The 57671-nt window shown below is 34.9% G+C and carries 57 protein-coding genes (1 of these 57 only partly in view); 42 read left to right on the top strand and 15 right to left on the bottom strand.

The window, feature by feature from the left end:
• Window positions 1-41 precede the first annotated feature (41 nt).
• The 12 genes from EKM05_RS04320 to EKM05_RS04265 all read left to right on the top strand — a co-directional run bounded on the left by EKM05_RS04320 (window position 42) and on the right by EKM05_RS04265 (window position 11460).
• A complete protein-coding gene (locus EKM05_RS04320) occupies window positions 42-839 on the top strand; it encodes a sulfite exporter TauE/SafE family protein (protein ID WP_126553707.1) in 798 nt (265 codons plus the stop codon).
• A 357-nt stretch (window positions 840-1196) separates the two neighbouring features.
• The gene (locus EKM05_RS04315; protein WP_126553705.1) at window positions 1197-2597 is read left to right on the top strand and encodes a rhodanese-like domain-containing protein; all 1401 of its coding nucleotides are present in this window, start codon (window positions 1197-1199) and stop codon (window positions 2595-2597) included.
• A gap of 11 nt (window positions 2598-2608) precedes the next feature.
• The gene (locus EKM05_RS04310; RefSeq protein ID WP_126553703.1) at window positions 2609-2926 is read left to right on the top strand and encodes a rhodanese-like domain-containing protein; all 318 of its coding nucleotides are present in this window, start codon (window positions 2609-2611) and stop codon (window positions 2924-2926) included.
• Window positions 2927-3198: 272 nt separating this feature from the next.
• Window positions 3199-3507 carry a DUF202 domain-containing protein gene (locus EKM05_RS04305; protein WP_126462775.1) on the top strand — a complete coding sequence of 103 codons (309 nt, stop codon included), beginning with the start codon at window positions 3199-3201 and terminating at the stop codon, window positions 3505-3507.
• A 67-nt stretch (window positions 3508-3574) separates the two neighbouring features.
• Window positions 3575-4789, top strand: coding sequence for an MFS transporter (locus EKM05_RS04300; RefSeq protein WP_126553701.1), 1215 nt, complete (start codon window positions 3575-3577; stop codon window positions 4787-4789).
• 60 nt (window positions 4790-4849) lie between these two features.
• Window positions 4850-5419 carry a TlpA disulfide reductase family protein gene (locus tag EKM05_RS04295; protein ID WP_126553699.1) on the top strand — a complete coding sequence of 190 codons (570 nt, stop codon included), beginning with the start codon at window positions 4850-4852 and terminating at the stop codon, window positions 5417-5419.
• 102 nt (window positions 5420-5521) lie between these two features.
• A complete protein-coding gene (locus tag EKM05_RS04290) occupies window positions 5522-6085 on the top strand; it encodes a YeeE/YedE family protein (protein ID WP_126463080.1) in 564 nt (187 codons plus the stop codon).
• A 10-nt stretch (window positions 6086-6095) separates the two neighbouring features.
• Complete coding sequence (locus tag EKM05_RS04285; protein WP_126553697.1) at window positions 6096-6593, top strand: DUF6691 family protein; 498 nt, start codon at window positions 6096-6098, stop codon at window positions 6591-6593.
• A gap of 6 nt (window positions 6594-6599) precedes the next feature.
• A complete protein-coding gene (locus EKM05_RS04280; protein WP_199742819.1) occupies window positions 6600-7691 on the top strand; it encodes a c-type cytochrome in 1092 nt (363 codons plus the stop codon).
• On the top strand, window positions 7688-8113 hold the full coding sequence (locus EKM05_RS04275) for a DsrE family protein (RefSeq protein ID WP_126462786.1): 426 nt from the start codon (window positions 7688-7690) through the stop codon (window positions 8111-8113). The genes EKM05_RS04280 and EKM05_RS04275 overlap by 4 nt, the downstream gene beginning before the upstream one ends.
• 85 nt (window positions 8114-8198) lie before the next feature.
• The gene (locus tag EKM05_RS04270; RefSeq protein ID WP_126553695.1) at window positions 8199-9893 is read left to right on the top strand and encodes a bifunctional UDP-sugar hydrolase/5'-nucleotidase; all 1695 of its coding nucleotides are present in this window, start codon (window positions 8199-8201) and stop codon (window positions 9891-9893) included.
• A 136-nt stretch (window positions 9894-10029) separates the two neighbouring features.
• Entirely contained in the window at window positions 10030-11460 is a 1431-nt protein-coding gene (locus EKM05_RS04265; protein WP_126553693.1) for an OprD family outer membrane porin, read from the top strand.
• 433 nt (window positions 11461-11893) lie between these two features.
• Here EKM05_RS04265 and EKM05_RS04260 read toward each other — a convergent pair whose 3' ends face one another.
• The gene (locus tag EKM05_RS04260; protein WP_126553691.1) at window positions 11894-12340 is read right to left on the bottom strand and encodes a tellurite resistance TerB family protein; all 447 of its coding nucleotides are present in this window, start codon (window positions 12338-12340) and stop codon (window positions 11894-11896) included.
• 402 nt (window positions 12341-12742) lie between these two features.
• Between EKM05_RS04260 and katG the strand changes: the two genes are divergently transcribed.
• Window positions 12743-14995: a catalase/peroxidase HPI gene (katG, locus tag EKM05_RS04255; protein WP_126553689.1), complete on the top strand. Its 2253-nt coding sequence runs from the start codon at window positions 12743-12745 to the stop codon at window positions 14993-14995.
• Window positions 14996-15072: 77 nt separating this feature from the next.
• Here katG and EKM05_RS04250 read toward each other — a convergent pair whose 3' ends face one another.
• From EKM05_RS04250 to glyA, 7 genes are all read right to left on the bottom strand, one after another.
• Complete coding sequence (locus tag EKM05_RS04250; protein ID WP_126462804.1) at window positions 15073-15501, bottom strand: DoxX family protein; 429 nt, start codon at window positions 15499-15501, stop codon at window positions 15073-15075.
• Window positions 15502-15820: 319 nt separating this feature from the next.
• A complete protein-coding gene (locus EKM05_RS04245) occupies window positions 15821-16318 on the bottom strand; it encodes a GNAT family N-acetyltransferase (protein WP_126553687.1) in 498 nt (165 codons plus the stop codon).
• A 20-nt stretch (window positions 16319-16338) separates the two neighbouring features.
• On the bottom strand, window positions 16339-18135 hold the full coding sequence (locus EKM05_RS04240) for an ATP-binding protein (protein WP_126553686.1): 1797 nt from the start codon (window positions 18133-18135) through the stop codon (window positions 16339-16341).
• A 10-nt stretch (window positions 18136-18145) separates the two neighbouring features.
• Window positions 18146-18598: a response regulator gene (locus EKM05_RS04235; RefSeq protein ID WP_231507360.1), complete on the bottom strand. Its 453-nt coding sequence runs from the start codon at window positions 18596-18598 to the stop codon at window positions 18146-18148.
• 29 nt (window positions 18599-18627) lie between these two features.
• Window positions 18628-19188: an AraC family transcriptional regulator gene (locus tag EKM05_RS04230; protein ID WP_126462812.1), complete on the bottom strand. Its 561-nt coding sequence runs from the start codon at window positions 19186-19188 to the stop codon at window positions 18628-18630.
• 195 nt (window positions 19189-19383) lie between these two features.
• A complete protein-coding gene (locus tag EKM05_RS04225; RefSeq protein ID WP_126462815.1) occupies window positions 19384-19977 on the bottom strand; it encodes a tRNA-(ms[2]io[6]A)-hydroxylase in 594 nt (197 codons plus the stop codon).
• A 124-nt stretch (window positions 19978-20101) separates the two neighbouring features.
• Window positions 20102-21376: a serine hydroxymethyltransferase gene (gene glyA, locus EKM05_RS04220; protein WP_126553685.1), complete on the bottom strand. Its 1275-nt coding sequence runs from the start codon at window positions 21374-21376 to the stop codon at window positions 20102-20104.
• Between the two features lie 109 nt (window positions 21377-21485).
• Here glyA and fahA point away from each other — a divergent pair, with 109 nt between their 5' ends.
• The 13 genes from fahA (at window position 21486) to argH (ending at window position 34801) form a co-directional block, all read left to right on the top strand.
• Window positions 21486-22769, top strand: a complete 1284-nt coding sequence (gene fahA, locus EKM05_RS04215) for a fumarylacetoacetase (RefSeq protein ID WP_126462821.1) — start codon at window positions 21486-21488, stop codon at window positions 22767-22769.
• 219 nt (window positions 22770-22988) lie between these two features.
• Complete coding sequence (locus EKM05_RS14800; protein ID WP_317125146.1) at window positions 22989-23288, top strand: hypothetical protein; 300 nt, start codon at window positions 22989-22991, stop codon at window positions 23286-23288.
• Between the two features lie 125 nt (window positions 23289-23413).
• On the top strand, window positions 23414-23602 hold the full coding sequence (locus EKM05_RS14795) for a hypothetical protein (protein ID WP_370275725.1): 189 nt from the start codon (window positions 23414-23416) through the stop codon (window positions 23600-23602).
• 471 nt (window positions 23603-24073) lie between these two features.
• Complete coding sequence (locus EKM05_RS04205; RefSeq protein WP_126462824.1) at window positions 24074-24691, top strand: GNAT family N-acetyltransferase; 618 nt, start codon at window positions 24074-24076, stop codon at window positions 24689-24691.
• A gap of 132 nt (window positions 24692-24823) precedes the next feature.
• A complete protein-coding gene (locus EKM05_RS04200) occupies window positions 24824-26017 on the top strand; it encodes an argininosuccinate synthase (RefSeq protein WP_126553684.1) in 1194 nt (397 codons plus the stop codon).
• A gap of 223 nt (window positions 26018-26240) precedes the next feature.
• Window positions 26241-27218, top strand: coding sequence for an N-acetyl-gamma-glutamyl-phosphate reductase (argC, locus tag EKM05_RS04195; protein ID WP_126553683.1), 978 nt, complete (start codon window positions 26241-26243; stop codon window positions 27216-27218).
• Window positions 27219-27337: 119 nt separating this feature from the next.
• Entirely contained in the window at window positions 27338-28477 is a 1140-nt protein-coding gene (locus EKM05_RS04190) for an aspartate aminotransferase family protein (protein ID WP_126553682.1), read from the top strand.
• Window positions 28478-28479: 2 nt separating this feature from the next.
• Window positions 28480-29676, top strand: coding sequence for a glutamate-5-semialdehyde dehydrogenase (locus tag EKM05_RS04185; protein ID WP_126553680.1), 1197 nt, complete (start codon window positions 28480-28482; stop codon window positions 29674-29676).
• Window positions 29677-29721: 45 nt separating this feature from the next.
• Window positions 29722-30483 (top strand): glutamate 5-kinase, encoded by a 762-nt coding sequence (gene proB, locus EKM05_RS04180; RefSeq protein WP_126553678.1) that lies wholly within the window; start codon window positions 29722-29724, stop codon window positions 30481-30483.
• A 95-nt stretch (window positions 30484-30578) separates the two neighbouring features.
• The gene (locus EKM05_RS04175) at window positions 30579-31526 is read left to right on the top strand and encodes an N-acetylornithine carbamoyltransferase (protein ID WP_126553676.1); all 948 of its coding nucleotides are present in this window, start codon (window positions 30579-30581) and stop codon (window positions 31524-31526) included.
• Entirely contained in the window at window positions 31516-32301 is a 786-nt protein-coding gene (gene argB, locus EKM05_RS04170) for an acetylglutamate kinase (RefSeq protein WP_126553674.1), read from the top strand. The genes EKM05_RS04175 and argB overlap by 11 nt, the downstream gene beginning before the upstream one ends.
• A gap of 87 nt (window positions 32302-32388) precedes the next feature.
• Window positions 32389-33456, top strand: a complete 1068-nt coding sequence (locus EKM05_RS04165; protein ID WP_126553672.1) for a M20 family metallo-hydrolase — start codon at window positions 32389-32391, stop codon at window positions 33454-33456.
• A 64-nt stretch (window positions 33457-33520) separates the two neighbouring features.
• A complete protein-coding gene (gene argH, locus EKM05_RS04160; protein WP_126553670.1) occupies window positions 33521-34801 on the top strand; it encodes an argininosuccinate lyase in 1281 nt (426 codons plus the stop codon).
• Between the two features lie 104 nt (window positions 34802-34905).
• On the opposite strand, the gene ytxJ is transcribed toward argH, so the two are convergent.
• Window positions 34906-35295, bottom strand: a complete 390-nt coding sequence (ytxJ, locus tag EKM05_RS04155; protein ID WP_126553668.1) for a bacillithiol system redox-active protein YtxJ — start codon at window positions 35293-35295, stop codon at window positions 34906-34908.
• 143 nt (window positions 35296-35438) lie between these two features.
• On the opposite strand from ytxJ, the gene clpB reads away from it, so the two are divergent.
• Window positions 35439-38033 (top strand): ATP-dependent chaperone ClpB, encoded by a 2595-nt coding sequence (gene clpB, locus EKM05_RS04150; protein ID WP_126553666.1) that lies wholly within the window; start codon window positions 35439-35441, stop codon window positions 38031-38033.
• 155 nt (window positions 38034-38188) lie between these two features.
• Here the strand turns inward: clpB and EKM05_RS04145 are convergent, their stop codons facing one another.
• Complete coding sequence (locus EKM05_RS04145) at window positions 38189-38656, bottom strand: OsmC family protein (RefSeq protein WP_126553664.1); 468 nt, start codon at window positions 38654-38656, stop codon at window positions 38189-38191.
• A 199-nt stretch (window positions 38657-38855) separates the two neighbouring features.
• Here EKM05_RS04145 and EKM05_RS04140 point away from each other — a divergent pair, with 199 nt between their 5' ends.
• Complete coding sequence (locus tag EKM05_RS04140) at window positions 38856-39725, top strand: DUF808 domain-containing protein (protein ID WP_126515025.1); 870 nt, start codon at window positions 38856-38858, stop codon at window positions 39723-39725.
• Window positions 39726-39858: 133 nt separating this feature from the next.
• Here EKM05_RS04140 and EKM05_RS04135 read toward each other — a convergent pair whose 3' ends face one another.
• Window positions 39859-40140, bottom strand: coding sequence for a hypothetical protein (locus tag EKM05_RS04135; protein WP_126452385.1), 282 nt, complete (start codon window positions 40138-40140; stop codon window positions 39859-39861).
• 327 nt (window positions 40141-40467) lie between these two features.
• On the opposite strand from EKM05_RS04135, the gene EKM05_RS04130 reads away from it, so the two are divergent.
• Window positions 40468-41355 (top strand): carbon-nitrogen hydrolase, encoded by an 888-nt coding sequence (locus EKM05_RS04130; RefSeq protein WP_126462866.1) that lies wholly within the window; start codon window positions 40468-40470, stop codon window positions 41353-41355.
• Window positions 41356-41429: 74 nt separating this feature from the next.
• Here the strand turns inward: EKM05_RS04130 and EKM05_RS04125 are convergent, their stop codons facing one another.
• Window positions 41430-42956, bottom strand: a complete 1527-nt coding sequence (locus EKM05_RS04125; RefSeq protein WP_126553662.1) for a choice-of-anchor I family protein — start codon at window positions 42954-42956, stop codon at window positions 41430-41432.
• Window positions 42957-43141: 185 nt separating this feature from the next.
• Here EKM05_RS04125 and EKM05_RS04120 point away from each other — a divergent pair, with 185 nt between their 5' ends.
• Window positions 43142-44182 (top strand): agmatine/peptidylarginine deiminase, encoded by a 1041-nt coding sequence (locus tag EKM05_RS04120; protein ID WP_126553660.1) that lies wholly within the window; start codon window positions 43142-43144, stop codon window positions 44180-44182.
• Between the two features lie 210 nt (window positions 44183-44392).
• Here the strand turns inward: EKM05_RS04120 and EKM05_RS04115 are convergent, their stop codons facing one another.
• Window positions 44393-46660: a M1 family metallopeptidase gene (locus EKM05_RS04115; protein WP_126553658.1), complete on the bottom strand. Its 2268-nt coding sequence runs from the start codon at window positions 46658-46660 to the stop codon at window positions 44393-44395.
• Between the two features lie 173 nt (window positions 46661-46833).
• On the opposite strand from EKM05_RS04115, the gene EKM05_RS04110 reads away from it, so the two are divergent.
• From EKM05_RS04110 to EKM05_RS04100, 3 genes are all read left to right on the top strand, one after another.
• Window positions 46834-47685: an aldose 1-epimerase family protein gene (locus EKM05_RS04110; RefSeq protein WP_126553656.1), complete on the top strand. Its 852-nt coding sequence runs from the start codon at window positions 46834-46836 to the stop codon at window positions 47683-47685.
• 10 nt (window positions 47686-47695) lie between these two features.
• A complete protein-coding gene (locus tag EKM05_RS04105; RefSeq protein WP_126553654.1) occupies window positions 47696-48247 on the top strand; it encodes a GNAT family N-acetyltransferase in 552 nt (183 codons plus the stop codon).
• Between the two features lie 138 nt (window positions 48248-48385).
• A complete protein-coding gene (locus tag EKM05_RS04100; protein ID WP_126462884.1) occupies window positions 48386-48937 on the top strand; it encodes a DUF3575 domain-containing protein in 552 nt (183 codons plus the stop codon).
• 2 nt (window positions 48938-48939) lie between these two features.
• Here the strand turns inward: EKM05_RS04100 and EKM05_RS04095 are convergent, their stop codons facing one another.
• Window positions 48940-49170, bottom strand: coding sequence for a VF530 family DNA-binding protein (locus EKM05_RS04095; RefSeq protein WP_126553652.1), 231 nt, complete (start codon window positions 49168-49170; stop codon window positions 48940-48942).
• A gap of 49 nt (window positions 49171-49219) precedes the next feature.
• On the opposite strand from EKM05_RS04095, the gene EKM05_RS04090 reads away from it, so the two are divergent.
• From EKM05_RS04090 to EKM05_RS04080, 3 genes are all read left to right on the top strand, one after another.
• Window positions 49220-49702: a histidine phosphatase family protein gene (locus EKM05_RS04090; RefSeq protein WP_126553650.1), complete on the top strand. Its 483-nt coding sequence runs from the start codon at window positions 49220-49222 to the stop codon at window positions 49700-49702.
• A gap of 40 nt (window positions 49703-49742) precedes the next feature.
• A complete protein-coding gene (gene smpB, locus EKM05_RS04085) occupies window positions 49743-50195 on the top strand; it encodes an SsrA-binding protein SmpB (protein WP_091204586.1) in 453 nt (150 codons plus the stop codon).
• Between the two features lie 84 nt (window positions 50196-50279).
• The gene (locus EKM05_RS04080) at window positions 50280-51329 is read left to right on the top strand and encodes a Fic family protein (RefSeq protein WP_126462893.1); all 1050 of its coding nucleotides are present in this window, start codon (window positions 50280-50282) and stop codon (window positions 51327-51329) included.
• A gap of 48 nt (window positions 51330-51377) precedes the next feature.
• Here EKM05_RS04080 and EKM05_RS04075 read toward each other — a convergent pair whose 3' ends face one another.
• A complete protein-coding gene (locus EKM05_RS04075; protein WP_126462896.1) occupies window positions 51378-52019 on the bottom strand; it encodes a protein-L-isoaspartate(D-aspartate) O-methyltransferase in 642 nt (213 codons plus the stop codon).
• Between the two features lie 144 nt (window positions 52020-52163).
• On the opposite strand from EKM05_RS04075, the gene EKM05_RS04070 reads away from it, so the two are divergent.
• The 6 genes from EKM05_RS04070 to EKM05_RS04045 form a co-directional block, all read left to right on the top strand.
• Complete coding sequence (locus EKM05_RS04070; RefSeq protein WP_126462899.1) at window positions 52164-53129, top strand: Gfo/Idh/MocA family protein; 966 nt, start codon at window positions 52164-52166, stop codon at window positions 53127-53129.
• A 40-nt stretch (window positions 53130-53169) separates the two neighbouring features.
• Window positions 53170-54057 carry a 3-hydroxyacyl-CoA dehydrogenase family protein gene (locus tag EKM05_RS04065; RefSeq protein WP_126553648.1) on the top strand — a complete coding sequence of 296 codons (888 nt, stop codon included), beginning with the start codon at window positions 53170-53172 and terminating at the stop codon, window positions 54055-54057.
• 79 nt (window positions 54058-54136) lie between these two features.
• Window positions 54137-55357 (top strand): DUF1015 domain-containing protein, encoded by a 1221-nt coding sequence (locus tag EKM05_RS04060; protein WP_126553646.1) that lies wholly within the window; start codon window positions 54137-54139, stop codon window positions 55355-55357.
• Between the two features lie 23 nt (window positions 55358-55380).
• On the top strand, window positions 55381-56034 hold the full coding sequence (locus tag EKM05_RS04055) for a YggS family pyridoxal phosphate-dependent enzyme (protein WP_126553643.1): 654 nt from the start codon (window positions 55381-55383) through the stop codon (window positions 56032-56034).
• A 74-nt stretch (window positions 56035-56108) separates the two neighbouring features.
• Complete coding sequence (locus EKM05_RS04050) at window positions 56109-57470, top strand: exonuclease domain-containing protein (protein ID WP_126553641.1); 1362 nt, start codon at window positions 56109-56111, stop codon at window positions 57468-57470.
• A 27-nt stretch (window positions 57471-57497) separates the two neighbouring features.
• Window positions 57498-57671 carry the 5' portion of an ion transporter gene (locus EKM05_RS04045; RefSeq protein ID WP_126553639.1) on the top strand. It continues 657 nt past the right edge of the window, so the window shows 174 of its 831 coding nt (coding positions 1-174); its start codon is at window positions 57498-57500; the stop codon falls past the right edge of the window.

Raw genomic sequence — 57671 nt, 5'->3', positions numbered from 1 at the left:
AAATTTAACAGACAATCTTTGCAATCATAAATTTTACAATTATGGAATATATTGGTTATTTTTCGTCAATACTCATTGGAGTTGCATTAGGGCTCATTGGCGGTGGAGGCAGCATTCTTACCGTACCTGTTTTAGTCTATTTATTTACAGTTGAACCCGTGATTGCAACTGCATATTCATTATTTATTGTTGGCTTGACAAGTGCGGTAGGAAGTGTTGGCTATTTCAAAAAAGGTTTGGTTAGCATAAAAACAGCTATTGTTTTTGGTATCCCATCAATTATCTCCGTTTTTACAACAAGAGCAATAATAGTTCCTGCAATTCCTAAAGAGCTGTTTTCTGTGGGAAATTTTATCTTGACTAAAGACCTTTTTTTAATGCTGTTTTTCGCTGTTATAATGATTATTGCTTCTTATAGCATGATTAAAAAAGACAAAAAACTCGCTTCTGAAGAACCACACGAACAAAAATTCAATTATCCACTTATACTTATAGAAGGAACACTTATAGGAATAATTACCGGACTTGTAGGAGCTGGCGGTGGTTTTTTAATTATACCGGCTTTGGTTATTTTGAGTAAACTTCCTATGAAAGAAGCGGTTGGGACTTCATTAGTAATCATTGCTGCAAAATCTTTAATCGGTTTTTTCGGAGAAGGTGGAGAAAACGTTATTGATTGGCAATTCTTATTTACCATTTCAGCATTTGCAATTGTTGGAATTTTTATTGGTACAGCATTATCCAAAAAAATTAATGGCAACAAACTGAAACCCGCTTTTGGCTGGTTTGTTTTAATGATGGGGATTTATATTATTACTAAGGAGTTATTTCTAAAATAAAATTATTGTATAACAAAAGTCACGTTGATACAGAAGCAATTTAAATAAATTTATCTTCTTATTACTAAAACAAATCCAAAAACAAATGGCTAATCAATATCAAATATTAATAATCAAAGGTCGAGGTAATTCAGTACTTTTTGTTACTCCACAATTGCTTATTAAAAAAATTTAATCAACCAAAATCAAATTATACAAGAGAAGCGGCAAAAATTGTATTTATGCGCCACGACATTCATATTAATAAAATACTACAATTACAGTTATAAAATACTTGTGTAACATATGTCACCATTTTTAATAAATGTAATCTGTAATTTTGGTTTCAAATGAATAATAAACTTAAAAATAAACGATATGTATTTTCAACACATTTACGACAAGAGTCTTGCTCAGGCAAGTTATTTTATTGGCTGTCAAAAAGCAGGTGTAGCCGCAGTTATCGATCCTAAAAGGGATGTTGACACCTACCTTGAAATTGCCAAGCAGAACAATATGAAAATTACTCATGTTTTAGAAACACACATTCATGCTGATTTCCTCGCTGGTTCCAGAGAATTAGCCGCTTTGACGGGAGCAGAAATGTACCTTTCAGCGGAAGGCGGGCCCGATTGGAAATATGAATTCCCTCATGTTGGCATTAAAAATGGTGATGTTCTGAAAGTAGGAAACTTAAAAATAGAAGTAGTTCATACACCAGGACATACTCCGGAAAGCATCAGTTTTCTGCTAACCGATACGCCTGCCAGCGATGAGCCTGTCATGTTGTTCACCGGTGACTTTGTATTTGTGGGAGATGTAGGAAGACCTGATTTGCTTGAAAAAGCAGCAGGAATGAAAGGAACACAGGACATTGGTGCTAAACAAATGTATCAATCCATTACTAAATTCGATGCATTACCTGATTATATTCAAGTATGGCCAGGTCATGGAGCAGGTTCTGCTTGTGGAAAAGCACTAGGAGCCGTTCCAAGCACCACTGTAGGATATGAAAAAATAAGAAACTGGGCTTTTCAGCATAAAAATGATGAAACTGGATTTGTAAAATATTTATTGGAAGACCAACCGGAACCGCCAAAATATTTCGCGATGATGAAAAAACTAAATAAAGTAGATCGTCCGCTTCTTACAACTGTTCCAATATTAAAACAACTGGATTATAGCGAGTTAACAGCAGCTTTAGAAAAAGGAATCAAATTGATTGATGCAAGAGATAAAACGGAATTTTCTACAGGATTTATTCCGGGAAGCATCAACATTCAAGGGAATAATTCATTTGCCACTTGGGCAGGATGGTTTCTTACGTATGAAGAACCTTTTATGTTGCTTGCCGATGAATCACAATTAGATGATTTGACTAGAAAACTAATGCGAATTGGATTAGACAACATTCACGGGTACATTCCTTCTACGAAAATATGGGAAGAAAATGGCGGTTCTTTGGAGAAAGTAAATCAAATTACAATAGAAGAATTTAAAGCCTTACAACAAGAAAAAGATGTTCAAGTTGTTGACCTTCGTGGTGTTGCAGAATACAATGCAGGTCATATCAAAGAAGTTGATAATGTATTTGTAGGTACTTTAGTAAATAATCTGGACAAAATAAGTAAGGATAAAAAAGTATTAATCCATTGCCAAGGTGGTGACAGGGCAGCAATTGCCTATTCATTATTAGCGCGAAATGGGTATAAAAATGTGCTCAACTATTCTCCTGGAATGAATGAGTGGATGAGCCAAAATAATCCTATTGAATACTAAAAACCTCAATTATGTTCGGAATTTTTAAAAATCTGTTTTCAAAAAAAGACACCACACAAATGGAAAAATTAATAAACGAAGGTGCTTTCTTAGTAGATGTTCGCACACCGTCAGAATTCGCAGAAGGTCACGTAAAAGGTTCAACCAATATTCCTTTGGATCAAGTGGCGAGCCAATTAGAAAAATTCAAAGAAAGAGAGCATATTATTGTTTTCTGCCGTAGCGGTAATCGCAGCGGTCAAGCCAAAATGATTTTGGAACAAAATGGTTTCAAAAACGTGACCAATGGTGGTACTTGGCAAGATGTAAACGAAGCGATAAGCAAATAAACAGCTGTTGTTTTAAAAATCGTGTATGCAGTTTAAAACAAGAAAAGTAGTTGTTTTAAACTGCATATTTATTTATTCAGCAATGAAAATTAGAGGACAATAAAAACACTTTGATTTTATTCTACTTATAAATACTGAAAAAACATTTGATTTTTCAAATTCATTTAAATAAAGAAGTAAATTTGATAGTGCTTTTAGAAAAAATTTTCATTTTTACTCTTCTACGAAACAAATACAACTAAACTACTTTTTGCACTTAATTATAAAATAATATGGAAACAAAAAAAGCAGCAAACAAAGACTTAATTTTAAGAGAAAAATTAGCATTGCAACGGACTGTATTGGCCAACCAATCTACTTTTCTTGCCTTTTTGAGAACGTCAATGTATTTTTTGATTGCAGGTTTAAGTTTGAGAAATCTGCTCAAAATTGAAAATAGTTTACTGATTGAAATCGCACTTTTTATCACTTCATTTATCATTTTTGTTTTTGGGACAATCAACTATTTCAAGCATAAAAAATCCATCCTAGAAAATAAAAAACACATAGGTGACTACCAATTAGAATATTACAAATTATAAGAACTTACACTTTTTTATTCCTAACTTCTTTTTCAAACGAAGATTTTAAATTCATAAATTACATCAATTGAAAACAAATACAACCAAACTTGGACTGAAAGAAAATTGGAAACAATTTACTGTTTTGGTTATTGTCAATGCCTTTGTCGGCGGGATGATAGGAATGGAACGAACCATTATTCCAAAATTTGCTGAGATTGAATTTGGCATTGCTTCAAAAACGGCTATTCTCTCTTTCATCATTGCCTTTGGAATTACAAAAGCCATTACCAATTATTTTACGGGCAAACTGGCGAACCGTTTCGGAAGAAAAAATTTGCTTTTATTCGGTTGGATTCTAGCCATTCCAATTCCTTTTATTTTAATTTATGCAGAATCTTGGAACTGGGTGATTTTTGCCAATATTTTATTGGGAATTAGTCAAGGACTTACCTGGAGCAGTACAGTGGTGATGAAAATTGATTTGGTTGGAGAAAAAGACCGTGGACTTGCGATGGGACTCAACGAGTTTGCCGGTTATTTTGCCGTTGGATTAGTTGCTTTTCTGTCAGGCTATATTGCACAAAAATATGGCATTACGCCCTACCCTTTTTACTTGGGAATTGGGATTTCGATAATTGGTTTTTTATTGACTTTGTTTTTTGTGAAAGACACCAGAGTATTTGTTCAAAAAGAAAACACAACGAATAAAACTGAAAAATTAGATAATATTTTTCTCGAAACCACTTTCAAAAACAAAACATTAAGCACCATAACACAAGCAGGATTAGTCAATAACCTGAATGATGGCATGATTTGGGGACTTTTACCTATTGTGTTGCTTTCCTTGAATTATGATTCACAGAATATTGGAATTATAACTGCTATTTATCCTACTGTTTGGGGTTTTGGACAATTGGTAACCGGAAAAATGTCTGATGTTTATTCGAAAAAAAAGATGTTGTTTTGGGGAATGTTACTTCAGGGAATAGCGATACTTTTTATTCCTTTTGCTGCAGCATTCTATCAGTTGGCCGCAATTTCAGCATTTTTGGGTTTAGGAACGGCGTTAGTCTACCCCACCTTTTTATCTGCCATCGCACAAGCTACAACTCCACATCAAAGAGCAGAAAGTATTGGTACATTCAGACTTTGGAGGGATTTAGGATATGCGATAGGCGCGATTATTTCAGGAATAACAGCTGATTTATTTGGTGTAAATTATGCCATTGTTCTAATCGGTGTCATCACCATTGTATCATCACTAATTATTGAAATCCGAATGCCGAAAGACTCTTTATAAAAAACAACCCGCTAATTTTAATCTAAAATCATCTCTTTTTAGAGAATAATAATTAAAAAAATGGAGCCAAAAAAATTAAAAAAATCGACTGTTCAAAATATTGTTTTTATCGTATTAATAGCACTACTTCTGTTCAGTCCGTTGGGCACTTTTGTAAAAGTAGAACTGAATCGATTAATTGCTTTTTCGCCTAAAACAATTGCCGTTATGGATCAAAAAGAACTGTCAACTTATCAATGGCAATTAAAAGACGCCACCGGAAAGACGGTGTCATTGGACGCATACAAAGGTAAAATAGTATTCATTAATTTCTGGGCCACCTGGTGTCCACCTTGTATTGCCGAAATGCCAAGCATTCAAAAATTATATGTTGATTATCAAGACAAAATAGTCTTTTTGTTTGTGACAACGGATTCCTTCGAAAAAGCAAATGCTTTTATGATTAAAGAAAATCTGACGCTTCCTGTGTATCAATCGGTAACCAATCCTCCATTAGAAATGGAATCAGCGACAATTCCGGCAACCTATATTATTAATCAATCAGGAAATGTAATCGTAGCCAAAATTGGAACAGCAAATTGGAATAGTGATTCGTTCCGAGAAATGCTAGACGAGTTATTAAAAAAATAAAATTATTGTCATTTTTTACTTTTTTTTTCTTGTGTGACAAAAGTAACACAACTACTCATTTATAAATATAACCTTTGTTGTAATAAAAAAATAAATATGGAAATTTTAGAATTAATCAAAGAACCTTGGCCTTGGTACATTGCAGGTCCATTAGTTGGACTTACGGTTCCGGCTTTGTTAATCATTGGAAACAAATCATTTGGTATTAGCGCCTCTCTACGCCACACTTGCGCCATGTGCTTACCGGCAAATATTACGTTTTTCAAATATGACTGGAAAAAAGAAATTTGGAATATGTTTTTCGTTTTCGGTATTATATTAGGTGGTGTGATCGCGTACAGCTTTTTGTCAAATCCAAATCCAATTACTATTGATGGAAATCTAAAAACCGAATTGGCAGGCTACGGTATAACTGAAATTTATGGAATGTTACCGGAACAATTGTTCTCGTGGGAAAGTTTATTTACACTCAAAGGCTTTTTTATGATGGTTATTGGTGGCTTTTTTATTGGTTTTGGTTCTCGCTATGCGGGAGGTTGCACCAGCGGTCATTCTATTTCTGGTTTGTCTAATTTACAAATGCCATCGCTTATAGCAACATGTTGTTTCTTCATTGGCGGATTGATTATGGCAAATGTTATTTTACCATTTATTCTTTCACTTTAAATTACAAATTATGAACATTAAAGATCAAAATACAGATTTCGAAACGCGTTCTTTAGATACGGTTTGTATCAACGAGAGCCAATTAGAACACAAATGGTATCACAATTTGAAATACTTAATCATAGGTGTTTTGTTTGGTATTGTATTTATAAAATCCGAGGTAATCAGCTGGTATCGCATCCAGGAAATGTTTCGTTTCCAATCTTTTCACATGTATGGCATCATAGGAAGTGCTGTAGTGGTGGGGATAATTTCCGTTTTCATGATAAAAAAATTCAATATTAAAACCATTTATGGCGAAAAAATTGAATTTCATGACAAAACTTTCAACAAAGGCCAAATTTATGGTGGCCTTATCTTTGGATTGGGTTGGGCAGTAACAGGAGCTTGTCCTGGACCATTATTTGCACAAATTGGAACGGGTGCCACAGTGATGATTGTTACTCTGTTTTTTGCAATAGTGGGAACTTGGGTATATGGTTATTTTAGAGACAAACTGCCTCATTAATACCCTATGAATCCAGAAAAACAAAATATCATTCCATTTAAATCGCTCGTAAAAAGGCTAATCTATCTGTTTATAACCATTATCTTCCTGGTAATGGTTTTCTTCGTCGGTTTGTTTTTCAATACCACAATTACCGCTTCGTTTCAAAATAATGATTCAAATCTCGATTCTCTTTATATCGATGCAAAGAAAAAAGTGATTTTGCAAAATGAAACGGCAAAATTCTGGAAACCGGCTGACATCGCTCTGATTAAAGATTCAACTTTAAAACAGGAAGTAGAATATGGCAAAGATCTAATTGCGCATACGGCAAAATATTTGGGTCCAAATGGCAGTGTCAAACCAATTACTAATGGAATGAATTGCAACAATTGCCATCTGGATGCCGGTACAAAGCCTTGGGGAAACAATTATGGTTCCGTATATTCGATGTATCCAAAAATGAGAGCCCGAAGCGGGCAAGTAGAAGATCTTTATAAAAGAGTCAACGATTGCATCGAGAGAAGTTTGAATGGTCAGCCTCTGGAAAGAGATGAAAAGGAAATGAAAGCCATGATCGCGTACATTGAATATATTGGCAGTAATGTACCTAAAGGGAAAGAATCGAATGCCTCGGGAATTTATGATCTGGAATATTTAAATCGTGCTGCCGATCCCCTAAAAGGAAGCGCATTGTATAATAAAAAATGTGCCAGTTGCCATCAAATGAATGGTCAGGGAATTTTGGCCGAAGATAAAAAGGAATACACCTATCCGCCACTTTGGGGCAAAAATTCATATAATAGCGGCGCAGGATTGTTTAGAATCAGTCGGTTTGCCGGCTATATAAAATACAATATGCCATTGGGTGCATCTTATGAAAGCCCTCAATTATCCGATGAAGAATCTTGGGATATTGCTGCTTATGTAGAAAATCTGGAAAGACCGTCGAAAGATTTAAGTCAAGACTGGCCCAATATTTCCAAAAAACCGGTGGATCATCCTTTTGGTCCATTTTCAGATTCATTTACGGAAACCCAACATAAATTTGGACCTTTCAAACCAATAAAAGCCGAAAAAACGAAAAACAAAAAAAACAATCTTAAAACTCCATTATGAAAAACCTAACGCTTTCATTTATCCTGGTATTTATCATGATTTCCATTGGCACATTGGCACAAAAAAAAGCGCAAAACCACAAAATCGTTTTTCAGTTTACCAATGCTACTGATACTTTGCAACAAAAAGCAATTGTAAACCAACTAAAAAATCTAACGACATATTGGCCAAATGCCAAATACGAAGTAGTAATTCACAGTATGGGTTTACCATTTGTAATGACTGCAAAATCAAAACAATTAGAATCCATAAAAGCGCTACGGGCAAAAGGAGTTCGTTTTTTAGTATGCGAAAACACCATGAAAAGTCAGAAAGTAACCAAAGACCAATTAATCTCCGAAGTAGAATATGTGCCGGTTGGAATTGCTGAAATTGTAGAAAAACAAGAGCAAGGCTGGAGCTATATAAAGGGAGGATTTTAAATACCAGTACCGATTATTTTTAGCAAAATAAAATGAACTACCGTATCAAAATCTGTTAAAAAACAAACCTAAAAACCTAAAAAAGATGAGCAATAACCGAAGAAATTTCCTGAAATCAGTAGGAACTTTAAGTCTAGGCGCAGTGATTATTTCACCTATTTCCGTTATTGCAAATACAACTGAGCCCACAGAAAAAAACTTGAATATAGCAATCGATGGTACTAAACCGCAAACAATTACTATTCTTCAAACCACTGATGTGCATTGTCAGATTCATCCGCATGATGAGTTATTTTGGGAAAATGGGAAAGCTGTTTTTAGAAAAACGGGCGGTTATGCCTACATGGCAACTTTACTGAAACAACTCAAAAAGAAAAACCCAAATACGTATACCATTGACACCGGCGACATGTTTCAAGGTAGCGAATTAAGCGTAGAAACTACCGGTGAAGCTTTTGTTCCCATTTTAAATGCATTGAATTACGACTTATATCTTCCCGGAAATTGGGAGGTGATTTATGGAAAAAGAAAGATGCAAACGTTATTAGGTTCCCTTGATGCACCAAAAATTTGTACCAATATGTATCATGACCTGGGCAATGGAAAACGTGGGGAACTTATTTTTCAACCGTATACTATTTGGCATGTTGCCGGAGCAAAAATTGGTTTTTTAGGATATACCGATCCATTAGTACCGCTAAGACAAAGTCCCAATTACAGCAAAGGTATTATCTATACTGATCCTGAAGAAAATCTGGCGCATTATGTGGATGTCCTTAGAAATCAAGAACAATGCAGCTATGTACTTATAATTGCACACTTGGGCCTGTCCCAACAAATAGCATTGGCAAACCGACCGGAATGTGAGGGTGTAAACTACATTTTGGGTGGCGATACACATGAAAGAGTGCGCAAACCAATTGTTTGTAAGTATTCAAAAGTGGTTGAACCGGGAGCTTTTGGTTCGTTTATTGGAAAATTAGATTTAACCATTCTCAACGGAAAAGTCATTGATGACAATTATGAACTACTGGAAGTTGACTCTCCAAAAATAAAACCGGATGCAACAATAGAAAAATTATTAATAGAAAAAGAATTCGTTTATCAGGAACAAATTAATACCATTATTGGATACAGCACGATTCCTTTGTACCGCTATTTTGTAGTAGAAAATCCAATTGACACAATGATCCTGAATGCCTTACACTGGAAATTTCCAGATATTGATATTAATCTTTCGAATGGATTTCGCTTTTGTCCACCAAAAACAACACCGGATCAAACCGGAAACATTCCTATTACAAACGGATTTATCTTTGATATGTTACCAGTTGACAGCACAGTAAGAACAGCCAAAGTTACCGGAAAGCAATTGAAAAACTGGCTGGAAAAAGAATTAAACAATGTTTTTGCTTATGACGCTTCTAAACGCTTTGGTGGATGGGTAGTTAAGTTCAAAGGAATGGAAGTCCGCTTTAATGCTTTTGCCGAAATGGACAAAAGAGTTCAAAGTATTACGATGAAAAATACGCCATTAGATCCTGATAAATTGTATTCAATCATGGCCTGTGAGCGTGACGGAGATCCTGTGGACATGCTTTGCAGGATGAAAGGCGTCATGGATGCTAAAAACACTAATGAAACCTTGCATTCGGTGATGAGAGATTATTTAAAACAAAATTCTCCTGTTACACCTACACCGCAAAAAAACGCAATAATTCTTGATGCTCCTGAAACACTCTTAACTCAAGTTACCGGTGTTGATTATACTTTCAGATAATAATTAAGTCGTAAAGTCAAAAGTCATAAAGTCGAATGTTTAAACATTCGGCTTTATTTTTTGAGCCAATGTGATAAAAGTTACCTCCCATTTATAGGACTCCGATTATTTTTGTAAAAAAATTAAAGACTTACAAATGAAATCTTTTTTCGCTATATTAATCTCAACTTTTTTACTTTTAATTAGTTTCCATTCCTCGGCACAATATCAGGAAGTTTCGAATAAGCCAGCCGTTTGGAAAGAGAAAAATAATAAAAAAATTGATTCCACCTCGATTTTAAATGCTTTCAAAAACGGAAACTTCATCGGCCATTTTCGCTATTTTTTTATGAGTACCAACAATGAAAGTGGCTTATCTGATTATTATGCCAATGCTGTTGGTGGCGGTGTAAAGTTTGAAACGGCTAAATTTCATAATTTTCAATTTGGGGTCAGTGGCTATTACATTTATGATATCGGTTCTTCTGATTTTTCTAAAAAAGATCCGGTAACAAATTTATCCAATAGATATGAAGTAGCGCTTTTTGATTTTCAAAACGTATCAAGTAAAGACAATTTAAGCCGGTTAGAAGAATTATTTTTAAAATACAACTACAAAAATTCTAATGTAACCCTTGGAAAACAACTATTGAATACGTCGTTCATAAATCTGCAGGACGGCAGAATGCGGCCTACTGAAGTCGATGGAATATGGATCGATTTTAATGAACTCAAAAAAACTAAAATAAATGTAGGGTACCTATACGGAATTTCGCCACGAAGTACCATGAAATATTTCAGAATTGCAGAATCCATAGGGATTTACCCAACTGGCGTGAATCCCGATGGAACAAAATCCGATTATGCAGGGAATTTAGACAGTAACGGAATTTATATTGTAGGCATACAAAATGAATCGATAAAGAATTTAAAAACACTTATATGGAACCAATATGCTGAGAATATATTCAATTCGACGCTATTGCAAATGGACTACAAATACAATTTAAATCCAAACTCGAAACTGCTTTTTGGTTTTCAGACGATTTACCAAAATGCCTTGAATTTCGGCGGAAATAAAAATCCACGCAAAACCTATTTTGAAAAAAATGGCAATTCACAAACTTTTGGTGGAAGATTAGGCTGGCAGAATAAAAAAATAGAAATTACTTTAAATTACAATCGAATAACTGCTAAAGGAAGGTATTTAATGCCACGAGAATGGGGACGAGACCCGTTTTACACCTTTATGGCCAGAGAACGGAATGAAGGTTTTGGAGATGTGCATGCGGTAATGACCAAAATACAATATACGAATCCTAAAAAAATATTCAAATCGCATTTGGCTGTAGGTTATTTTGATTTGCCAGACGTGAAAAACATTTCCTTAAATAAATACGAATTGCCTTCTTATGTGCAGACCAATGCTGATGTTCGCTACCAATTTCAGGGGATGTTAAAAGGGTTTGATGCGCAATTATTGTATGTACACAAGTTCAATGCGGGTGAAACCTATGCTAACAAAAATTATATTTTAAATAAAACGAATATGAGTACTATTAGTTTTATACTCAATTTCAATTTTTAAAATATGGCTTTTTTTTTTAATCCAAATAATAAAATTTCATGATCAGATAGTGCAGCACTAAATACAGTAAAGTTCCCACTATGATTAATGTAACTAGACAACTGATCAAATTGAGTACAACATTAGGGATAAACTTCAGTCTGGGATGCGTGATTATGGGTTCCCTATGAAGTTTTTTGTGAATACTTTCCTTTGCTATTTTGATTTTCTTTTTGATGGTCAATAGTTTTTTTAAAACAACAGTCGCGAATAATTCTTGTTGTTTTTGGTTCCGTAATTACAGTATTCTAAAGTACATAATAAATTCAACATAAATAACGCATCAAACCAAAAAAGAGTATTGCAATTCAAAATACTCCTCTAATTGTTAGTCTTACAAAATCAGTGTAGATCAAACCTCTTTTATATTATGACACGGTTTACATTGGCCTGTTTATATCTCTTTGTTGTTTCCTTTATTTTTCAAGAATATCACTTCAATTATTTTACTGGTCATTGATGCCTTTATTTGGAGTCGATTAGACAATACTTCAATTATGTTTTTTTCTTCCTTCTCCAATTTTCCATCCGCAAGTAGTACTTCTAATGCAAGTGCAAAAACGGTTTCTTTATCTTCTTTCTGGATCCATTCACAACAGGCAGAAAGATATTTTAATTGCCCCATTTCAATTCTTAAAGTATAGGATTTTGCATAAAGAGGCGCAATATCGATTCCTATAAATTGTTCTTTAGAATGCAATACTCTTGATAATGCTGCTGTTTCCGAATCAGTAATTTGATTGTCCGCAGAAATGCAAGAATATAAAATTCCAACCCAAGCTTCATGAGCTGATACTATCGGATTTTGATCCTTACTTTTTTTATCGTCAAATAAACTCATTTTTTTGTTTTTTGGATTAAAGTTACAGCTAACAGCACCAAGGATGGCTTAGTTTGGGATTAAATTATCATTTATTTTTTAGTTCGCACTAAATTTATCAGTATAAGAAGTATTATGTCAATGCTGAGATATTCCATAACCACCTTTGCTATTCCATTTCCTTTATTTAAACATAAATCAGAACTAAAAAAAAGTGGAGCCCAATTCTAGTAAACTAGTGCACTTAAAACCAAAAGAATACCAATACACAAATGCAGATGACTTTTTAATTGATTATTCTTAATAAATTGATAAATTCAGAATTAATGACAACCACTATAGTTTTTATCTATTAAAAATTAATTTAGGAAAAGTAATTTGTATGTAACTTTGCTTTAAAGAAAATAAAAAACAAATCATACTATGGAAAATAACACAAACCCGAGCTCCACATCTTACGATGTCAACGGAGAAAACAAATGTCCATTTAATCATGGTGCGAGTGCTGGTACTCCTGCAAAGCATGGTGCTGGTTCAGCTTCCTCAAATCGAGACTGGTGGCCAAATCAGTTAAAATTAAACATTTTACGCCAACACTCTGAACTGTCAAACCCAATGGGGGATTCGTTCAATTATGCGGAAGAGTTCAAGTCTTTAGATTATGCTGCCTTAAAGCAAGATATTATGGATTTATTGAATACTTCACAAGATTGGTGGCCGGCAGATTATGGTTTTTACGGAGGATTCTTTATTAGAATGGCATGGCATAGTGCAGGAACTTATCGTATTGCTGATGGACGCGGTGGTTCTGGAGCTGGTACACAACGATTTGCACCACTAAACAGTTGGCCTGATAATGCGAATCTAGACAAGGCTCGTTTGTTACTATGGCCCATCAAACAAAAATATGGCAGAAAAATTTCTTGGGCTGATTTATTAATTTTAAGTGGTAACTGTGCATTTGAATCCGCAGGATTTAAAACTTTCGGTTTTGCTGGAGGTCGTGAGGATGTTTGGGAACCAAATGAAGATATTTATTGGGGTTCAGAACGGGAATGGTTAGGTGACAATCGTTACAATGAAGAACGCGAATTAGAACAACCGCTAGCCGCAGTTCAAATGGGATTAATCTATGTAAATCCAGAAGGGCCTAATGGAAATCCAGATCCAGTATTGGCCGCTCATGATATTCGTGAAACGTTTGCTCGTATGGCAATGAATGATGAAGAAACCGTAGCGTTAAGTGCCGGTGGACATACATTAGGTAAAACCCACGGTGCTGCAGATCCAAATAAATATGTAGGACGAGAACCGGCTTCAGCCCCTATTGAGGAGCAAAGTAAAGGCTGGAAAAACAGCTTCGGTACCGGAAATGCAGGGGATACAATAACCAGCGGTCTTGAAGGAGCATGGACAACAACACCTGCAAAATGGAGTAATAACTATTTTGAAAATCTCTTTGGATACGAATGGGAATTGACCAAAAGTCCAGCTGGTGCCCATCAGTGGAAACCAAAAGGGGATGCAGGCGCTGGCACGGTGCCAGATGCTCATGATCCTTCCAAAAGTCATCAACCGTTTATGCTGACTACAGATCTTTCATTACGTTTTGATCCTGCTTATGAAAAAATATCAAGACGCTTTCTAGAAAATCCGGCAGAATTTAATGATGTATTTGCCAGAGCATGGTTCAAGCTTACTCACCGAGATATGGGACCAAAAGTACGTTATCTGGGACCAGAAGTTCCTGCTGAAGAACTAATTTGGCAAGATCCAATTCCTGCGGTTACACATCCATTGGTTAATGATCAAGATATAGTTAACCTTAAAACTATTATTCTTGCTTCAGGATTGTCTGTTTCAGAATTAGTTTCAACTGCGTGGGCATCTGCCTCTACTTTCCGTGGTTCTGACAAACGTGGGGGAGCTAATGGGGGTCGCATTCGTCTTGCTCCACAAAAAGACTGGAAAGTGAACAACCCAGCACAACTGGAAAAAGTGCTTAACAAACTTGAGAATATCAAAAAAGAGTTCAATAGTGCTCAATCTGATAGTAAACAAGTTTCAATTGCTGATTTAATTGTTTTAGGTGGTAGTGCAGCGATAGAGAAAGCGACATCAATAGCAGGTCAAACTATCTCAGTACCATTTACACCTGGACGTACAGATGCATCACAAGAACAAACAGATATAGAATCATTTGACGTTCTTGAGCCTCAAGCAGATGGTTTCCGTAACTATGTTAAAACAAAATATACGATATCAGCAGAAGAAATGCTGATTGACAAAGCGCAATTATTGACCTTAACAGCTCCAGAAATGACTGTTCTTGTAGGCGGTATGCGTGCATTGAATTCAAACTTCGATCAGTCTCAAAATGGTGTTTTCACGAAACATCCAGAAACCCTTACAAACGATTTCTTTGTAAACCTACTTGATTTAAGTACCACCTGGAAAGCAGTTTCTGAGTCAGATGACGCATTCGTAGGAAGTGATCGTACAACAGGCGGATTGAAGTGGATAGGAACTCGTGTAGATCTTATTTTTGGTTCTAATACGGAACTAAGAGCCATAGCTGAAGTTTACGGGTATAAAAACGGTCAAGAAAAATTTGTAAAGGACTTTGTAGCAGCATGGACTAAGGTGATGAACCTAGACCGTTTTGACTTACTTTAATTTAGATTTTATAATTTGTTTAAAAAGGTGGTCTGGCAACAGACCATCTTTTTTTATTTGTAATTGGATTTACAAGTTCATTCATTCTTCATCAAAGCTTTATCCACAGACCAAAATCCACTCCCTTTTATTAGTAAATAAAAACTACCTAAAAGCATTGCCCAATCAGTTCTGCTACCATGAAGCAGTTCCCAAAATCCGTTTTCTAAATAAACATCTGATTTTGTTGTTGCAAATGCTACTAGCATAACTATAAGTAAAGGAATACTTGCTAAGCGCGAACACAACCCAATTAAAAGTAAGACGCCACAAATAATTTCAAATGCACCAACAAAACTTCCTAATAAATCAGGTGAAGGCAAACCTATTTTTTCAAATCTCCCAGCTCCGCGAATTGCTGGAAACAAAAACTTTTGAATACCTTCCGATAAAAACACTGCTCCTACTATGAAACGAATGATTATTGTGGTTTTTGAATTGTCTGTATTAATGATTTTTTCTAACATATTATTTTCTTATTGGTGATTCTGTCTGTGGGTGTCTTGATCGTAAAAAAAGGTGCGTTTTCCATTGCATGACATCGGTTACAGTTGATTGTTATATTCTCAAATTCTTTATTAAAGATCAAGGTGTCCTTACTTTGAATACTTTTTTTCATTTCGGGTAAAATAACCGTCAAAAAATGGTCGGCTGATGCTGCTCTTTTGGGACTCCGCTCAAGTCCATTTTTTATGGTGGTGTACTGTCATCTGCTTTTATAACTCCGGAAGTATACGCACTCTTCCTAACTTCTCCTGCTGTTGTTCAATAAGCAATTTTTGGTGATTATAGCTTTTTTTCCATTCTGTAGTCTTCCATTTTATACCCGTGCTTTAGTTCAATATCCTCTTCGGAAACAATTTCAAACCCTGTTTTTTTATAAAAAGACAATGCGTTGTTGAATTTATTTACGTTCAAAGAGACCGCAACCGAATTATTTTCTCTAGCCAAATTTTCAATTGTATCAATCAATAGCTTCCCTGCTCCTTTTCCTTGTGCTTCTGGAAGCAAATAAATCTTGTGCAGCCGCGTTAGGTTTTGCGCTAAATAATTATGTGAATAAGAGGCAAAACCAAGGCAGAATTCATCCTGATGTACCAAAAGAAAACGATGTCCTTTTTGGATCAAATTTTCAAGTAATGCGTGTTCTGAATAAAAGAGTTCAAGCATATAGTCAATTTGTTCTTTTGACAATATGGCTCCATAAGTTTGAGGCCAAGTTTTATAGGCAATCTCCTGAATGGTTTTTAAATCTTTCGTAGTAGCTTCTGATATTGATATCATTCTGTTTTTTTGTAATTTAATTAAATCACATCCCCTTTTGGAATAAAAATATAAAATTTAGCCCCTACATTTGGCTTCCCTTTTACTTGTATAAAACCATTGTGGTTGTCTACAATTCTACTGCAAATAGCCAATCCCAACCCGGTTCCTGAATATTTAGAATCAGTTTCCAAACGCTTGAACAAAAGAAATATTTTTTCGGCATATTCCTGTTTAAAACCTATTCCGTTATCAGTAACAACAATCTTATAATACTCGTCTTTATTGCTTATTTTATACTCCCGGACTTCTTTATCCGTAATGTTTTTAGAAGTGATACTTATTTCAGGAACTGTATCTTCCTTGCTGTATTTAAGTGAATTGGAAATCAAATTAATAAAGAGCTGTTTAATTTGAAAAGGTATTGCAGTAATGGTTGGTAATTTACCTATTTGAATTTCGGCTTTTTTCTCTTCAATATTTGATGATAAATCCTGGAGTATTTCGCCCAAAACTACATTCAAATCCGTTGTTACAAAAACTTTATCGCCTTTTATAGTTCTGGAATAATTGACTAAATCAATTAATAACGTTTGCATTCTGTTAGCTGCCACTCGTACTTTAGAAAAATATTCCTTCCCTTGTCGTGAAATCAAGTCCAATTCTTTTTCTTCCAGTCTGGAAATGAACATTTGAATCTTACGAAGCGGTTCTTGCAAATCATGGCTTACAATGTCATTAAAAGCTTCCAGTTCTGTATTAATATATTTTAGTTCTTTGTTACTTTCTTCTAATTCAAGTGTTTTTTTATATTGATTAGTGATATCATAATTTACCCCAATTTTTATTAAATCTCCTTTTCCATTAGTAGTAAAACTTCCAACACCCATAATATATTTGATATCGCCGCTTGGTGTTAAAAACCGAAATATCATGGAAGTCGACTGGTGATTTATCAAAGAATCCAGGTGTACTTTAGTTACATATTCTAAATCATCGGGATGTATGTATGGAATCGAATTTTCAATATTAGGTTCGAAAGCTTTAGGCTCAACTCCCATTAAACGGAATAAATTATCTGAAAAAGTATACTTTTTTGTTTCTATATTAACCATCCAATGTCCAAAACCTGCTGTTTTTTCTGCAGCGTTGTAGGATTCGTTTAGTAAATTTAATGCGTCATTTGCTTTTTTAAGTTCGTCAATATCAACATTCATTTTTTGAAAGGAAAGCAATAAAATCAAAAGCGAGAGGATGACTAATAAAAAAGCCGTAATTAAGGAGTCCTGCAATTCAAATTGATGGTTGTCATTTTGAAATTTTGTTTTTCTACTTTCCGAAAATATAATTTCGGTCACAAAGGATTTCATTTCTTCAGTGACTTTACTACTTTCGAGTAACTTTGCATTTAAATCAATCGGGCCGGAATTTTTACTTTTAGCAATAATGTAGGTTTGTCTGAATAACTTAAAGCGGTAATCGATGATTTTTTCGAGCTGTTCAATATCTTTATTTCTCAAAGCGTTATTAGCGGTCAACTCTTTTAACTTTTTGATGCTTTCCTCTATTTTTCCTCTGCTCAAAAACCGATTTTCAATATAGCTATCTTCTTTTGTTATGATATAACTCCGCAAACTCGTTTCGTAAATACTGATAATCGACAAAAGTTTCTCTAATTCGATTTGGGTTTCATTTGAATTTGCAATTAATTCAACTGTTGAATCCAGTTTTTCCATTTGAGAATAAAACATTGAAGCAATATAACAAACCACAACAATTGCAATGGCCAAAGCTATTTTAAAGACTTGAGAATTTTTATATAGTCCTAAAATTTTCATTTATTCTTTTTTATATGCTAAAGAAAAAAGTTTCTATGTTTAGTCCTGAAGAATGAAATTGCCAATTCATGTGTACAACTTCCTTGATTACTTTTTTCAACATTATAAAGTCATTTGGCTTTTTAATATAAATATTGGCTCCTTTAATAAAAGTATCTTCAATATCTTTCTCTGAGGAAGAAGTAGAATATATTGCAATTGAAACCTCTTTAAATCGACTATTGGCTCTAATCTCATTCAAACAATCCAGTCCTGTTTTTCCGGGCATATTCAAATCCAAGAATAAAACATGAGGCAACTTACTTAATGGATTTTCTAAATAATCCATCAGATCTTTACCATCTTTAAACAGCGTTAAATCATTGTTCATTTTGAGTTCTTGCAAAGCTTCACTAAAAAAAGTGCGATCATCTTCGTCATCATCAGCCAGAAGAATATGCATTGAATCTTGGTGTGCAATCATAAAATAGGGAATTATTTTTTAAATTTTATTTATTCTTTGTTTGATAATTTCCTTCTTTTACCTACAATTCTTTTAAACAAGGAAGGAGTTAATCCGGTTACTTTTTTAAATTGCGTAGACAAATAGGCTACACTGCTATAGTTTAACTCATACGAAATCTCCGTTAAAGTCAGTTTCTCTTCAATTATTAATTTTTTTGCTCTTTCAATCTTTTGAATAATAATGAAATTCTCAATAGAGGTATGGGTATATTCTGAAAAAACATTAGTGATATACCCATATCTGAAGTTCAGTTTGTCTGCTAAATATTGAGATATCGTTACGTCCGGAAATTTATCTTTATCGTACACTATTTCTATAATAGCATCTTTAATTTTTTGGATTAATTGTGCTTTTGGATTATTGATAATTTGAATCCCATATTTTTTTAAAACATCCTGAAGTGCGTTCAAACTCTCTTCTGAAATAGCATCCACAATTTCAATTTGCCCTAAGTCTAAAAGTTGATAATTAATCTCTAATTTTTCTAATTGCTCTTGCAATATAGCCCTGCAAGCTATGTTTCCATCATAATTAAAATTGAGCTTCATAGCAATAGATAATTGTTAGAATTAAATTTAAAAACATAAATATAAATCAAAAAATATAAATTTACAGCAAAAAAAAATAGTTTAGAATTAAAACAGCATTCTTTAAAAATAAATAAAACACAAATTACTGATTACTAGTATAATTACACGAATATAAATTTATTTAAAATAAAAATAAAAACACATAAATAGATTTTATCCATGAATTGTTTCTTTATTTCCATAATTTGTTATAACATTCTCCTCAAATTCCAGCCATTCTCTCCATCGTTTTTCAACATCGATTCCTACCCCATATTTACGTGCATAGGTTATAAAAGTGGTATAATGTCCTGCTTCGCTTTCCATTAAATTCCTATAAAAAATAGCTAATTCTTCATCGTTGATATTCTCTGAAAGCACCTTGAAACGCTCACAGCTTCTGGCCTCTATCATAGCTGAAAACAATAACCGTTCCACTAAAGCAGAAATCCTGTTTCCGGTAGCGTTTTTTTTCATGTACAGATACAGTTCATTGACATAATCATCCTTACGCTCGCGTCCCAACTTTAGGCCGCGTTTAATGATAATATCATGTACTTGCTCAAAATGATCAAGTTCTTCTTTGGCCAAAGCCAATAAATCCTTCACTAGATCCTGATGCTCCGAGTTATTGGTAATTATTGTAATCGCATTTGTAGCTGCTTTCTGTTCGCACCAAGCGTGATCTGTGAGGATTTCCTCAATATTTTTTTCTACAATATTGACCCATCTGGGATCTGTTGGTAATTTTAATCGTAGTACGGACATTTTTTTAGTCTTAAAGTTAGAAAGTCATAAAGTCATAAAGTCGAAAGCCAAAAACTAAGACAGAATATTAAATTCTAATCAAAGACTTTCGACTTTCGACTTTAAAACCTTTAAGACGTATTTTTTAGTATACGAAGATAGCTCTTTCGCTCATCATTTCGTTTACTTTATTGGCTACTTCTTCGATAATATCTTCATCCGTATGGTTCATTAATACCCGGTCTATTAATGCCACAATGGTTTCCATATCTTCCTCAACCAGACCACGAGTGGTAATAGCTGGAGTTCCTACACGAATACCTGAGGTTACAAATGGTGATTTATCATCAAAAGGTACCATGTTTTTATTCACAGTAATTTCTGCTTTTACCAATGCATTTTCAGCATCTTTTCCAGAAATATTTTTATTTCTTAAATCAATTAGCATCATGTGATTGTCCGTGCCGCCAGAAATGATTTCGTACCCTCTTTTTACAAAAGCATCTGCCATTGCATTTGCGTTTTTTTGCAATTGTAACGCATAGGTAAAAAATTCATCTTTCAAAGCTTCGCCAAACGCGACTGCTTTTGCAGCAATAATATGCATTAACGGACCACCTTGATTTCCTGGGAAAACGGCCAAGTCTAATAAGGAAGACATCATTCTGATTTCTCCTTTTGGGGTGGTTAAACCAAATGGATTTTCGAAATCTTTACCCATCAAAATTAATCCTCCACGAGGGCCACGCAATGTTTTGTGAGTTGTAGTAGTTACAATATGGCAATGGGGCAATGGATCATTCATCAAGCCTTTGGCGATAAGCCCGGCAGGGTGAGAAATATCTGCTAATAAAATAGCGCCAACACTATCAGCAATTACTCTGAATCGCTCAAAATCCATATCACGAGAATAAGCCGAAGCGCCTGCGATGATTAGTTTTGGTTGCTCTTTAGTGGCTATTTCTTGAATTTTATCGTAATTTAACCGTCCAGTTTCTTTGTCAACACCATAAAAAGACGGAGTATACAAACGTCCAGAGAAGTTTACAGGAGAACCATGCGTTAAGTGCCCACCATGAGACAAGTCAAAACCTAAAATTTTATCTCCTGGTTTGATACAAGCGTGGTAAACCGCTGTATTGGCTTGAGAACCAGAATGTGGCTGTACATTTGCATATGCAGCACCAAATAATTCTTTAGCTCGATCAATGGCAATTTGTTCCACAACATCAACTACTTCACAACCGCCGTAGTATCTTTTGCCAGGATACCCTTCAGCATATTTGTTAGTTAAAACAGAACCAGCTGCTTCCATTACTTCATCACTTACGAAGTTTTCCGAAGCGATAAGTTCTAATCCGTGAATTTGTCTTTCTTGTTCTTCCAGAATAAGGTCGAAAATTTGTTCGTCGCGTTGCATTTCTTTGATTTTCGTTAATTTTGATGCAAAAATACAAAAAAACGTTTGGTTAATAGTTAGATTATAATATATTTGATGAGTAATTTTTTAACAAAATAATTAACAAAATATGCCGATAACAGCTAACGATACCAATAGAAAGTCCTGGCTAGAAGTACCATTCAATAGTGATTTTCCCATTCAAAATATTCCTTTTGGTGTTTTTTTAACCAAAGAAAACATCGTAACAGTTGGAACTAGAATTGGAGATTTCGCAATCGATTTGGGTGCTTTACAACAATTAAATTATTTTGAAGGTATAGAACTGACCGATGATATGTTCATGCAGGACACTTTAAATGATTTTATTTCAGACGGCCAAAAAACCTGGCGTTTGGTTCGAAACCGAATTGCTGAAATTTTTGACGAAAAAAATCTGAAATTACAAGATAATACCAAAGACAGAGATATAATCATCTTTGAAATGGAAGATATAGAAATGCAGTTACCCGTATTAATTGGCGATTATACGGATTTTTATTCAAGCAAGGAACACGCTACAAATGTAGGAAAAATGTTTCGCGATCCTGAAAACGCATTATTGCCCAACTGGCTTCACATTCCTGTAGGATATCATGGGCGAAGTTCTACCATTATTCCTTCCGGAATTCCTGTACACAGACCTATGGGACAAACCTTACCTAATGGTGAAACCACACCTGTTTTTGGGCCTTCCCGTTCTGTTGATTTTGAACTGGAAACCGCTTTTATCACTACGGATGTCAATATCATGGGAGAAAATATTGCAGTATCCGAAGCCGAAGATTATATTTTCGGAATGGTTTTATTGAATGACTGGAGTGCTCGCGATATTCAAAAATGGGAATACGTGCCGCTAGGCCCCTTCTTAGCAAAAAACTTTGCCACTTCTATTTCACCCTGGATTGTTACTATGGATGCTTTGGAACCCTTTAGAACAAGAGGACCCAAACAAGAACCGACGCCACTTCCCTATTTGCAACAAAAAGGAAAACATTCTTTTGACATTAATTTAGAAGTAGCCATACAACCTGAAAAATCAGAAGCAACTGTGATTTCACGTTCGAATTTCAAATATATGTATTGGACCATGAGCCAGCAATTAGCACACCATACCTCTAATGGTTGCCGTGTAAATTCTGGCGATATGATGGGCTCTGGCACCATTTCAGGCCCTACACCGGACAGTTACGGCTCCATGTTAGAATTATCATGGGGCGGGAAAAATCCTATAAAACTAAAGGATGGAACTGAACGTAAATTCATCAATGATAATGATACTGTTATTATGAAAGGATATTGTCTAAACGGACAAGTACGCATTGGCTTTGGTGAAGTTTCCAGCAAACTGCTCCCTCCTTTTGTTCGCAAATAAAAAATAAAATACTCCTTCAAAAACCTAACAATTGTACTCTTTTTGTTGGGTTTTTTTATGGCTTTTTTTAAGTATTAAACTAAAAACAAAAAAAAATCCACTTAAAATAAACTGCCGGAACAACACCATTATTTAATACTAAACCACAGGGAAAAAATCACCTTTTTATTCTCCTTTTTTGTACTACTCTCCTCATGTGGCGTAAAGCAAACCCAAAACTTGTTAAGCTCCGAAAATTACGATCAGACAATTGATAATGCGATTTCGAATTTGAATATCAATAAAGACAAAAAAAGCAAGCAGGAATATGTTTATTTGCTGGATGAGGCTGAATTTAAAGGTTCTGATTATGTTTCGGTTTTCACTAAAAACGAAACGAACATGATTATTCCGGTTCGTCTTCAAAATGATTTGTTGGACTTCTGCACATTGGGATTAAACGATAAATGGACTGTTTACCTCAGCAACAAACAAAAAGGAATTGGGTATGATTATGGAATGGCAATCCATTTTAGATAAATTTATATTTCGCCAGAGCAAATTAAAGAAAGATAATTTGTAAAAGAACGCATCATCAAAGACAGTGTCAAAAAACTGATTGATACTAATGGGAAAGAAGTTTTAGACGAAAAAGGAAAGTTGTTATGGTGGATAACCTCAAAACTATAAATGCCACTTACAAAGGAGACCGACTCGCCACTGATGATAATTATTCTTATTTTGAAAGAAGTCCAAGTCCTTTTCCTAGTAGCGAACAAATGGTTTATGACACTGGAGAAGATTTAAAATCTAAAATTAAAGAAATTATCAACCAAAACAAGTTTAGAAACTGATGTTTTAAAGACTTTACTATTCGATAAACGCCTTGATACTTATGCCTGTAAATGCGTTTTTCTTGGATTAAAAAAAACAACAATCTATTAAAACTTTGTTACAAAAGATAAAAGTAGCGTTGTGTTATAAAAATATGTGTACTTTTGTATCAATGAATACAATAAGTGTACATATAACTTCTTTGTCACGGAAAAACAGACCTTCTACTTCTCCCGAAGTACGGATGCTATCGATATAGTACCCAAAAGCTGTTTCGTATCTTTATTCATTTTATTTTTTTGTTTTGAAATTACCGCTATTTTTCACTGGATCAATCTATCCACAAATTAAAACTAAGGCATCATTAGTGCACTTTAATTCATTTTATTGTACTGCCCTGACCCGTTTTGAAAAAACAATAGATTTTAGAAAAAATGCACTTCAAAAAAGACCCCTAAATCATTTTATAACTCAAAAATCCAGCTTTTGACATGAACATTTCTATCATAACAACTCAGGAAGAACATTATAAATATTCGCAGGAAATATGCGAAACCATAGAATTATCCGCACTATTGAGAGGTACGGGAATTGCTAAAAGAACTCCTGAATACATCCAGAAAAAAATGGAAAACAAAGACGCCATTATCGCATTAGACAACGGGAAATTTGCCGGTTTTTGCTATATCGAAAGTTGGCAACACGGAAAATTTGTAGCACATTCCGGGTTGATTGTACATCCGGATTACAGAAATCTAGGCTTAGCAAAAAAAATTAAATCATTTGTTTTTGACTATTCGTTAAAAAAATATCCAGAGGCTAAAGTTTTTGGAATCACCACTGGTTTAGCGGTAATGAAAATCAATTCCGATTTGGGGTATAAACCTGTTCCTTTTTCAGAATTGACGAGCGATCAAAGTTTTTGGAAAGGATGTCAAACCTGTACCAATTATGAAATTCTAAAAAGTAAAGACAACAAAATGTGTTTATGCACCGGAATGCTTTATGACCCAAAAGAAAAGCCTAAAGATCCGCCTAAGCACCCCTTTAATGTCAAAATATCAAACCGATTAAAATCAATTAAAGAAGCGCTTTTCTTAAAAAAATAACCCCCTCCCCAGCCCTCCCCGAAGGGGAGGGAGCCAAAGAGAAAAATAAAATAATCATAACAAAAAATTCCCCTTTGCCAGTTTCGGCTCCCCCTCCTTCGGAGGGGCTGGGGGGAAGAAAAAACAATAATTATGAAAAAAGTTGTATTAGCTTATAGCGGAGGATTAGATACCTCATATTGCCTAAAATATTTAAAAAACGAAAAAGGATATGAAGTTCATACCGTTCTTATAAATACAGGCGGATTTGATGATGCCGAACTAGCCGCTATTGAAGCAAGAGCTTACGAATTAGGAAGTGCGCAGCATACAAATCTTACCATCGTTGATAAATATTATGACAAAGCCATTAAATATTTGATTTATGGAAATGTATTAAAAAATAATACCTATCCATTATCAGTAAGTGCCGAACGTGTTTTTCAAGCTATCGAAGCGATTAAATATGCGAAATCTGTTGGTGCCGAAGCGATTGCTCACGGAAGTACTGGTGCAGGAAATGACCAAATTCGTTTTGATTTAATTTTCCAAACCATTGCTCCCGAAATTGAAATCATTACACCTATCAGGGATTTAAAATTATCAAGACAAGAAGAAGTGGATTATTTATCTAAAAATGGAGTTCATTATTCTTGGGAAAAAGCACAATATTCCATTAATAAAGGATTGTGGGGAACAAGCGTAGGCGGTAAAGAAACATTGACGTCAAATCAAACTTTACCAAGTGAAGCGTACCCTTCTCAATTGCAAAAAACGGGTGAAGAAAAAGTGACTCTACAATTTGAAAAAGGACAATTAGTAGGCATCAACGGAACATTGGATACCCCAACAAAAAACATCGTTACCTTAGAAAAACTAGCAAACGCTTACGCTATAGGTAGAGACACGCACGTAGGCGACACCATTATTGGAATTAAAGGAAGAGTTGGTTTTGAAGCTGCTGCACCTTTAATCATCATCAAAGCACACCATTTATTAGAGAAACATACGCTAGGTAAATGGCAACAATACTGGAAAGAACAATTAGGAAACTGGTACGGAATGTTGTTTCATGAAGGACAATTCTTGGACCCTGTGATGAGAAACATCGAGGCTTTCCTTGAAGACACTCAAACGACTGTAAACGGGACCGTTATCGTTTCTCTAAAACCATATCACTTTACATTGGACGGAATTGAATCTAAAAATGACTTAATGAATACCACTTTTGGTCAATACGGTGAAATGAACAACGCTTGGACATCTGACGATGCCAAAGGATTTATCAAAATTCTGGGGAATGCCCAAAACATATTTTCATCTGTAAATAAACTGACCCATGATTAATTGAAATTCTGAATTAATCAACAAATATAAAATTTAACCACATAGAAACATAGAAAAAAGAACTTATACAGACCAATTCTTGGTTACACAAAGCTATATTTTACTCCAATAAGTGAAACGCTATATAAAATTAATAAAATCTATGTATCTATGTGGTTAAAAAATAATACAAATCGAATTACTCCAATAAGGATTAATTCTAGTACGTTTAAAAAATAAGATTATGATTAATATTGGAATAATTGGCGGTTCAGGTTATACTGCGGGTGAACTCATCAGAATATTGATGTTTCATCCCAATGCTACACTTGATTTTGTGTACAGCACGACAAACGCCGGAAAACCACTTCATGTCGCGCATCATGATTTGATGGGCGATATCGAAATGAACTTTACCGATACTGTAAATCCAAATGTGAATGTAGTTTTCTTGTGTTTAGGTCATGGTAAATCAAAATCGTTTTTAGAGAACAATCAATTTGCGAGTCATACCAAAATCATCGATTTAGGAAATGATTTCAGATTAACAAAAGACAAAGAATTTAACGGAAAAACTTTCGTTTACGGTTTGCCCGAATTAAACAAAGCGAATATAAAAAATGCCCAATTTATCGCTAATCCAGGTTGTTTTGCAACAGCAATTCAATTAGCGTTATTACCATTGGCTAAAAACGAAATGCTTACGACTGATGTTCATATCAACGCCACTACCGGAAGTACGGGAGCTGGAGTTTCCCCTTCGGAAACAACACATTTCAGTTGGAGATCAAATAATATGTCACATTATAAAGCTTTTGAACACCAACATTTAGGCGAAATAAACCAAAGTGTCAATCAATTGCAGGCGGATTATACCAGTGAATTGATTTTTGTACCCAACAGAGGGGATTTTGCCAGAGGGATTTTCGCAACATTATACACAACAATCGAAGAAAATCTGGAAGATGTAGTGGCTAAATATGAGGCTTTTTACAAGGACCAGCCTTTTGTAACAGTTACCACCACTGGAATCAACATGAAACAAGTGGTTCAAACGAATAAATGTATTATTAGTTTAATGAAAAAAGGAAACCGGTTATTGATAACATCAATAATTGATAACTTAACAAAAGGAGCCTCAGGACAAGCCATTCAAAACATGAATCTACTGTTTGGACTGGATGAAACCACAGGATTACATTTGAAACCAAGCGGATTTTAATCCCCTTCCCAACCCTCCCCGAAGGGGAGGGAGCCAATATGCAAAAAAAATAAAATAATCAAATTCTATCTCGTCACCCTCCCCTTCGGGGAGGACCGGGGTGGGTAAAAATATTTATTATGAACTTATTTGACGTTTACCCATTATACAATATCACTCCTGTAAAAGCACTAGATTGCACCATTACAGATGAAAAAGGAGTGGAATATTTAGATTTATATGGTGGTCATGGGGTAATTTCCATTGGACACACCCAACCGGAATATGTTGCCAAATTAAAAAATCAATTGGATAATATTGGTTTTTATTCGAATGCGATTCAGAATCCATTGCAAGTAGAATTAGCTGAAAAATTAGGGAAACTTTCAGGATTGGAAGACTACGCATTATTCTTGTGCAGTTCTGGAGCTGAAGCCAATGAAAACGCCTTGAAATTAGCCTCTTTTCACAACAATAAATCTCGTGTGATTACTTTTGATAATTCCTTTCATGGAAGAACTTCGGCGGCAGTTGCGGTAACAGATAACAAAAAAATTGTTGCTCCAATCAATGCGCAGCAAATCGTTACTTTTTTGCCACTGAATAACATCGAGTTGGTAGAAAACGAACTAAAAAAAGGAGATGTTTCTTCTGTAATTATTGAAGGAATTCAAGGAGTGGGCGGTTTAGACCAAGGTACAACTGAATTTTTTCAGGCATTAGAAAAAATATGCGCAACATATGATGCCGTTCTGATTTTGGACGAAGTGCAGTCAGGATACGGAAGAAGCGGAAAGTTTTTTGCACACCAACATCATAACATCAATGCAGATATTATTTGTCTAGCGAAAGGAATGGGTAACGGATTTCCTATTGGCGGAATCTTGATTTCTCCAAAATTCACAGCGAGTTATGGATTATTGGGAACTACTTTCGGTGGAAACCATTTGGCTTGTGCCGCTGGAATTGCTGTTTTAGATGTAATTGAAAGTCAAAAATTAATGGATAACGTAAATGACGTTTACGCCTATTTTTTAGAAGCAATTAAACAAGTTACTGAAGTTATCCAAGTAAAAGGAAGGGGATTAATGCTAGGAGTAGAATTTGATTTTGACGTAAGTGCACTTCGTAAAAAAATGATTATGGACAAGCATATTTTTACCGGAAACGCGAACAATAAAAACTTATTAAGAATCCTTCCTCCATTGACAATCAAGAAAGAAGCTATTGATACCTTTATAATAGCTTTAAAAGAAACATTGAAAGAAATACAGTCTTAATTATGAATGCGTTACTACCAATAGAAAAACGAAATGCCGTTTTAAGCCTCATGGCTGAACTTCTTGAACTAGAAAGAGCCAACCTTAAAACGGTGAATCAACAGGATATCAATAATTATTCTGGGGATGATTTGGCTATGGAAAAACGTTTACTCGTTGATGACGCCAAAATTGACGGTATGATTTTATCCATGGTACAATTGGCCAGTCAAGAAGATCCTATTGGCGTAGAGCGTTTTAATTTCGACCATGAAAACGGAATGAAAATCATTAATAAAACAGCGGCTTTTGGAACCATAATGATTATTTATGAATCCAGACCCGATGTTACTGTTGAAGCTGGCGGAATCGCTTTTAAATCCGGAAATAAAATTCTATTGAAAGGCGGAAAAGAATCTTTGCAATCCAACTTGAAAATTGTGGAATTATGGCATCAGGCTTTAATAACAAACGATGTATCAAAGGAATGGGTGGAATACTTGAATTACAATCGGGAAGACACGCAGGCATTTTTAGAAAAACCCACACAAAAAGTGGACTTAATCGTTCCTCGTGGTGGCGAGAACTTAATCGCTTTTGTAAAAAAACACGCTACTTGTCCCGTAATAATTAGTGGTCGAGGTAATAATTTTGTGTATGTAAATAAAGAAGCCGATTTAAAAAAAGCGCTAGACATTATTATTAACGGAAAAACCTCTAACATATCTGTTTGCAATGCTTTAGATAAAGTTTTAATTGATACTAATCTTGAAAACTGGGAAGCTTTTGCAAAAAAAATAACTACCGAATTACAACAAAGAAACGTTACGATTTTGGGAGATGAAAGCATTTCCAGAGCAACAGCTGTTCCTCAGATTGAATCGGATTTAATTTGGTACGAAGAGTTTTTGGATTATAAAATTGTTATTGGAACAACCAATTCGGATCAGGAAGCGATTGACAAAATAAATAAATATTGTGGTGGACATTCCGCTTCGATAATCACAAAAAATGATGCAATTGCCCAGGAATTCATGGAAAATGTAGATACGGCAGCCGTATATCAAAACGCCTCTACCCGATTCACGGATGGAGGACAGTTTGGTTTAGGTGGCGAATTGGCGATAAGCACGGACAAATTACACCAACGTGGGCCAATCGGCTTGCAACATCTAGTTACTAATAAGTGGTATATTTACGGAAATGGACAAATCAGGTAAAAATTAGTAGAGACAAGTTGCGACTTGTCTAAACAAAAAATAAAAATGGCCAAAAAAAGAATTTTATTAAAGTTAGGAAGCAATACATTAACCAAAGAAACCAATCACATTTCGAGAGGAAAGATTGAAGATATTGGAATGCAAATAGCGGTTTTACAAGACGAGTACGAATTTATCATTGTGAGTTCGGGCGCGATTGCTGCGGCCAAACAATTTGTAAAACTGGACAACCACGACAAAGATGTTTTTGTAAAACAAGCACTAGCTTCGATTGGTCAGCCACATTTAATGCGGATTTATCATGAAAATTTCCGCGATTTAGGATTGCTGATTTCGCAATGTTTACTTTCTTATTCTGATTTTGAAAAAGAACAATCTAAAGTAAATATCGTAAACACCATCAATGTGTTAGTCAAAAATAATTACATCCCAATTATCAATGAAAATGATACCGTAGCAACGGATGAGATCCAGTTTGGTGATAATGATAAATTAGCTGCTCTAACAGCCGTTTTATTAAATGTTGACCTTCTGATTATCGCCACCAATACGAATGGGATTTATACCAAAGTATCCATCCATGATGCCGTTCCTGAAACCATTTCTTTGGTAACTGATTTAAAAGTATTGGAAAAAGAAATCGGCGATTCAAAATCCTCACACGGAACTGGCGGAATGCAGTCTAAAATTGAAGCATCGGCAATCGCCAAAGCCGCTACTATCGAAACCTGGATTGTAAATGGCTTGGAAGACAATTTTATTTTGAAAGCTTTAAAAAACGAAATACCATTTACTAAAATTGTATAAATGTTGATGCGGTTAATCGTTAATTCGGTTAATTGATTAAACACACGAGCAAAGCGAACTGACGAAGTAAATAACCGATTAAACAAATTAAGATAATGAACTACATATCCATACAAAACATAGATTCGCTCGACGAATGGGTGAAACAAGCCTTAAAAATCAAAAAAAAACCACTTAAAAATAAAAAACTGGGTAAGAACAAAACCTTAGGAATGTTGTTTTTTAATTCCAGTTTAAGAACACGTTTGAGTACACAAAAAGCAGCTTTAAATTTGGGAATGAACGTCATGGTAATGAATTTCACCAGCGAAGGTTGGACATTAGAATTTGAAGATGGAGCCATCATGAACTCCGGTGCTTCGGAACATATTAAAGAAGCGGCTGCAGTAGTTTCTCAATATTGCGATATAATTGCCATCAGGGCTTTTGCCGGATTGGTAGACAAAGAAAAAGACAATGCCGAAACCGTTCTTATGGGTTTCTTAAAATACGCCACGGTACCGGTTGTCAATATGGAAAGTGCTACAGGACATCCATTACAATCACTAGCCGATGCAATTACAATGGCTGAACACAAAACGGAACACCGTCCAAAAGTAGTTTTGACTTGGGCACCACATCCTAAAGCATTACCTCAAGCGGTACCCAATTCCTTTGTGGAAATGATGCAATTACAAGATGCTGATTTTGTTATTACGCATCCTGAAGGCTACGAATTGAATCCTGAAATCACGAAAGACTCCAAGATTGAATACGACCAAGACAAAGCTTTCGAAAACGCCGATTTTATCTATGCCAAAAACTGGAGCAATTATAACGAGTATGGTCAGATTACAAATTCCGACCCAAACTGGACCGTAACGACCGACAAAATGAAACTGACCAACAATGCTAAATTCATGCACTGTTTGCCAGTAAGACGTAACGTAATTGTAACGGATGAAGTGATTGACAGCGAAAATTCAATTGTTATCGAACAAGCCAACAATAGAACCTATGCCGCACAGTTAGTGTTGCAAAAAATATTGGAAAATGGAAAATAAAAAACCGGTAACGATAATAAAAATTGGAGGGAATATTATTGACAACCCAACGGAATTAGCACAGTTTTTATCTGATTTCTCTATGATTGAAGGCTATAAAGTACTCGTTCATGGCGGTGGAAAATCAGCTACAAAAATGGCGGAAAGTATTGGTTTAGTTCCTCAAATGATTGATGGAAGACGCATCACCGATGCCGCTATGCTTGATGTAGTTGTGATGATTTATGCAGGTCAAATCAACAAAAATATTGTTACCCAATTACAATCAAAATCAACTAATGCGATGGGGTTCTCTGGTGCTGATGGAAATTTAATTCTATCGGATAAAAGAAACCATCCTACAATCAATTATGGTTTTGTGGGCGATGTAAAAAAAGTGAATACGGAATTGTTGGAAACATTGCTATCTACTGGAATAGTTCCTGTATTTTGCGCAATAACACACGATGGAAAAGGACAATTATTAAACACGAATGCCGATACCATTGCTAGCGAATTGGCAATTGCTTTATCAGAATTTTTTGATGTAACTTTAAATTATTGTTTCGAAAAACCCGGCGTTTTACATGATGCCGAAGATGATTCTTCCGTAATCGAGAACATCAATCAAGAGTTGTATTCTAAATTAAAAGTCGAAGGCGCCATACATTCTGGCATGATCCCTAAATTAGACAACTGTTTCAACAGTTTATCCAAGGGAGTTCAAAAAATAAAAATTGGTCATCACCGAATGTTGAAAGATTCAAAGGCAATTTGCACACGCATCAAATTATAAAAAAAGTTGAACACAAATTTCACAGATTTGCACAAAATTTTTTATTTCAATTAAAAAAAAATCTGTGAATCCGTGGCTAAAATAAGTATGAAAAATATAGAAATCCTTACACAAGAAGCCATTTCGCTATTAAAAGCACTGATTGAAACGCCTTCATTTTCAAGTGAAGAAGACCAAACTGCACTTTTAATCGAAAATTGGTTTACACAAAATAGTATTCCTTTCGAAAGAGAGAATAACAATATTTGGGCTTTCAATAAACATTTTGATACCACCAAACCTACGCTATTACTCAATTCGCACCACGATACTGTAAAACCAAACCAAGGTTATACTAATGATCCATTTGAAGCTATCGTAAAAGACGGCAAATTATTTGGACTGGGAAGCAATGATGCGGGAGGTTGTCTGGTTTCACTTTTAGCCACTTTTGTACATTTTTATTCGAATGAGAATCTGCCTTACAATATTGTGATGGTAGCTTCAGCCGAAGAAGAAAGCAGCGGAAAAAATGGATTAAACAGCGTATTGAAACATTTACCGAAACTTGAATGTGCGATTGTGGGAGAACCTACATTGATGCAATTGGCCGTAGCCGAAAAAGGATTATTGGTACTCGATGTCATCGTAAAAGGCACTGCAAGTCACGCTGCACACAACAATCCTGATAATCCTATTTACAATGCGATACCCGTTATCGAATGGTTTAACAGCTATCAATTCGAAAAAATATCGGAGGTTTTAGGTCCTGTAAAAATGACCGTAACACAAGTCACTGCAGGTAAACAACACAACGTAGTTCCCGCCGAATGTCATTTGGTTGTCGATATCAGAGTGAATGATCGTTATAATAATCAAGAAATATTAGATATTGTAAAAAAACATTTGACTGCCGAAGTCAATCCACGTTCGATGCATTTAAATGCGTCATCAATTCCTGTTGCACACGAATTAGTACAAGCAGGAATAACATTGGGAAGAACCACGTATGGATCGCCTACCCTTTCGGATCAATCGGTTTTGAGTTGTCAATCCTTGAAATTAGGACCTGGTGAAACCCTGCGGTCACACTCGGCAGACGAATTTATATTTATAAACGAAATAGAAGAAGGAATTCAATTGTATATCAAAATACTAACTGATTTTTTTAAATAATAATAATAATAATAATCTGTAGGGACAAGTCGCGACTTGTCCCTACGAAAAAAAAATAAAAATCATGAAACTTTGGGAAAAAGGAATACCAACAGATAAACAAATAGAACATTTCACCGTTGGTAACGACAGAGAACTGGATTTAGTGCTGGCAAAATACGATGCTTTAGGTTCTATAGCACATGCAAAAATGCTGGGACAAATTAGTCTTCTAACAGACTCCGAAACCGTTTCTCTGGTTTTGGCTTTGGAAGAAATTATAAGAGACGTTGAAAACGGTAAATTCGAAATCGAAGACAGTTTCGAGGACGTACATTCTAAAATCGAGTATCTATTAACGGTAAAATTAGGCGATGCCGGAAAAAAAATTCATACTGCTCGTTCTCGTAACGACCAAGTTTTGGTAGACGTTAATTTGTATCTAAAAGACGTGGTTAAAGAACTAAAGCAACAAGTAAAAAGTCTTTTTGATTTGCTAATGGAGTCGGCCGAAAAACATCAAAATATTTTATTGCCAGGATATACTCACCTTCAAATTGCGATGCCTTCTTCTTTTGGAATGTGGTTTTCTGCCTATGCCGAAACCTTAATTGATGATGTAACGATGCTGAATGCCGCTTTGAAAATTGTAGACCAAAATCCATTAGGTTCGGCCGCAGGTTACGGAAGTTCGTTTCCTATCGATAGAACATTTACGACTAAAGAATTAGGGTTTGAAACCTTAAAATTCAATTCTGTAGCGGCACAGATGAGCCGTGGAAAATCAGAAAAAACGGTTGCTTTTGCCATGAGTAGTGTTGCTGCAACTTTGGCAAAATTTTCTATGGATGTTTGTTTGTATATGAGTCAGAATTTTGATTTCATCACTTTGCCTGCCCATCTTACAACAGGCTCGAGTATCATGCCGCATAAGAAAAATCCGGATGTTTTTGAGTTGATCCGCGGAAAATGCAACAAGATTCAAGCATTGCCATACGAAATTACTTTAATTACCAATAACTTGCCAAGCGGTTATCACAGAGATTTACAATTGTTGAAAGAAGGTTTATTTCCAGCAATTCAAAACCTGAAAGCATGTTTAGATATCGCGATTTTTGCGATTAAAGACATTAAGGTAAAAGAGCATATTTTAGACGATAAAAAATACGATTATTTGTTTACGGTAGATTCCTTAAACGAAATGGTTGTTGCAGGAATGCCTTTTAGAGATGCGTATAAAGCCGTTGCTGAGCAATTAGAAAATGGTACTTTCCAATCTCCAAAAGAAACCAAACATACACACGAAGGAAGTATTAATAATTTGTGTTTAGATCAAATTAAGAAAAAAATGGACGATTCCTACTAATTATTTTTACCGGTTTGTCTAAAAAATAAAACCGCAAATTCGCTAATTTAATACAGTGATTAATTAGCGAATTTGCGGTAAACTATTTAAAACAATCCTATTTACTATACTTTTCTTCCTAACTCCTCCGCATCAATATCACTGTGCGAAACATTATAAATGGCTTTTCCGTCTTTAATTAAAATCAATTGTGGAGATTGATGGGTCACACCAAAACGATTCACAATTTCATTAGAAATATCGCGATGCGCTATTAAATCTAAAAAATAAGGTGTAACTTTATCTGAACTATTGAACTCATTTTCAAACTGTTTTAGCGCCATTCTACTTATACTGCATCGAGTACTGTGTTTAAAAATGGCTACCGGTTTTTCATTTGAAATAGCGATAATTTCATCCAGTTGTACCAAATCAGTTAATTCATTCCAGTTGATTTTGTTTTCTTTAAAATCCTTGTCGTCTGAACTACTAAAAATATTTTTGAAAAAACTCATAATTGTCTTTTTTTAAGACATTTTGACTTTAAAGTATGATACCAATCATAAATTTTCCGTCAATTTGTCTGTATTATTGTATTGGAATATATATTGAATATAGTTCGTAAAGTTAAGTAAAAGATACAAAACAATGTACCATCATGAACATAAATAAATTTACAATCAAATCCCAGGAAGCCATTCAGCTTTCCCAACAATTGGCACAAAGCTATGGGCAACAACAAATAGAAAATGAACATATTTTTAAAGCTATTTTTGAAGTCGACGAAAATGTGGCACCTTTTATTTTAAAAAAACTGAATGTAAATGTGCCCTTGTTTCTTCAAATATTAAACAGTACAATCCAGAGTTTTCCAAAAGTTTCTGGTGGCGAAATTATGCTTTCCAGAACTGCAAACACCACGCTTAACGAAGCCGAAATTATTGCAAAAAAAATGAATGATGAATTCGTTTCTGTGGAGCATTTAATTTTAGCAATTTTTGATTCTAAAAATAAAGTATCCCAAATATTAAAAGATCAAGGCGTTACCGAAAAAGGGCTAAAAGCTGCTATCGATGAATTGCGAAAAGGAGAACGGGTAACTTCGGCATCTGCTGAAGAAACCTATAATTCCTTAAATAAATATGCCAAAAATCTTAATGAATTAGCTCGAGCAGGGAAACTCGATCCAGTAATTGGTCGTGACGAGGAAATACGCAGGGTATTACAAATTCTAACCCGAAGAACTAAAAACAACCCAATGCTCGTGGGAGAACCAGGAGTGGGAAAAACCGCTATTGCTGAAGGATTGGCACACCGAATTGTAGATGGAGATGTTCCAGATAATTTGAAAGATAAAATCGTTTATTCGCTTGATATGGGAGCTTTGATTGCTGGCGCCAAATACAAAGGAGAATTTGAAGAACGATTAAAATCCGTGGTGAAAGAAGTGACTTCTGCCGAAGGCGATATAGTTTTATTCATTGACGAAATCCATACCCTTGTGGGAGCTGGCGGTGGCGAAGGCGCTATGGATGCGGCTAATATTCTGAAACCGGCTTTGGCTCGTGGAGAACTTCGCGCCATTGGAGCCACAACATTGGACGAATATCAAAAATATTTTGAAAAAGACAAAGCACTCGAAAGACGTTTCCAAAAAATTTTGGTCGAAGAACCGGATACCGAAAGTGCTATTTCTATTTTGCGCGGAATTAAAGAAAAATACGAAACGCATCATAAAGTCCAAATCAAAGACGATGCTATTATTGCCGCTGTCGAACTATCGCAACGGTATATTACCAACCGTTTTCTTCCAGATAAAGCTATTGATTTAATGGATGAAGCCGCTTCAAAACTGCGTATGGAAATCAATTCGAAACCCGAAGAACTGGATGTTTTGGATCGAAAAATCATGCAATTGGAAATTGAAATTGAAGCCATTAAACGAGAAAAAGACGAAAGCAAACTTAAAATTTTGGGAATGGATTTGGCCAATCTCAAAGAAGATCGCAACGAAATCTACGCCAAATGGAAATCAGAGAAAGACGTTGTCGATAATATTCAAGCCGTAAAAACGGAGATTGAAGACTTTAAATACGAAGCAGAACGTGCAGAACGTGAAGGCGATTATGGAAAAGTAGCTGAAATTCGGTATGGTAAAATCAAGGAAGCGCAAGAACGTTTAGCCATTTTACTCAAGGAATTACAAGAAAACCAATCCGGAACTTCGTTGATAAAAGAAGAAGTCACTCGTGAGGACATTGCCGAAGTAGTGGCTAAATGGACCGGAATTCCAGTAATGAAAATGCTTCAAGGCGAACGAGAAAAACTACTGAAACTGGAAGATGAATTGCATCACAGAGTCGTAGGACAGGAAGAAGCCATTGAAGCCGTAAGTGATGCCGTGCGCAGAAGCCGTGCCGGATTGCAGGACATGAAAAAACCGGTGGGAACCTTTCTTTTCCTTGGAACTACGGGAGTTGGTAAAACCGAATTGGCGAAAGCCTTGGCCGAATACCTGTTCGACGATGAAAATGCGATGACCCGTATTGACATGAGTGAATATCAAGAACGCCACAGCGTAAGTCGTTTGGTGGGTGCGCCTCCGGGATATGTAGGTTATGATGAAGGCGGACAATTGACCGAAGCCGTACGTAGAAAACCGTATTCTGTAATCTTATTGGATGAGATTGAAAAAGCCCATCCGGACACGTTTAATATCTTGCTACAAGTCTTGGATGAAGGACGTTTGACAGATAACAAAGGGCGTTTAGCCGATTTTAAAAACACGATTATCATCATGACTTCAAACATGGGAAGCCAGATTATTCAGGAGAAATTCGAAAATCTAAAAGGAAGTGTGGAAGCGGTAACCGAATTGGCCAAGATAGAAGTTCTAGGGTTGCTAAAACAAACGGTGCGTCCTGAATTCATCAATCGTATTGATGAAATCGTAATGTTCACGCCATTGACTACTAAAAATATAGCTCAAATTGTAGGTTTACAACTAAAAAGCGTAAGCAAAATGTTGGCACAACAAGGCATCACGATGGACGCGACTCCGGAAGCTATTGCCTACTTATCAGAGAAAGGATACGATCCACAATTTGGAGCCAGACCCGTGAAAAGAGTGATTCAAAGAGACGTGCTCAATGAATTATCCAAAGAAATTCTATCCGGAAAAATAACAACCGACAGCATTGTGTTGATAGATGCTTTTGATGGAAAACTGGTTTTTAGAAATCAAAGTGAGTGAGTTTCTTAAGTTTCTAGAAACATTTAAACTTATGAAAACACTGGTCGAAAGGCTAGTGTTTTTTTATACCTTATAATTTTTTTGAAGTAAACCCGCTGATTTGCTTGCCATTTTATAATTAAAATCCACAAAAAAGTAAAAACGACATTCCAACTTTAATTTATACCTGCAACTTCACAAGTTGGAAAGTGTACAATTGGAAAATTACACGAATTGGCTATAAAACAGAGTTTGTTTGCTTTTTTATGCAAGCTAAGTGCCTCTTCTACTTTTTCTTTGTTAGTAATACGAACTTTTGGATTCAGTTTAATCACAATAAAGCGCCCGCTACCGTCGTCCGAAATTTCCAGAGTTGCCTCTGCCTCGTCCGTATAGGTTATCACGTCGATACCCTTTTGTTTACAAACATACAAGTAAGACATCATGTGACAGGATACCACGCTACTCAATAACAGGTCTTCAGGATTGTACAAAACAGGATCTCCTTTGAAAGCTTTAGCAGCCGAAACATTTAAAACAGCCTTACCATCAATAGTTATGGTATGACTTTTAGTATACGTCGCCGCTTCCTTCTTGGAAAAAAGCCAATCTAATTTAGCTTTAAATACATGTTTAAATTGCATACTTATTTTTATTTCAAATGTAATTAAAAACAGTATCGCTACTACAGAAAGATTTTGGGTGAATATTAACTAAAAATTTACCTGTTTTATAAATAGAGTAAATCAAAAAGTAGTAGCTTCGCATCACTAAACAATCAATATGCGTAGATTAGATTTGGGTACAACAATACCAAAATCCGCGCTGTAAAAAACAATCAAAATGGCATCAGGTTTTTTCGCACTATTAGATGATATCGCAGCAATCATGGATGATGTTGCAGTAATGAGTAAAATTGCAGCCAAAAAAACGGCTGGTATTTTAGGTGATGATTTAGCCGTAAATGCCGAGAAAGCTTCCGGATTTATTTCGTCAAGAGAACTCCCCGTATTATGGGCAATTACAAAAGGTTCTTTCCTAAATAAAGTAATCATTTTACCCATCGCCTTTCTACTGAGTGCATTTTTACCGGTAGCTGTTATCATAATTTTAGTACTTGGCGGACTTTATTTAGCTTACGAAGGCGCCGAAAAAATATACGAATACTTCTTCCCGCACGAACATGCAAAACACGAAATTTTAATGGAACTGTTGACCGAGGAACAAATTTTAGCTTTCGAAAAAGAAAAAATCAAATCAGCTATAGTAACCGATTTTATTTTATCCGTAGAAATCGTAATTATTGCATTGGGAACTGTAATTGGTAAACCCATTTCATCACAAATAATGGTAGTTTCCATCATTGCAATCATAGCAACCGTTGGTGTTTACGGCATTGTGGCCCTAATTGTCCGAATGGATGAAGCAGGTTTAAAACTGATGCAACTGAGTTCCAAAGAGAAAAGTTTTTCAAAAACGTTAGGAAATATTCTGGTACAAGCCTTGCCTAAAGTCATCAAAAGTTTATCCGTAATAGGTACAATCGCTTTATTATTAGTGGCTGGTGGAATATTTGTGCATGAAATTCCGTTCCTGCACGACATACTACCACAAATACCGTCCATAATAACTGAATTTATAATCGGCCTTGTATTTGGTGCTATCGTCTTGGGAATTGTAACCCTGTTTAAAAAGATAATTGGCAAAAAGTAAAGACACTTTAGTCTCACTCATGAATATCAACAAAAACTGACTACTATAAATTTGTAACGGCAAGAGCAGAACACTTGCTTGCACAGAAAGTGATCTAAAGAACTGCACCAAAGAATTAAAGAATACCAATATACTAAAACAACTTATATATTCTGTGAATTGGAATCATCACACCTTGCTTTAAGATCACATTTTTGTCTGTAACACCCCAAACCGTTGTGTCAACTATTTTTTTTGATTCGTTATCCTCAAAGTAAATTTTAATTTTTGAATGTTCTAAATTACCCAATGCTAAAGCCCTGTTGATCTCACTTATTCTAGTTTTTATTTCGTCAACATCGTTAAGGACGTCTGTTTGTGGAAATTTAAGAAGAGTTATGTCTTCTTTATCGATGATTTTGAATTCTTCTTTCATAATTGTAAAAATTTAATAAATACTAAATTACAGTATTTTGGTAAAGTAAAAACTTGACCCCTTTTATTCGCTGTAATACTACCTACAAAAATAAAACCTCCTTGTTTTGTTAGTGCCAATTTTATATTAATTTTTTCTATGGCTCAAAATCTGGATGTTTAAAGTAAATGTTCTCTATATCCATGTACAAATTCTTTAAAAGTAAGTGTAAATCTAAAAAAACCAATAAATATGAACAACGACTAATTAAAATCCTAAAAAAAACACATTATCTCTATTTTCTACTCTTTATAAAATTCACTATTTTTGCAGTCTAAAATTTTAGTCATGCCAAACAAGAAATACAAAATAGCAGTCATCCAATTAAACCTTAATGATATTGCCGAAAACAATCTAAAAAAATGTTTAAGTTGGGTTCGTGATGCAGCAAATCAAGGTGCCGAAGTTATTTCGTTGCCGGAATTATACAGCAGTCATTATTTTTGTCAAAGTGAAGATGTAGATAACTTTGCTTTAGCAGAACCTTTGTATAGTACTTCTTTTATCGCTTTTAGTGCTTTGGCAAAAGAATTAGGAGTAGTAATTATTGTTCCTTTCTTCGAAAAAAGAATGGCAGGAATATACCACAATAGCGCCTACATTATTGATACTGATGGTTCCGAAGCAGGATTATACCGCAAAATGCACATTCCGGACGATCCTCATTTTTATGAAAAATTCTATTTCACCCCCGGTGATTTGGGCTTTAAAACGATTCCAACTAAAAAAGGAAAGGTTGGAACGCTGATTTGTTGGGATCAATGGTATCCGGAAGCAGCTCGTTTGACGGCTCTACAAGGTGCTGAAGTATTGTTTTACCCAACCGCAATTGGATGGCATCCACAAGAAAAAGAACAATACGGTGAAAACCAACATGGCGCCTGGATGAGTGTAATGAAAGGACATGCGGTTGCGAATGGCGTTTATGTTGCTGCTGCAAATAGAATTGGCTTAGAACAGTACTTGCCTGATACGGCGGGAATTCAGTTTTGGGGATCTTCATTTATTGCGGGACCACAAGGCGAAATTTTGGCGCAAGCCTCACACGACAAAGAAGAAATCCTGATTGCTGAAGTAGATTTAGACTTACAGGAAAATGTGCGTCAGAACTGGCCATTTTTCAGAGACAGAAGAATTGATGCTTTTGGTGATATTACAAAAAGAGCCATCGACTAAATCGTCATTATATAATTAAAAAATCCCTGCTAAGAAATTATTCTAAGCAGGGATTTTATTTAAAACTTCTACTTTTAATTTAAATCTGGTTGAAATATTTTAACGGTACCGTCACCTTCACTGCTCACCACTACTAAACTTCTTTTGGTTGGACTTTTCGAAGCTGGAATAAAAAGTAACCCTTCTGGTGCATCACCTGTTTTTAAAATCTGTAAAAATTTTGGAGTTGCTGGAATAGTGACATCATACACCATAAGAGCATCTGCTCTTTCCAATCCAACGAAAAGAATAGTTTTTTGTCCCATTTTAGCAACAACAACTGATTCTGGTTCTACTGATTTATCATCACTTCGATTGTCATCATAGACACCAAACTCCTGCGCTTTCTTGTCTAATTCATTTTTACTATCATAAACCATTTCTCCTGTGTTTCCATTCCAAATAGAGAACGAACGGGCTCCAAAAGAAACTAATTCATCAAAATCACCATCGCCGTCCGTATCACCCATTTTGGTATTGATATTCAATCTTCCCATACTTGCCTCAGCTTTTAAAGCCGCCGCATTAGGAAACGCTAATGGATCCAGAACAACCGAAGAGCTGCTAATTCTTTTTACATCTACAGAAGCACTATATTCTCTAGCATCTCCTTCATTTGCAGTAACAAAATAAGGAATATTATTTATTTCAAAATTACTAATTGCATCGGGTTGAAACATTCCTTTAACTTTCCATGTATTAGCCAAAACACCTCCATCTTTATCACTAATGTCAATAGCATTTTCGGCAAGATTGTAGTCTTTAAAACCTAAAGGAAAAATAGTAGTGATCGTTTTGGTTGCCAAATCAATTTTAGCTACTCCGTTATTTTCCTGTAAAGTCACCCAAGCCGTTTTTGAATCAGCAGAAATCGTGATGTATTCCGGTTCAATATCTGAGGCAAAATTATTAGTTGGACTTGCAATTCTGAATCCTTTGGTTTTCAATGTACTCAATTGATTGCTAAAACTTCCGAAATTTAAAGTCGTCACTGCATAATTATTATTGACTGCGATAATCGAAACAGAACCGTCGGGATCTATAGAATACGTATCATTTGGCTCACCTTCATTGGCAGTCATGATATAATTTCCGTCAGGAGAGAAAGTAATCATATCCGGTAAAGCACCAACCGTAATTTCTTTGATGACACTGTACTTAGCCGTATCAAAAACGACCACCTTTCCTGCATCTTGCTTATTTGGTTTTGCTTCTAATGCAACCGCTAATTTGCCATTAAAAGTTGCAACGCTATTTGAAGTTCCATTAAACGGCGTTAAATCGATACTTGCTACAAAAACCGGACTTGATGGATTAGATAAGTCGATAACATCAATTCTATTCGTATTACTGTTGTTTACGGTAAATAACTTTTTAGAAACCTCATCATACGCACTTATTTCAGCAGCTCCGGCACCACCAATCACAATTGAACCAATTTCTTTGAAAGTGGCAGCGTTTTCATTGATAACCAACTCAGGAGATCCCTCTTTATCAGAATCCTTTTCGCAACTTGACAATACCATAATTGCCGCTAATAGTGTAATACCATATTTCTTCATAAGTGTATTTTTAATTTTTATCAAAAATAACTAGCTGAAGACCAACAAGAATTAACTAAATATTATATAATCATTACCAAAACTATTCTTATAAATTTATGAAATATCGGAAATGAATGGTTGCAAACTATTTTAAAATCCTACTGAATGTTTATATTTGCAGACTTTAAAATTAGATATGCTGTATGACTACAAATAATAGAAGATTTCCAGCTGAATGGGAAAAGCAACAAGGCATTTTACTTTGTTTTCCGCATAACGGTAAAGACTGGCCGGGGAAATACGAGACTGTTCAATGGGCTTTTGTAGAATTCATTAAAAAAGCAGCTTCTTTTGAGCAAGTCTTTTTAGTAGTTGCTGATGAAAACCAAAAAGAGAAAGTCAATACGATGCTGGAAACAGCTCATGTTGTGCTAACAAATGTTTCCTACATCATTCATAAAACCAACAGAAGTTGGATGCGTGATTCAGGTCCGATAATTGTCAAAAACGGAACCGAAAGAGAAGCTTTGAACTTTAATTTTAATGGTTGGGCAAAATATAAAAACATTCAATTAGATAAATTTGTTCCTGCCAAAGTAGGAGAATTTCTGAATATTCCTATTACTCAAGTTTTATACAAAGGAAAACCGGTAATTGTAGAAGGTGGCGCGATTGATACTAACGGAAGAGGAACTTTATTGACTTCAGAAGAATGCTTGATGCATCCGGATATTCAGGTTCGGAATCCCAATTTCACTAAAGCCGATTATGAAGCCGTCTTCAAGGAATATCTTGGGATAACCAATGTAATTTGGTTAGGCAATGGAATTGAAGGTGATGATACGCACGGCCATATTGATGATTTATGTCGATTTGTGAATGAAGATACTATTGTGACTATTGTAGAAACAGATCCAACGGATAATAATTACAAACCGTTGCAAGACAATTTAAAACGCTTACAAAATGCCAAACTAGAAAATGGAAAATCACCTATAATTGTGACTCTACCAATGCCAAAACAGCTGGAATTTGATGGCTTGCGATTGCCTGCCAGTTATGCCAATTTTCTAATTTTGAACAATTGTGTTTTGATACCTACTTTTAACGACAGTAACGACCGAAAAGCATTGAACATCCTTGCAGAATGTTTTCCTGATCGAGAAATCATAGGGATCAGTGCTACTGATTTTATTTGGGGTTTTGGAACATTGCATTGCCTAAGCCAGCAAATTCCTGAGTAAATTTAGAATAGAAAAATATAAGACATAAAAAAGACTTGTGGATTTAATTCCTACAAGTCTTTTCTTTTTTTAATATTTTATGACTATTTATGTAATAACCATGGTATAATGTCGTATTTTAAAATTAGGATAAAATTATGTAACAATCTGATTTAAAGCTATTTTACTTAAAGTTAATTCTTTTGACTTTACGACTTTTAAACTTTCGACTTACTTATCTCTTGTAAACGGTATTTTTTGCCCATCAGGAATCAACATATCAAATCCCATTAGACTGTCATTAAATTCAAATTTAAGTCCCGCAAGTTTCGATGCAAACGTATTTTTTCCAGTTGGCTCCACGGAAAAGCTTGGATAATTGGTAATCAAAACATTTAACAACCCATTTTTCTCTGAAAAAACAATTTTTATAGGCGCCATTGATGTAGAAAAAGTTCCTAAATACCCATCCAGAATCACATCTTTTTCAATCAATCCTTTGTCTGCTGTCCAGGTGTTATTTGCTGTGTTGCTGTCCGGTAAAACATGATCCGGATCTAGTGTGATACTTTCGATTTCTTCCGTCGAATTGTGTTTAAAAGACCACGCTTTATTTTTTTGCCAAACTTCTACCGGCAATTGAACGCGCGTTATTTTTCCGCTTTTCGTTTTTACGTCTAAACTTACCGGCATAGCCATTTTTTCGAAGTTTTCAATCGAAATTACAACTCCTTGTTTAGGGTCGTTTTTTACGTATTTGATTGAATTAATCCCTTGGTCTAAACGCCAATTGTATTGAAACCAACCACGCCAGAACCAACTCAAATCTTCTCCAGCAACATTTTCTATTGTTCGAAAGAAATCGTCCGGTTGCGGATGTTTGTATGCCCAACGCTCAATATAAGTTTTCAAAGCCCGATCAAATCGTTCCGGCCCAAGAACTTGCTCTCTTAAAATCACTAATCCTGAACTTGGTTTCGAATACGCCAAAAGACCTATATTAGACTCTTTCATGTTATCCGGAGAACTCATTATGGTTTCCAGATTTGGACTCGTGTACACTTCTGCCCTTTGATGCATATCCGCACGCGGCTCTTTATATTCCCCATTATTAAAATCTACTGAACTCAATGAATTAATAAAAGTATTGAAACCCTCATCCATCCAGGCAAACAGTCTTTCATTGGATCCTACAATCATAGGAAACCAAATATGACCAAATTCATGATCTGTAACACCCCATAAATCTGCTCCTTTTGACTCCCAGCTACAAAAAACAATTCCTGGATATTCCATTCCGCCTTCATTTCCGGCAACATTTGTAGCCGCTGGATACGGATATTCTAACCATCTTTTTGAATAATTTTCTATAGTAGCCTTTGTATATTCTGTGGAACGTCCCCATGCGGCATCTCCGGCACTTTCTATCGGATAAACGGAAATTGCCAATGATTTTTTACCGCTAGGTAAATTGATTTTTGCTGCGTCTAAAATAAATGCTGCTGAAGAGGACCAAGAGAAATCACGGGCATTTGTGATTTTGTAATTCCACGTTTTAGTAGTTGCAGTAATCATTTTTGATGAATTTTCAACTTCGGCAGCAGTACGGATAAAAACTGTTTTATCACTTTGTTTTGCTTGCGCTAAACGCTTTTGCTCTTCGGCAGAATAGACTGTGGTAGGATTCAGTAATTCGCCGGAAGCCACCACAATATGATTGGATGGTGCTGTAATACTGACATCAAAATCACCATATTCTAAATAAAATTCCGACGCTCCAAGATACGGATTCGTATTCCAGCCTCGTACATCATCATACACGCACATACGCGGATACCACTGTGCTATGGTAAAAATTTTTCCATTTTTAGTTTCTAAAACTCCCATTCTGTCTGACCCTTCAAAAGGAGCTATAAACGAAAAGTCGATTTTTATTTTAACTGAACCGCCTTTAGCATTTAATACTTGCGGGAGAAATACCTGCATTCTAGTATCCGTAATAATGTACTTAACTTCTACTTCAGTAGATTTTCCTTTTACAGTAGTAATTACTTTGACTGATTTTATTTTATGTCCGCCATCAAAAATTTGGCCTTGAGCCCCATTTCTACTTCCTGTAATTGGAACAACTGCATTTCCACGGGAATCCGCTTTGAATAAATTCTGGTCTACATTCATCCAAACAAAAGCCATTTTATCCGGACTGTTGTTCGTATAGGTGATGATTCCTGTACCCGAAATTTCGTTACTTTTTTCATCCAGTTTTGCCGTTAATTTATAATCAGCGCTATTTTGCCAATATTCAGCTCCAGGCTGACCACTCGCAGATCGTGTACTTGTTCCGTTTTTGGAATAAAAAAACGGAGCAAAAGTATCATGATAATCGTAGTTAGAAACTGCATTACCGGATGCATTTGCTGGGGTTTGCTGTGCCCAAATAGATGTAAATCCCAATAATAAAGCCAAATGCAGCATGACTCCGCGACGAATTTTTTTCATTTTCTAATTGTTTATATCACAAATTAATGAAAAAAAAGAGGATTTTGAACTATTGAGATCGAATTGATTCCATTATAAATCAATAAAATCATGTTTAAAGCGTATCAGAATTAAAAATTATAAAATATATTTACGCCAGAAAACCATTTTTAAAGTAACCCGAAAAAATAATTTTGACAACTCTAATTAAAAACTCGAATCTCACTGCAGAAATTAAACATTTTGGAGCTGAATTAATTTCTTTAAAAACAAACCACGATAGAGAATACATCTGGGAAGGAAATCCGGTATTTTGGGGCAAGCACGCTCCTGTTTTATTCCCAATTGTTGGGACTTTAAAAAATAATTCCTTTCACTATAATGCAATGGAATATCATTTATCGCGACACGGCTTTGCCAGAGATATGGAGTTTGAATTGATCAATGCAACAGAAAACAGTGCTGTTTTCTCCCTACACTCTTCTGAAGAAACTTTAAAAGCATATCCGTTTGACTTTGAATTGCAAATCATTTACACATTACACGGGCATAATTTATCGATTGCATATAAAGTAATCAACAACGGAAAAACTGCAATGCCGTTTGCTATTGGCGCACATCCTGCTTTTGCTTTGCCAAATCAATTCGAGAGTTATGCTATTGCTTTTGAAAAAGAAGAACCATTGAAATATTATCTTTTGGAGGATGATTTAATTTCAAATAAAACGAAGAAATTAGACGTTCTTAATAAATATATTCCGCTGACGTATGAGTTGTTTGAAAACGATGCTTTGATTTTCAAAACATTAAAATCCAATTCGTTGACTATTTTAGAAAATAAAAATCCAATTCTAAAAATACATTTTGATGATTTTCCAAGCTTAGGAATTTGGACCAAAATAAATGCGGCATTTATTTGTATTGAACCTTGGTTTGGTTATTCGGATACCAATGAAAGTTCCGAAAATCTATTTGAAAAAGAAGGCATTCAAATTCTAGAAACCAAGGAAACGTTCCAATCAAAATACAGTATCGAAATCCTTTAATTACTAAGATATGTTAGCTATAAATTTTAGTCCATTTCCTGATTTAGAAACCGAACGCTTGCTTTTGAGAAGAGTAAACACGAATGACATTAAAGAGATTTTCGCATTGCGATCCAATCCAGAAACTATGAAATATATTCCAAGACCTTTAGTAAAAACGAACGAAGATGCCTTGGAACACATTGCAATGATCGATACAAAAATTGAAGCTAATGAAGGTATCAATTGGGCTATTACGTTGAAAAACAACCCAAAACTTATTGGAGTTATTGGTCATTACAGAATAAAACCCGAACATTATCGTGCCGAAATTGGCTATATGTTATTACCTGAATATCATGGAAAAGGAATTGTATCCGAAGCAGTGAAAGAAGCTGTTAATTATGGTTTTCAAATCATGAAATTGCATTCCATTGAAGCGATGATTGATCCTGATAACGATGCATCTGCAAAAGTTTTAGAAAAAAATGGGTTTGTAAGAGAAGGACATTTAAAAGAAAATGAATTTTTTGATGGTCGTTTTTTTGATACTCTAATTTATTCTCTTTTGAACAAATACTAATTTTATGTCCTTTTTATTTAAAATTTAGTTGCGTGACTAATAAAAATTAAAAACATAAAAACCTTACAGATAAATATTTTACATTTGTCTTTGATTTTCTCCAATAAGCCATTGGTCTAAATAATAGAAAACACTTTTATGAAAAAATTATTTATTGTTTCTTTTTTTCTCTTCTGTATTGTATCCCAAAGTCAAACGTATATAAAAGCAAATGCTATGACTACTTTATTGACCATTCCTAATGTAGGTATTGAAACCAGCATTGGAAAAAAATCTACTTTTCAATTTGATATTACAGCCTCTTTATGGAAATCAATAAATGGTAAACCTAGAGAGTTTTATACTTTCACACCTGAATATCGTTATCATTTCAAAGAAAAATACAATGGTTTTTATGCAGGAGCACATATTGGGGCAAGTATATTTAATTTCCAAAAATGGAATTATATAAATACTACTTTGTATGAAAAAGGCGTTGGATATTTTATAGGTGCAACAATTGGATATCAAATAAAAATAAATGATAAATTTATGTTAGATTGTTTCTTAGGCGGTGGTTCGCATCAAGGTTTTTATAAAGGATATGACTTAGCTACGGGAGAACGATATGAATCGGCGAAAGGGTACAATAAAAGTGGCGAATGGTTGCCCTACAGAGGCGGTTTTATGGTTTCCTATAAATTAAACTAGATTTATTTGGGCAATTTAGCTTCTGATTTTATATACAAATCTTCCACTTGTTTTCGTGCCCAATCTGTTTTTCGTAAAAAAGTCAAACTGGATTTTACACTTGGTTTATCTGTAAAGCATTTTACTTTAATGAGTTCCCCCAAAGTATCAAATCCGTAATGATCCACTAGCTGCTCTACTATTTTTTGGAGTGTAATTCCGTGAAGCGGATCTTTCGATTTTAAGTGTTCCATTTTGCAAAGATATTAAAATCCCAAATACTTTTTTTTAAAATTGATTCAAATGAAAAAATTTCTCGCACTGTTTACACTGTTATTTTTAAATATCAGTTTTGGACAAAGCACCACCACCTATTACTTTATTCGTCATGCCGAGAAAGTAGATAATTCTCAAAATCCAGATTTATCTGAAAAAGGGTTGAAAAGAGCTGAAAAATGGAATACAATATTCTCAGAAATTAGTTTTGATGAAATCTATTCAACGGATTACAAAAGAACTTTACAAACTGCAAGTCCAACCGCGACAACAAAGAAGATGAAGATTAAGCTGTATGATCCTAAAAATATACCTATTGAAGTTTTCAAAAAAGAAACGATAGGAAAAAAAATTTTAATTGTGGGACATAGTAACACAATACCAAATTTTGTCAATCAAATGATAAATCAAAACTCATTTACTGACATTCAAGATAAAACTTTTGGTAATCTTTATATCGTAACTATGGTTGATGAAGCAATCACATTCCAATTGCTGAAATTGGACTAAATAATTGCTAAACCTTTAATTTTTGTTACCTTTGCACGCTATGTTAAAAACAATAAATATATTCAATAAGAGAGCCCGATTTGACTATGAAATAATCGAAACCTTCAATGCAGGAATTGTTTTGGCTGGAACGGAAATCAAATCCATTAGATTAGGAAAAGCAAACATCACAGAAAGTTTTTGTGAATTTAGCAATAACGAACTTTTTGCGATAAACACCTATATTGAAGAATATACTTTTGGTAATCAGTTCAACCACAAGGCAAGAAGCGAGCGCAAATTACTTTTAAAAAAAAAGGAATTAAAAGGTTTGCTGAAAAGTGTTCAAGCAAAAGGATTGACAATAGTTCCTTTGAAATTGTTTACTAATGAAAAAGGACTGGCCAAACTCCAAATTGGTCTTTGCAAAGGAAAGAAAACCTATGACAAACGTGAATCTCTCAAAGAACAAGATACGAAACGGGATCTAGACCGAATCAAAAAATCATTTTAAATTAAGAAAGTAATGTATTAATTATTATTTTTATTTATAAAAAATGACTAAATTTGTCAAGACAATTTAAAGCTTTTTTTTTAAATGAAAACACTACTCAAAAACGCAAGAGAACAAAAAGGACTCAAAACTAGAGAAGTCGCACAACTTTTAGCAATTGATCAAGCCTTAATTAGTAAGTTTGAAAGTGGAACTAGAAAACCTACAAGAGACCAAGTCGTAAAATTAGCATCTTTACTAGAAATAGATTTAGAAACAATCATGGTCGCTTGGCTTAAAGAAAAAATTCTTTATGAAATTGGTCAGGATGAATTTGCTCTAAAAGCATTATTGGTTGCAGAGCAAGAAATTAGATATCAAAGCAAACCAATAAAGAAAAAATTATCGGTAACTCTTCAGAAAATTTTAGATGAAATAGATACTTTGAAGATACAACTGGATGGGTTTCGCCAATTTGACAGCTATCGGATTGCACAAGCATTAGAGCTAGAATATACGTTTGAAAGTAATCGCATCGAGGGAAACACAATGACTTTACGCGAAACGGATTTAGTTATCAATGAAGGTTTGACGATTTCTGGAAAAAGTATGCGGGAACATCTGGAAGTCATTAATCATCAGGAAGCCATTGCTTATATCAAAGATTTAATGCAAAAAAATACTGCTATAAAGGAACGAGAAGTTCTTTCTATCCACAATCTTATTTTGAGAGGAATTCAACCCGAAGATGCAGGTAGCTATAGAAAAGTCCAGGTGATGATTCAAGGAAGCAGTTACGTGCCTCCACAACCTTTTTTAGTCGCCAAAGCAATGGAAGATTTTTTTATTTGGTATGAAACTAATAAATCAACCTTACATCCGATAATTTTAGCTGCCGAAATGCATGAACGCTTGGTTACTATTCATCCCTTTATTGATGGAAATGGCAGGACTTCGCGCTTAGTCATGAACTTGGTTTTATTGCAGCATGGTTACATAATTGCCAATATAAAAGGGGATTATGAAAGTAGAATGCGCTATTATCAAACACTGGAAACTGCACAAACTAAAAACAACAAAGAAGATTTTTTGTTATTCATTGCTCAAATAGAAAAAGAAAGTTTAGAGCGGTATTTAACCATTATTGGTCAATAAAATTCATCTTCTGCTCCCTTCCCCTTGGGAAGGGTTGGGGATGGGATTTTAATTTTTATCTTCTAATAAAGGAACAAATCGAAACTCTCCAAACTCATGTTTCTCAAATTGAGTTTCATTTTTTCTGATTAATAAGGTCATAATCTGCACCTCTGTACCTAGTGGAATAACTAGCCTTCCTCCTATTTTGAGTTGCGCCATCAACGGTTGCGGAATAAACGGAGCGCCTGCAGTTACTATAATACTATCAAAAGGAGCGTAATTTGGTAATCCTTTGTATCCATCTCCAAAAGAGAGATATTTGGGCCTAATATTCAGTTTTGGAAATAAAATTGAGGTTTGCTTAAACAATTCTTTCTGTCTTTCTACACTAAATACTTTGGCACCTAAAAGGCATAGAACAGCTGTTTGATACCCTGAACCTGTTCCTATTTCTAAAATTTTGTGTTCTTTTTTGACTTCTAATAATTGGGATTGAAAAGCAACAGTGTACGGTTGCGATATCGTTTGGCCTGCAGCAATAGGAAATGCTTTGTCTTGATAGGCATAATCTTCAAAACTGGAATTTAAAAATAAATGTCTTGGAATCTTTTTTATCGCCTCCAAAACACTTTTGTCAGTAATTCCTTTTTGCTCTAAAACGCTTACTAATTGATTCCGAAGTCCTTGATGTTTGCCTGTGTCTTTCAAAGTTTATTGTTTTATTTTGGTAAAAATAGAAAACAATTTCTGAATTCAAATGTTGGATTTTAAATTTTAAATTAACTGAAGAATTGTCCGGTATCAATAATAGATTAATCATTTTATTGTTATTTTTGTAAAAATTACATCATTATGCTGAAAATTGGAGTATTAGGTGCTGGCCATCTAGGAAAAATACATTTGCGTTTATTACAACAATCTAAAAAATATGAATTAGTGGGATTTTATGATCCAAATCAAGAGAACGCCGAAAAGGTTTCTAAAGAATTTGGATACAAACATTTTAGCACAATTGCCACCCTTATTCATGCCGTTGATGTAATCGATATTGTTACCCCAACTCTTTCTCACTACAAATGTGCCAAAGTAGCCATCAAATCCGGTAAGCATGTTTTTATTGAAAAACCTATTTCAAATACGGTCGAAGAGGCCGAAGAAATTATCGCTTTATCAAAAGAATATAATGTTAAAGGTCAGGTGGGGCATGTGGAACGTTTCAATCCAGCATTCATCGCTACCAAAAACATGATCGAAAACCCTATGTTTATTGAATCGCATCGTCTGGCTGAATTCAATCCTCGCGGAACTGATGTTCCTGTAGTCTTAGATTTGATGATTCATGATATTGATGCCATTTTGAGTGTTGTACAATCAAAAGTAAAAAATATTAGTGCTAGCGGTGTTTCAGTTATCAGTGATACACCGGATATTGCCAATGCAAGAATAGAGTTTGAAAACGGTTGTGTTGCTAATTTAACAGCGAGCCGAATTTCGATGAAAAACATGCGTAAATCTCGTTTTTTCCAGAAAGACGCTTATATCTCCGTAGATTTCTTAGAAAAGAAATGTGAGGTTGTAAAAATGAAAGATGCTCCGGAAGTTCCAGGCGATTTTGATATGATTTTACAAAATGCGGAAGGTGTAAAAAAACAAATCTACTTTTCCAATCCAGATGTAGAACAAAACAATGCTATTCTGGATGAACTGGAATCATTTGCAGATGCCATAAATACTGATTCAACACCAATTGTGACATTGGAACAAGCCTCTGAAGCGCTTCGTGTTGCGTATCAAATTATTGATTGTTTTAAAAAATAATTTTTACATAAATATTAAACTATTTTAATCCAAAATAAGAATGAAAACAATTGCCGTAATCGGAGCAGGAACAATGGGGAATGGAATTGCTCACACCTTTGCACAAAGTGGTTTTACCGTAAAATTAATAGATGTTTCAGAACAATCATTGGATAAAGGAATGGCCACTATCGCCGCTAATTTAGACCGAATGATTGCAAAAGGAAGTATCACCCAAGAAGACAAGGCTAAGACGATTACTAACATAATCACCTATACGGATATCAAAGATGGCGTTGTAGGGGTTGATTTAGTGATTGAAGCGGCCACTGAAAATGTAGCATTAAAACTGAATATCTTCAAGCAATTGAACGAAGCTTGTTCTCATAATACAATTTTGGCAACTAATACTTCTTCTATCTCAATTACTCAAATTGGAGCCGTTGTGGCACATCCGGAACGCGTTATCGGTATGCACTTTATGAATCCGGTGCCAATAATGAAACTGGTGGAAATTATTCGTGGTTATAATACTTCTGATGAAGTGACAAAAATCATCATGAATCTTTCCGAGAAGTTAGGAAAAACGCCTGTTGAAGTCAACGATTATCCTGGTTTTGTTGCCAATAGAATCTTGATGCCCATGATTAACGAAGCGGTCGAAACTTTATACAACAAAGTGGCTGGTGTTTATGAAATTGACACGGTGATGAAACTTGGAATGGGACACCCGATGGGACCTTTGCAACTAGCAGATTTTATTGGTCTTGATGTATGTTTAGCCATTTTGAACGTGATGTACGACGGTTTTAAAAACCCAAAATATGCACCTTGTCCGTTATTGGTAAATATGGTTCGTGCCGGAAAAATGGGTGTGAAATCAGGGGAAGGTTTTTACGATTATTCTGGAAGCAAAAAAGCCGAGAAGATTTCTAAACAATTTATATAATTGTAATGTTTAAAAATTGAGGGCCTAAAGTTAATACCTTTAAATTCTCAGCTTTTCACTTTTCACTTTTTATATTATTATGGCTGAAATTGTCCCTTTCAAAGCTGTTCGTCCCACTCGTGATAAGGTTTGCCTTGTTACTTGCCGTTCGTATGAAGAATATGTAAATGCGGAATTAGCGGCGCAATTGGATTTCAATCCGTTGTCTTTTTTGCACATACTAAAACCTGCTTACACCAATCAGGAAACTGTTTCTTTTGAAAAAAGATACCGCCAAGTACATCAAAAATATGAGGATTTCAAAAATGAAATAATTTTAGTAAAAGACAAAAAACCCGCGATTTATATTCATAAAATTGTAACTAAAAAGCACTCTTTTACCGGAATTATCGTAGGTACTAGTGTAGCTGATTATTGCAACAATATCATCAAAAAACACGAAGATATTATCGCTTTCAGAGTCCGATTATTAAAAGACTACATGAAATATTCTGAGTTCAATACGGAACCGGTTTTGATGACCTATCCGGATAATAAAACGATTGAAAACTGGATTTTTAATTGTACCCAAAAATTAGCCGATTTTGAGTTTTCAACCACCAAAAAAGAAATTCACTACTTATGGAAAATTGAAGATGCGTTAGAAATCAATTGGCTTCAGAACATTTTTGAAAAAACAGATAGTCTTTATATTGCAGATGGCCATCACCGTACCGAAGCCTTAAAATTATTATCCGAGGAAAATGATGATCCAGACAACGCAGCCAAAAATCATATTCTGAGCTATTTAATTTCTGAAAACAATGTCAAAATATATGAATTCAATCGCTTGGTAAAAGATTTAAACGGTTTCTCGAAAGAAAATTTGATAAAGGAATTAGAAAAGAATTTCATTGTTACAAACAAATTTCAGCAGCCTTTTCAGCCTTCTCAAAAGCATCAATTCGGAATGTATCTGGACAATGAATTTTATAGCTTAATTTTACGAAAAGAAAATGAAGTTTTCTTAACGGCTTTGGATAGTTTAGACACACAAATTTTATACAAAAAAGTGTTATTGCCTATTCTTGCCATCGAAGATTTACGCAATGATGAGCGAATAGAATACCTTTCAGGAAAACAATCCGTATTGGAAGTAAAAAACAAAATTGATCAAGGAGAATTTGAAATCGGTTTCATATTATTTCCATCCAATATTGGAGAAATAAAAGCCTTGGCCGATGCCAATTTAATAATGCCTCCAAAAAGTACGTATATTGAACCAAAGTTTAGAAGCGGATTAGTCGTGTATGAACTTTAACACATTAAAATTTAAACATTAAAATGCCAATAAAAAATAATTTACTCCAAATAAAATCCACTTTACCGGAACATATAACCTTAGTTGCGGTTTCAAAGACCAAACCTGTTTCGGATTTAATGGAAGGGTATGAGGCCGGTCAACGCATTTTTGGAGAAAATAAAATCCAGGAAATGGCGGAGAAATGGGAACAAATGCCAAAAGACATTCAATGGCACATGATAGGCCATGTTCAGACCAATAAAGTCAAATTTATGGCGCCATTTGTGAGCTTGATTCACGGTGTGGATAGTTTGAAATTGCTACAGGAAATCAACAAACAAGCACTAAAAAGCAATAGAATTATTGATTGTTTATTACAAATGCATATTGCCGAAGAAGAAACTAAATTTGGTCTTGACCAAGAAGAACTTGCTTCACTCCTATCCTCAAACGAATTCCAGGAATTAAAAAACATTAGAATCGTTGGATTAATGGGAATGGCAACTTTTACAGACAAGAAAGATCAAATCAAGAAAGAATTCACCCATCTGAAATCTATTTTTGATCAATTCAAAATTCAAAATTCACAATTTACCATTCTTTCTATGGGAATGTCCGGTGATTATCAACTTGCAATTGAATGTGGAAGTACGATGGTTCGCATTGGAAGTAGTATCTTTGGAGGAAGAAATTGACTTTTGATTGAAGATAAACAATTTTTAATTTCAAATGTTTTTCAACGTGAAACATTAAACATTAAACAAAAAATTTGTACGCAATACTAGACATAGAAACCACTGGAGGACAATTCAACGAAGAGGGAATCACTGAAATCGCTATCTATAAATTTGATGGACATGAGGTCGTGGATCAGTTCATTAGTTTGGTAAATCCGGAAATCCCAATTCAACCTTTTGTAGTTAAACTTACCGGTATTAATAATGCCATGTTGCAATCTGCTCCCAAGTTTTTTGAAGTAGCAAAACGCATCATCGAAATGACAAACGATTGTATTATCGTGGCTCATAATGCTTCTTTTGATTACAGAATCTTACGAACCGAATTCAGACGATTAGGATACGATTTTGAAGCCAGAACACTTTGTACGGTTGAATTATCAAAAAAATTATTGCCGGAACAACCGTCCCATAGCCTAGGAAAACTCGTTCGTGCGCTTGGAATCCCAATGGCAGGCCGCCACAGAGCCAGTGGTGATGCTTTAGCAACAGTCAAATTATTCAAAATTCTTTTAGAAAAAGATTTAGAGAAAGAAATTGTAAAAGATTTTATAAAGCTGGAAATCGAAAAAGGAATCGCTCCAAAATTACTGGATATTGTGTCCGGATTACCAGCAAAAACAGGTGTCTATTACATTCATAATGAGAAAGGAAATCTAATTTACATTGGCAAAAGCCGAAACATAAAAAAACGAATCAATCAGCATTTTACAGGAACTTCTACAAAATGCAAGAAAATTCAAGCAGAAGTGTTTTCCGTAACCTATGATGAAACCGGAAGTGAATTGATCGCATTATTAAAAGAAAGCGAGGAAATAAAAATCAATAAACCCATATATAACAGAGCACAGCGAAAAAGTATTTTTCAACTGGCACTCTATGCTGAAAAAGATAAAAATGGGTATCTCAACCTAAAGCTTCAAAAAGCAGATGGACGCAAAAAAGAAATCACATCCTTTTCCTCCCTGCAAGAGGGTAAAAACGCATTATTCAGAATTACTTCTCATTATAATTTATGTCAAAAACTAACTGGTTTGTATGTTTCTAAAACCAACTGTTTTCAATACACTATAAAAGAATGTGACGGCGCTTGTATTAGCAAAGTTTCACCTGAAGAATACAATATCAGAGTTCTTACTTTTGTCGATAAAAATAGTTTCGAAAATCAAAATATGGTATTGATTGACAAAGGCAGAACCATCAGCGAAAGATCTGCCGTTTTGATCGAAAACGGAATTTACAAAGGCTATGCTTTTTATGATTTAAATTATCAAATCAACAATATCGAAATACTGAGAAACATCCTCATTCCGATGCAAAATAACCGGGACACTAAAAATATTATCCAAGGGCACATACGAAGCAATAAAACCTTGAAAACGTTAAAATTCTAATCGTATGCTATCAATCCATCCATAATTATGCACCGAATAAAGTCAAAATTTGACACTTTCAGACAAAAAACCAATGTCATTATTTATGGCACAAATACGGCTTCCGGGCGCATGTTTGACCTAGTACTTTTAGGAGTAATTTTGTTAAGTGTTGTAATTGTGATGCTTGAAACCGTAAAAGGTTTCGATACAAAATACCAC

Origin of the sequence: Flavobacterium sp. GSP27 (genome assembly GCF_003970395.1) — a bacterium.
Classification (GTDB): Bacteria; Bacteroidota; Bacteroidia; order Flavobacteriales; family Flavobacteriaceae; genus Flavobacterium.
The sequence above is the reverse complement of the archived record's forward strand: the minus strand, read 5'-3'. Positions and strand labels throughout refer to the sequence as shown.

Excerpts from the sequence above, each read along its gene's own strand:
- EKM05_RS04320 (WP_126553707.1), top strand. The coding sequence starts at position 42 with ATGGAATATATTGGTTATTTTTCGTCAATACTCATTGGAGTTGCATTA.
- EKM05_RS04315 (WP_126553705.1), top strand. The coding sequence starts at position 1,197 with ATGTATTTTCAACACATTTACGACAAGAGTCTTGCTCAGGCAAGTTAT.
- EKM05_RS04310 (WP_126553703.1), top strand. The coding sequence starts at position 2,609 with ATGTTCGGAATTTTTAAAAATCTGTTTTCAAAAAAAGACACCACACAA.
- EKM05_RS04305 (WP_126462775.1), top strand. The coding sequence starts at position 3,199 with ATGGAAACAAAAAAAGCAGCAAACAAAGACTTAATTTTAAGAGAAAAA.
- EKM05_RS04295 (WP_126553699.1), top strand. The coding sequence starts at position 4,850 with ATGGAGCCAAAAAAATTAAAAAAATCGACTGTTCAAAATATTGTTTTT.
- EKM05_RS04285 (WP_126553697.1), top strand. The coding sequence starts at position 6,096 with ATGAACATTAAAGATCAAAATACAGATTTCGAAACGCGTTCTTTAGAT.
- EKM05_RS04280 (WP_199742819.1), top strand. The coding sequence starts at position 6,600 with ATGAATCCAGAAAAACAAAATATCATTCCATTTAAATCGCTCGTAAAA.
- EKM05_RS04275 (WP_126462786.1), top strand. The coding sequence starts at position 7,688 with ATGAAAAACCTAACGCTTTCATTTATCCTGGTATTTATCATGATTTCC.
- EKM05_RS04270 (WP_126553695.1), top strand. The coding sequence starts at position 8,199 with ATGAGCAATAACCGAAGAAATTTCCTGAAATCAGTAGGAACTTTAAGT.
- EKM05_RS04265 (WP_126553693.1), top strand. The coding sequence starts at position 10,030 with ATGAAATCTTTTTTCGCTATATTAATCTCAACTTTTTTACTTTTAATT.
- EKM05_RS04260 (WP_126553691.1), bottom strand. The coding sequence starts at position 12,340 with ATGAGTTTATTTGACGATAAAAAAAGTAAGGATCAAAATCCGATAGTA.
- katG (WP_126553689.1), top strand. The coding sequence starts at position 12,743 with ATGGAAAATAACACAAACCCGAGCTCCACATCTTACGATGTCAACGGA.
- EKM05_RS04250 (WP_126462804.1), bottom strand. The coding sequence starts at position 15,501 with ATGTTAGAAAAAATCATTAATACAGACAATTCAAAAACCACAATAATC.
- EKM05_RS04245 (WP_126553687.1), bottom strand. The coding sequence starts at position 16,318 with ATGATATCAATATCAGAAGCTACTACGAAAGATTTAAAAACCATTCAG.
- EKM05_RS04240 (WP_126553686.1), bottom strand. The coding sequence starts at position 18,135 with ATGAAAATTTTAGGACTATATAAAAATTCTCAAGTCTTTAAAATAGCT.
- EKM05_RS04235 (WP_231507360.1), bottom strand. The coding sequence starts at position 18,598 with ATGATTGCACACCAAGATTCAATGCATATTCTTCTGGCTGATGATGAC.
- EKM05_RS04230 (WP_126462812.1), bottom strand. The coding sequence starts at position 19,188 with ATGAAGCTCAATTTTAATTATGATGGAAACATAGCTTGCAGGGCTATA.
- EKM05_RS04225 (WP_126462815.1), bottom strand. The coding sequence starts at position 19,977 with ATGTCCGTACTACGATTAAAATTACCAACAGATCCCAGATGGGTCAAT.
- glyA (WP_126553685.1), bottom strand. The coding sequence starts at position 21,376 with ATGCAACGCGACGAACAAATTTTCGACCTTATTCTGGAAGAACAAGAA.
- fahA (WP_126462821.1), top strand. The coding sequence starts at position 21,486 with ATGCCGATAACAGCTAACGATACCAATAGAAAGTCCTGGCTAGAAGTA.
- EKM05_RS14795 (WP_370275725.1), top strand. The coding sequence starts at position 23,414 with ATGGTGGATAACCTCAAAACTATAAATGCCACTTACAAAGGAGACCGA.
- EKM05_RS04205 (WP_126462824.1), top strand. The coding sequence starts at position 24,074 with ATGAACATTTCTATCATAACAACTCAGGAAGAACATTATAAATATTCG.
- EKM05_RS04200 (WP_126553684.1), top strand. The coding sequence starts at position 24,824 with ATGAAAAAAGTTGTATTAGCTTATAGCGGAGGATTAGATACCTCATAT.
- argC (WP_126553683.1), top strand. The coding sequence starts at position 26,241 with ATGATTAATATTGGAATAATTGGCGGTTCAGGTTATACTGCGGGTGAA.
- EKM05_RS04190 (WP_126553682.1), top strand. The coding sequence starts at position 27,338 with ATGAACTTATTTGACGTTTACCCATTATACAATATCACTCCTGTAAAA.
- EKM05_RS04185 (WP_126553680.1), top strand. The coding sequence starts at position 28,480 with ATGAATGCGTTACTACCAATAGAAAAACGAAATGCCGTTTTAAGCCTC.
- proB (WP_126553678.1), top strand. The coding sequence starts at position 29,722 with ATGGCCAAAAAAAGAATTTTATTAAAGTTAGGAAGCAATACATTAACC.
- EKM05_RS04175 (WP_126553676.1), top strand. The coding sequence starts at position 30,579 with ATGAACTACATATCCATACAAAACATAGATTCGCTCGACGAATGGGTG.
- argB (WP_126553674.1), top strand. The coding sequence starts at position 31,516 with ATGGAAAATAAAAAACCGGTAACGATAATAAAAATTGGAGGGAATATT.
- EKM05_RS04165 (WP_126553672.1), top strand. The coding sequence starts at position 32,389 with ATGAAAAATATAGAAATCCTTACACAAGAAGCCATTTCGCTATTAAAA.
- argH (WP_126553670.1), top strand. The coding sequence starts at position 33,521 with ATGAAACTTTGGGAAAAAGGAATACCAACAGATAAACAAATAGAACAT.
- ytxJ (WP_126553668.1), bottom strand. The coding sequence starts at position 35,295 with ATGAGTTTTTTCAAAAATATTTTTAGTAGTTCAGACGACAAGGATTTT.
- clpB (WP_126553666.1), top strand. The coding sequence starts at position 35,439 with ATGAACATAAATAAATTTACAATCAAATCCCAGGAAGCCATTCAGCTT.
- EKM05_RS04145 (WP_126553664.1), bottom strand. The coding sequence starts at position 38,656 with ATGCAATTTAAACATGTATTTAAAGCTAAATTAGATTGGCTTTTTTCC.
- EKM05_RS04140 (WP_126515025.1), top strand. The coding sequence starts at position 38,856 with ATGGCATCAGGTTTTTTCGCACTATTAGATGATATCGCAGCAATCATG.
- EKM05_RS04135 (WP_126452385.1), bottom strand. The coding sequence starts at position 40,140 with ATGAAAGAAGAATTCAAAATCATCGATAAAGAAGACATAACTCTTCTT.
- EKM05_RS04130 (WP_126462866.1), top strand. The coding sequence starts at position 40,468 with ATGCCAAACAAGAAATACAAAATAGCAGTCATCCAATTAAACCTTAAT.
- EKM05_RS04125 (WP_126553662.1), bottom strand. The coding sequence starts at position 42,956 with ATGAAGAAATATGGTATTACACTATTAGCGGCAATTATGGTATTGTCA.
- EKM05_RS04120 (WP_126553660.1), top strand. The coding sequence starts at position 43,142 with ATGACTACAAATAATAGAAGATTTCCAGCTGAATGGGAAAAGCAACAA.
- EKM05_RS04115 (WP_126553658.1), bottom strand. The coding sequence starts at position 46,660 with ATGAAAAAAATTCGTCGCGGAGTCATGCTGCATTTGGCTTTATTATTG.
- EKM05_RS04105 (WP_126553654.1), top strand. The coding sequence starts at position 47,696 with ATGTTAGCTATAAATTTTAGTCCATTTCCTGATTTAGAAACCGAACGC.
- EKM05_RS04100 (WP_126462884.1), top strand. The coding sequence starts at position 48,386 with ATGAAAAAATTATTTATTGTTTCTTTTTTTCTCTTCTGTATTGTATCC.
- EKM05_RS04095 (WP_126553652.1), bottom strand. The coding sequence starts at position 49,170 with ATGGAACACTTAAAATCGAAAGATCCGCTTCACGGAATTACACTCCAA.
- EKM05_RS04090 (WP_126553650.1), top strand. The coding sequence starts at position 49,220 with ATGAAAAAATTTCTCGCACTGTTTACACTGTTATTTTTAAATATCAGT.
- smpB (WP_091204586.1), top strand. The coding sequence starts at position 49,743 with ATGTTAAAAACAATAAATATATTCAATAAGAGAGCCCGATTTGACTAT.
- EKM05_RS04080 (WP_126462893.1), top strand. The coding sequence starts at position 50,280 with ATGAAAACACTACTCAAAAACGCAAGAGAACAAAAAGGACTCAAAACT.
- EKM05_RS04070 (WP_126462899.1), top strand. The coding sequence starts at position 52,164 with ATGCTGAAAATTGGAGTATTAGGTGCTGGCCATCTAGGAAAAATACAT.
- EKM05_RS04065 (WP_126553648.1), top strand. The coding sequence starts at position 53,170 with ATGAAAACAATTGCCGTAATCGGAGCAGGAACAATGGGGAATGGAATT.
- EKM05_RS04060 (WP_126553646.1), top strand. The coding sequence starts at position 54,137 with ATGGCTGAAATTGTCCCTTTCAAAGCTGTTCGTCCCACTCGTGATAAG.
- EKM05_RS04055 (WP_126553643.1), top strand. The coding sequence starts at position 55,381 with ATGCCAATAAAAAATAATTTACTCCAAATAAAATCCACTTTACCGGAA.